General features: G+C 72.6%; 59 protein-coding genes (2 of these 59 cut by a window edge). 31 read left to right on the forward strand and 28 right to left on the reverse strand.

What is annotated here, in order from left to right; translation table 11 throughout:
* Positions 1-530: the 3' portion of a methyl-accepting chemotaxis protein gene (locus ABZ321_RS09005; protein WP_354890398.1), read on the forward strand. The gene continues 1,057 nt to the left of window position 1, outside the view; 530 of the gene's 1,587 nt are visible here — the last part of the coding sequence; its start codon lies off the left edge, out of view; its stop codon occupies positions 528-530.
* Between the two features lie 91 nt (positions 531-621).
* On the opposite strand, the gene ABZ321_RS09010 is transcribed toward ABZ321_RS09005, so the two are convergent.
* The 4 genes from ABZ321_RS09010 to ABZ321_RS09025 form a co-directional block, all read right to left on the reverse strand.
* Positions 622-1,398: an aminoglycoside phosphotransferase family protein gene (locus ABZ321_RS09010; RefSeq protein ID WP_354890400.1), complete on the reverse strand. Its 777-nt coding sequence runs from the start codon at positions 1,396-1,398 to the stop codon at positions 622-624.
* 109 nt (positions 1,399-1,507) lie between these two features.
* Positions 1,508-2,050: a hypothetical protein gene (locus ABZ321_RS09015; protein ID WP_354890402.1), complete on the reverse strand. Its 543-nt coding sequence runs from the start codon at positions 2,048-2,050 to the stop codon at positions 1,508-1,510.
* A gap of 7 nt (positions 2,051-2,057) precedes the next feature.
* The gene (locus tag ABZ321_RS09020; RefSeq protein WP_354890404.1) at positions 2,058-2,624 is read right to left on the reverse strand and encodes a dihydrofolate reductase family protein; all 567 of its coding nucleotides are present in this window, start codon (positions 2,622-2,624) and stop codon (positions 2,058-2,060) included.
* Between the two features lie 53 nt (positions 2,625-2,677).
* Positions 2,678-3,586: a sigma-70 family RNA polymerase sigma factor gene (locus ABZ321_RS09025; protein ID WP_354890406.1), complete on the reverse strand. Its 909-nt coding sequence runs from the start codon at positions 3,584-3,586 to the stop codon at positions 2,678-2,680.
* 42 nt (positions 3,587-3,628) lie between these two features.
* Between ABZ321_RS09025 and ABZ321_RS09030 the strand changes: the two genes are divergently transcribed.
* The gene (locus tag ABZ321_RS09030; protein WP_354890408.1) at positions 3,629-4,249 is read left to right on the forward strand and encodes a histidine phosphatase family protein; all 621 of its coding nucleotides are present in this window, start codon (positions 3,629-3,631) and stop codon (positions 4,247-4,249) included.
* 30 nt (positions 4,250-4,279) lie between these two features.
* Here ABZ321_RS09030 and ABZ321_RS09035 read toward each other — a convergent pair whose 3' ends face one another.
* The 3 genes from ABZ321_RS09035 to ABZ321_RS09045 form a co-directional block, all read right to left on the reverse strand.
* Positions 4,280-5,719, reverse strand: a complete 1,440-nt coding sequence (locus tag ABZ321_RS09035; RefSeq protein WP_354890410.1) for an MATE family efflux transporter — start codon at positions 5,717-5,719, stop codon at positions 4,280-4,282.
* A 165-nt stretch (positions 5,720-5,884) separates the two neighbouring features.
* Positions 5,885-6,325, reverse strand: a complete 441-nt coding sequence (locus ABZ321_RS09040) for a MarR family transcriptional regulator (RefSeq protein ID WP_344507645.1) — start codon at positions 6,323-6,325, stop codon at positions 5,885-5,887.
* 44 nt (positions 6,326-6,369) lie between these two features.
* Complete coding sequence (locus ABZ321_RS09045; RefSeq protein WP_354890412.1) at positions 6,370-6,900, reverse strand: hypothetical protein; 531 nt, start codon at positions 6,898-6,900, stop codon at positions 6,370-6,372.
* A gap of 111 nt (positions 6,901-7,011) precedes the next feature.
* On the opposite strand from ABZ321_RS09045, the gene ABZ321_RS09050 reads away from it, so the two are divergent.
* A complete protein-coding gene (locus ABZ321_RS09050) occupies positions 7,012-7,194 on the forward strand; it encodes a hypothetical protein (RefSeq protein ID WP_354890414.1) in 183 nt (60 codons plus the stop codon).
* A gap of 49 nt (positions 7,195-7,243) precedes the next feature.
* Here the strand turns inward: ABZ321_RS09050 and ABZ321_RS09055 are convergent, their stop codons facing one another.
* From ABZ321_RS09055 to ABZ321_RS09065, 3 genes are all read right to left on the reverse strand, one after another.
* Positions 7,244-8,650 carry a hypothetical protein gene (locus ABZ321_RS09055; protein ID WP_354890416.1) on the reverse strand — a complete coding sequence of 469 codons (1,407 nt, stop codon included), beginning with the start codon at positions 8,648-8,650 and terminating at the stop codon, positions 7,244-7,246.
* A gap of 57 nt (positions 8,651-8,707) precedes the next feature.
* The gene (locus tag ABZ321_RS09060) at positions 8,708-11,839 is read right to left on the reverse strand and encodes a carbohydrate-binding protein (RefSeq protein ID WP_354890418.1); all 3,132 of its coding nucleotides are present in this window, start codon (positions 11,837-11,839) and stop codon (positions 8,708-8,710) included.
* A gap of 169 nt (positions 11,840-12,008) precedes the next feature.
* Positions 12,009-12,440 carry a MarR family transcriptional regulator gene (locus ABZ321_RS09065; RefSeq protein ID WP_344507655.1) on the reverse strand — a complete coding sequence of 144 codons (432 nt, stop codon included), beginning with the start codon at positions 12,438-12,440 and terminating at the stop codon, positions 12,009-12,011.
* Between the two features lie 140 nt (positions 12,441-12,580).
* Between ABZ321_RS09065 and ABZ321_RS09070 the strand changes: the two genes are divergently transcribed.
* Entirely contained in the window at positions 12,581-13,396 is an 816-nt protein-coding gene (locus tag ABZ321_RS09070) for a hypothetical protein (protein WP_354890420.1), read from the forward strand.
* Between the two features lie 61 nt (positions 13,397-13,457).
* On the opposite strand, the gene ABZ321_RS09075 is transcribed toward ABZ321_RS09070, so the two are convergent.
* The 3 genes from ABZ321_RS09075 to ABZ321_RS09085 all read right to left on the reverse strand — a co-directional run bounded on the left by ABZ321_RS09075 (position 13,458) and on the right by ABZ321_RS09085 (position 14,966).
* The gene (locus ABZ321_RS09075) at positions 13,458-13,940 is read right to left on the reverse strand and encodes an SRPBCC domain-containing protein (protein ID WP_344507659.1); all 483 of its coding nucleotides are present in this window, start codon (positions 13,938-13,940) and stop codon (positions 13,458-13,460) included.
* Positions 13,937-14,263 (reverse strand): metalloregulator ArsR/SmtB family transcription factor, encoded by a 327-nt coding sequence (locus ABZ321_RS09080; RefSeq protein WP_344507661.1) that lies wholly within the window; start codon positions 14,261-14,263, stop codon positions 13,937-13,939. Before ABZ321_RS09080 ends, ABZ321_RS09075 begins: the two co-directional genes overlap by 4 nt.
* 337 nt (positions 14,264-14,600) lie before the next feature.
* The gene (locus ABZ321_RS09085) at positions 14,601-14,966 is read right to left on the reverse strand and encodes a hypothetical protein (RefSeq protein WP_344507663.1); all 366 of its coding nucleotides are present in this window, start codon (positions 14,964-14,966) and stop codon (positions 14,601-14,603) included.
* Between the two features lie 27 nt (positions 14,967-14,993).
* On the opposite strand from ABZ321_RS09085, the gene ABZ321_RS09090 reads away from it, so the two are divergent.
* Positions 14,994-17,213, forward strand: a complete 2,220-nt coding sequence (locus tag ABZ321_RS09090; protein ID WP_354890423.1) for a bifunctional polysaccharide deacetylase/glycosyltransferase family 2 protein — start codon at positions 14,994-14,996, stop codon at positions 17,211-17,213.
* Positions 17,214-17,255: 42 nt separating this feature from the next.
* Positions 17,256-17,813, forward strand: a complete 558-nt coding sequence (locus ABZ321_RS09095; RefSeq protein WP_354890425.1) for a GNAT family protein — start codon at positions 17,256-17,258, stop codon at positions 17,811-17,813.
* Positions 17,814-18,145: 332 nt separating this feature from the next.
* Here ABZ321_RS09095 and ABZ321_RS09100 read toward each other — a convergent pair whose 3' ends face one another.
* From ABZ321_RS09100 to ABZ321_RS09110, 3 genes are all read right to left on the reverse strand, one after another.
* Positions 18,146-18,778, reverse strand: a complete 633-nt coding sequence (locus ABZ321_RS09100; RefSeq protein WP_344507669.1) for a response regulator transcription factor — start codon at positions 18,776-18,778, stop codon at positions 18,146-18,148.
* 690 nt (positions 18,779-19,468) lie between these two features.
* A complete protein-coding gene (locus ABZ321_RS09105; RefSeq protein ID WP_354890427.1) occupies positions 19,469-20,419 on the reverse strand; it encodes a histidine kinase in 951 nt (316 codons plus the stop codon).
* Positions 20,416-20,622 carry a hypothetical protein gene (locus ABZ321_RS09110; protein ID WP_354890429.1) on the reverse strand — a complete coding sequence of 69 codons (207 nt, stop codon included), beginning with the start codon at positions 20,620-20,622 and terminating at the stop codon, positions 20,416-20,418. Before ABZ321_RS09110 ends, ABZ321_RS09105 begins: the two co-directional genes overlap by 4 nt.
* A gap of 110 nt (positions 20,623-20,732) precedes the next feature.
* On the opposite strand from ABZ321_RS09110, the gene ABZ321_RS09115 reads away from it, so the two are divergent.
* The 10 genes from ABZ321_RS09115 (at position 20,733) to ABZ321_RS09160 (ending at position 28,314) form a co-directional block, all read left to right on the forward strand.
* Complete coding sequence (locus tag ABZ321_RS09115) at positions 20,733-21,281, forward strand: hypothetical protein (protein ID WP_344507673.1); 549 nt, start codon at positions 20,733-20,735, stop codon at positions 21,279-21,281.
* 9 nt (positions 21,282-21,290) lie between these two features.
* The gene (locus ABZ321_RS09120) at positions 21,291-22,052 is read left to right on the forward strand and encodes a DeoR/GlpR family DNA-binding transcription regulator (RefSeq protein WP_354890431.1); all 762 of its coding nucleotides are present in this window, start codon (positions 21,291-21,293) and stop codon (positions 22,050-22,052) included.
* Complete coding sequence (pfkB, locus tag ABZ321_RS09125; protein WP_344507677.1) at positions 22,049-23,011, forward strand: 1-phosphofructokinase; 963 nt, start codon at positions 22,049-22,051, stop codon at positions 23,009-23,011. Before ABZ321_RS09120 ends, pfkB begins: the two co-directional genes overlap by 4 nt.
* A gap of 11 nt (positions 23,012-23,022) precedes the next feature.
* Positions 23,023-24,222 (forward strand): PTS mannitol transporter subunit IICB, encoded by a 1,200-nt coding sequence (locus ABZ321_RS09130; RefSeq protein ID WP_354890433.1) that lies wholly within the window; start codon positions 23,023-23,025, stop codon positions 24,220-24,222.
* Between the two features lie 3 nt (positions 24,223-24,225).
* Entirely contained in the window at positions 24,226-24,534 is a 309-nt protein-coding gene (locus ABZ321_RS09135) for a PTS lactose transporter subunit IIB (RefSeq protein WP_344507679.1), read from the forward strand.
* Positions 24,527-25,015 carry a PTS sugar transporter subunit IIA gene (locus tag ABZ321_RS09140; RefSeq protein ID WP_354890435.1) on the forward strand — a complete coding sequence of 163 codons (489 nt, stop codon included), beginning with the start codon at positions 24,527-24,529 and terminating at the stop codon, positions 25,013-25,015. The genes ABZ321_RS09135 and ABZ321_RS09140 overlap by 8 nt, the downstream gene beginning before the upstream one ends.
* Positions 25,012-26,052: a zinc-dependent dehydrogenase gene (locus tag ABZ321_RS09145; protein ID WP_344507682.1), complete on the forward strand. Its 1,041-nt coding sequence runs from the start codon at positions 25,012-25,014 to the stop codon at positions 26,050-26,052. Before ABZ321_RS09140 ends, ABZ321_RS09145 begins: the two co-directional genes overlap by 4 nt.
* Before the next feature lie 10 nt (positions 26,053-26,062).
* Entirely contained in the window at positions 26,063-26,338 is a 276-nt protein-coding gene (locus ABZ321_RS09150; RefSeq protein WP_344507684.1) for an HPr family phosphocarrier protein, read from the forward strand.
* The gene (gene ptsP, locus ABZ321_RS09155) at positions 26,331-27,962 is read left to right on the forward strand and encodes a phosphoenolpyruvate--protein phosphotransferase (protein WP_354890438.1); all 1,632 of its coding nucleotides are present in this window, start codon (positions 26,331-26,333) and stop codon (positions 27,960-27,962) included. Before ABZ321_RS09150 ends, ptsP begins: the two co-directional genes overlap by 8 nt.
* A gap of 151 nt (positions 27,963-28,113) precedes the next feature.
* Positions 28,114-28,314, forward strand: coding sequence for a hypothetical protein (locus ABZ321_RS09160; RefSeq protein WP_344507688.1), 201 nt, complete (start codon positions 28,114-28,116; stop codon positions 28,312-28,314).
* A gap of 30 nt (positions 28,315-28,344) precedes the next feature.
* Here ABZ321_RS09160 and ABZ321_RS09165 read toward each other — a convergent pair whose 3' ends face one another.
* Entirely contained in the window at positions 28,345-29,217 is an 873-nt protein-coding gene (locus ABZ321_RS09165; RefSeq protein WP_354890440.1) for a sigma-70 family RNA polymerase sigma factor, read from the reverse strand.
* A 93-nt stretch (positions 29,218-29,310) separates the two neighbouring features.
* On the opposite strand from ABZ321_RS09165, the gene ABZ321_RS09170 reads away from it, so the two are divergent.
* Together ABZ321_RS09170 and ABZ321_RS09175 are read left to right on the forward strand one after the other, a co-directional pair.
* Positions 29,311-29,724: a VOC family protein gene (locus ABZ321_RS09170; RefSeq protein WP_354890442.1), complete on the forward strand. Its 414-nt coding sequence runs from the start codon at positions 29,311-29,313 to the stop codon at positions 29,722-29,724.
* A 155-nt stretch (positions 29,725-29,879) separates the two neighbouring features.
* Positions 29,880-30,740, forward strand: coding sequence for a hypothetical protein (locus ABZ321_RS09175; RefSeq protein WP_344507691.1), 861 nt, complete (start codon positions 29,880-29,882; stop codon positions 30,738-30,740).
* A 25-nt stretch (positions 30,741-30,765) separates the two neighbouring features.
* On the opposite strand, the gene ABZ321_RS09180 is transcribed toward ABZ321_RS09175, so the two are convergent.
* The 3 genes from ABZ321_RS09180 to ABZ321_RS09190 form a co-directional block, all read right to left on the reverse strand.
* The gene (locus ABZ321_RS09180; RefSeq protein ID WP_354890444.1) at positions 30,766-31,548 is read right to left on the reverse strand and encodes a CHASE3 domain-containing protein; all 783 of its coding nucleotides are present in this window, start codon (positions 31,546-31,548) and stop codon (positions 30,766-30,768) included.
* Between the two features lie 71 nt (positions 31,549-31,619).
* Positions 31,620-32,819, reverse strand: a complete 1,200-nt coding sequence (locus tag ABZ321_RS09185; protein WP_354890446.1) for a serine/threonine-protein kinase — start codon at positions 32,817-32,819, stop codon at positions 31,620-31,622.
* 38 nt (positions 32,820-32,857) lie between these two features.
* On the reverse strand, positions 32,858-33,199 hold the full coding sequence (locus tag ABZ321_RS09190; protein ID WP_354890448.1) for an MmcQ/YjbR family DNA-binding protein: 342 nt from the start codon (positions 33,197-33,199) through the stop codon (positions 32,858-32,860).
* A 60-nt stretch (positions 33,200-33,259) separates the two neighbouring features.
* Here ABZ321_RS09190 and ABZ321_RS09195 point away from each other — a divergent pair, with 60 nt between their 5' ends.
* Positions 33,260-33,763 (forward strand): DinB family protein, encoded by a 504-nt coding sequence (locus ABZ321_RS09195; RefSeq protein ID WP_344507699.1) that lies wholly within the window; start codon positions 33,260-33,262, stop codon positions 33,761-33,763.
* 466 nt (positions 33,764-34,229) lie between these two features.
* Positions 34,230-34,841, forward strand: coding sequence for a GNAT family N-acetyltransferase (locus ABZ321_RS09200; RefSeq protein ID WP_354890450.1), 612 nt, complete (start codon positions 34,230-34,232; stop codon positions 34,839-34,841).
* 24 nt (positions 34,842-34,865) lie between these two features.
* Here the strand turns inward: ABZ321_RS09200 and ABZ321_RS09205 are convergent, their stop codons facing one another.
* On the reverse strand, positions 34,866-35,735 hold the full coding sequence (locus tag ABZ321_RS09205) for an LLM class F420-dependent oxidoreductase (protein WP_354890452.1): 870 nt from the start codon (positions 35,733-35,735) through the stop codon (positions 34,866-34,868).
* Positions 35,736-35,892: 157 nt separating this feature from the next.
* Between ABZ321_RS09205 and ABZ321_RS09210 the strand changes: the two genes are divergently transcribed.
* The 5 genes from ABZ321_RS09210 (at position 35,893) to ABZ321_RS09230 (ending at position 43,873) form a co-directional block, all read left to right on the forward strand.
* Positions 35,893-37,488: a methyl-accepting chemotaxis protein gene (locus tag ABZ321_RS09210; RefSeq protein WP_354890454.1), complete on the forward strand. Its 1,596-nt coding sequence runs from the start codon at positions 35,893-35,895 to the stop codon at positions 37,486-37,488.
* Positions 37,489-37,555: 67 nt separating this feature from the next.
* On the forward strand, positions 37,556-38,359 hold the full coding sequence (locus ABZ321_RS09215) for a hypothetical protein (RefSeq protein WP_354890456.1): 804 nt from the start codon (positions 37,556-37,558) through the stop codon (positions 38,357-38,359).
* Positions 38,356-40,140 (forward strand): hypothetical protein, encoded by a 1,785-nt coding sequence (locus ABZ321_RS09220; RefSeq protein WP_354890458.1) that lies wholly within the window; start codon positions 38,356-38,358, stop codon positions 40,138-40,140. The genes ABZ321_RS09215 and ABZ321_RS09220 overlap by 4 nt, the downstream gene beginning before the upstream one ends.
* 58 nt (positions 40,141-40,198) lie before the next feature.
* A complete protein-coding gene (locus ABZ321_RS09225) occupies positions 40,199-40,585 on the forward strand; it encodes a hypothetical protein (protein ID WP_344507711.1) in 387 nt (128 codons plus the stop codon).
* An 18-nt stretch (positions 40,586-40,603) separates the two neighbouring features.
* Positions 40,604-43,873 (forward strand): BTAD domain-containing putative transcriptional regulator, encoded by a 3,270-nt coding sequence (locus tag ABZ321_RS09230; RefSeq protein WP_354890460.1) that lies wholly within the window; start codon positions 40,604-40,606, stop codon positions 43,871-43,873.
* Here ABZ321_RS09230 and cutA read toward each other — a convergent pair.
* The 3 genes from cutA to ABZ321_RS09245 form a co-directional block, all read right to left on the reverse strand.
* Complete coding sequence (gene cutA / locus ABZ321_RS09235) at positions 43,868-44,191, reverse strand: divalent cation tolerance protein CutA (RefSeq protein ID WP_344507723.1); 324 nt, start codon at positions 44,189-44,191, stop codon at positions 43,868-43,870. The two genes, ABZ321_RS09230 and cutA, sit on opposite strands and share 6 nt — an antisense overlap.
* A 79-nt stretch (positions 44,192-44,270) precedes the next feature.
* Entirely contained in the window at positions 44,271-45,380 is a 1,110-nt protein-coding gene (locus ABZ321_RS09240; protein ID WP_354890462.1) for an acyltransferase, read from the reverse strand.
* Positions 45,381-45,474: 94 nt separating this feature from the next.
* Positions 45,475-45,939 carry an SPW repeat protein gene (locus tag ABZ321_RS09245; protein ID WP_344507717.1) on the reverse strand — a complete coding sequence of 155 codons (465 nt, stop codon included), beginning with the start codon at positions 45,937-45,939 and terminating at the stop codon, positions 45,475-45,477.
* A gap of 369 nt (positions 45,940-46,308) precedes the next feature.
* Between ABZ321_RS09245 and ABZ321_RS09250 the strand changes: the two genes are divergently transcribed.
* The 5 genes from ABZ321_RS09250 (at position 46,309) to ABZ321_RS09270 (ending at position 52,126) form a co-directional block, all read left to right on the forward strand.
* Positions 46,309-49,212, forward strand: a complete 2,904-nt coding sequence (locus tag ABZ321_RS09250) for a glycoside hydrolase family 48 protein (protein ID WP_354890792.1) — start codon at positions 46,309-46,311, stop codon at positions 49,210-49,212.
* A gap of 264 nt (positions 49,213-49,476) precedes the next feature.
* Positions 49,477-50,307 carry a hypothetical protein gene (locus tag ABZ321_RS09255; protein ID WP_354890464.1) on the forward strand — a complete coding sequence of 277 codons (831 nt, stop codon included), beginning with the start codon at positions 49,477-49,479 and terminating at the stop codon, positions 50,305-50,307.
* The gene (locus tag ABZ321_RS09260; RefSeq protein ID WP_344514690.1) at positions 50,294-50,710 is read left to right on the forward strand and encodes an MmcQ/YjbR family DNA-binding protein; all 417 of its coding nucleotides are present in this window, start codon (positions 50,294-50,296) and stop codon (positions 50,708-50,710) included. Before ABZ321_RS09255 ends, ABZ321_RS09260 begins: the two co-directional genes overlap by 14 nt.
* A 19-nt stretch (positions 50,711-50,729) precedes the next feature.
* Positions 50,730-50,996, forward strand: a complete 267-nt coding sequence (locus tag ABZ321_RS09265) for a hypothetical protein (RefSeq protein ID WP_354890467.1) — start codon at positions 50,730-50,732, stop codon at positions 50,994-50,996.
* 227 nt (positions 50,997-51,223) lie between these two features.
* Complete coding sequence (locus tag ABZ321_RS09270) at positions 51,224-52,126, forward strand: serine hydrolase domain-containing protein (protein ID WP_354890469.1); 903 nt, start codon at positions 51,224-51,226, stop codon at positions 52,124-52,126.
* Between the two features lie 17 nt (positions 52,127-52,143).
* Here the strand turns inward: ABZ321_RS09270 and ABZ321_RS09275 are convergent, their stop codons facing one another.
* On the reverse strand, positions 52,144-52,581 hold the full coding sequence (locus tag ABZ321_RS09275; RefSeq protein ID WP_344514697.1) for a nuclear transport factor 2 family protein: 438 nt from the start codon (positions 52,579-52,581) through the stop codon (positions 52,144-52,146).
* A gap of 48 nt (positions 52,582-52,629) precedes the next feature.
* On the opposite strand from ABZ321_RS09275, the gene ABZ321_RS09280 reads away from it, so the two are divergent.
* Positions 52,630-53,205, forward strand: a complete 576-nt coding sequence (locus tag ABZ321_RS09280; RefSeq protein ID WP_354890471.1) for a TetR/AcrR family transcriptional regulator — start codon at positions 52,630-52,632, stop codon at positions 53,203-53,205.
* 33 nt (positions 53,206-53,238) lie between these two features.
* Here ABZ321_RS09280 and ABZ321_RS09285 read toward each other — a convergent pair whose 3' ends face one another.
* The 3 genes in view from ABZ321_RS09285 to ABZ321_RS09295 are tightly spaced (at most 48 nt apart) and all read right to left on the reverse strand, a layout consistent with a single transcriptional unit that may run on beyond the window.
* Positions 53,239-54,006 (reverse strand): ATP-grasp domain-containing protein, encoded by a 768-nt coding sequence (locus ABZ321_RS09285; protein WP_354890473.1) that lies wholly within the window; start codon positions 54,004-54,006, stop codon positions 53,239-53,241.
* Between the two features lie 43 nt (positions 54,007-54,049).
* The gene (locus ABZ321_RS09290; protein ID WP_354890475.1) at positions 54,050-54,955 is read right to left on the reverse strand and encodes an NAD(P)-dependent alcohol dehydrogenase; all 906 of its coding nucleotides are present in this window, start codon (positions 54,953-54,955) and stop codon (positions 54,050-54,052) included.
* A gap of 48 nt (positions 54,956-55,003) precedes the next feature.
* On the reverse strand, positions 55,004-55,445 hold the 3' portion of the coding sequence (locus ABZ321_RS09295; protein ID WP_354890477.1) for a GrpB family protein. 86 nt of this gene lie beyond the right edge of the window; only the last 442 of its 528 coding nucleotides appear in the window; the start codon falls outside the window, past its right edge; it ends in the stop codon at positions 55,004-55,006.

A 55,445-nucleotide genomic window follows, 5' to 3' on the forward strand; every position in this document is an offset into this window, starting at 1 on the left:
GCGTGCTGCACCGCCTGGGCCAGTCGTCCGGGGAGATCGAGACCGTGGTCAAGCTCATCACGTCGATCGCGGAGCAGACCAACCTGCTCGCCCTGAACGCGACCATCGAGGCGGCGCGGGCCGGCGACGCGGGCAAGGGCTTCGCCGTCGTCGCCACCGAGGTGAAGGACCTGGCCCAGGAGACGGCCCGGGCCACCGAGGACATCGCCCAGCGGGTGGCGGCGATCCAGCGCGACTCGACCGCCGCGGTCACCGCCATCGAGCAGATCAGCGGCGTCATCACCACCATCCGCGACGCCCAGACGAGCATCGCGGCGGCGGTCGAGGAGCAGTCGGCGACGACGAACGAGATGAATCGCACGGTGAGCCAGGTCGCCGGCCGCGCCCACCAGATCAACGCCAACGTCACCAGCGTGGCCACCGTCGCCGACGAGACCACCGGCGTCGCCCAGGGCACGGCGGACACGGCCGCGGAGCTCAACGGCATCGCCGGCGACCTGCGCCGGACAGTGTCCGTGTTCAGGTATTGACCAACGTCACAGCAAGCCGATCCGCCGACCAACGTCACAGCAAGCCGATCCACCGACCAGCGTCACAGCAAGCCACATCCGCTGACCGGCGTCACAGCTGGGCGATCGCGGCCCGGAGGAACGCATCGCGTCGCGACGTCGCATGCGGGCTGTAGAGCGCCGTCGGCGTGTTGAGGGCGGCCACGGCGTCCCAGTACGGGACGTCGGCGGCGCGCGTCCCGGCGGCGCGTTCCCAGCCCTCCAGGACAAGCCGGGGCGCGTCGTCGTCGTACAGGATGGCGACCTGTTTGCGCAGCTCGCCGAGGTCGACGCCAGGAGAGCCGGCGCCGGCGGTCTTCCAGTCGATCAGCGCCCGCACCGCGGAACCCACGACGATCGTGTTGCCGGGCCAGACGTCGCCGTGGACGAAGACCGCCGGCCCACCGGGTGCCGGGAGCGCCCGTACCACGGCGTCGGCCCGCAGCAGCAGCGGCGTCGCCGGCATCCGGCCCGCCCGGCGGTCGGCCGCGAAGTCGTCGACCGCGATCGGCCGCGGCCGCAACGGCAGCCGCGGCAGCGGGTCCAGGGCGACGGCGTGCACCCGGGCGAGCGCGGCGCCCGCCGCCCGGAGCAGCTCGGCGGAGCACGCGGCAGGCCAGGTGCTCGTCCCGGCCACGACGGTCTCCAAGGTCCGCGGCGCGGGACCGTCCAGTGACGCCGCGAGCAGCCGGGGCGCCGGCAGGCCGTGCCGCTCCGCGACGGTCAGCGCCGCCGCGTTCGTCGCGATCTGCTCGGCGGTGATCCGGCTGCTCGGGCACCGCAGCACCAGCGCGGACGCCGGTGCCACATCGATCCACCAGGGGCTCTCGCCGCCGTGCAGCGACCGCACGGCCCGGATCGCCTGACGACCGTCCAGCTGCGCCTCAACCCAGGCGAGGAGTTCATTCCCGCACCGGACAACTCTGATCCGGCCGCGGGGAGCTGTCAACCTCGGCCGGTCAGACGCAGACCCAGCAGTACAGGCGCTCGCCGCGGCCGAGGGCCTCCCGCGCGAGGATCGCCAGCTCGCCCAGGAAGACCGTCAGCGGCTCCACGTCGCCGTCGCCGCCGAGCTCCTCCGTCCGCGCCCAGGCCGCGGCGGCCCGCGCCAGGTCGTCGGGGGAGCACCGGGCCAGGGCCAGCTGCAGCTCGTCGGTCACGGTCACCACCATCCGCTCGCCGTCGTCCGCGGACGTGATGTCGGCGCCGGCGCGCGGGCCTTCGACGATGTCGTCGTAGGCGACCCCGGTGATCAGCTCCTCCAGGGTCGCCAGGGTGACGATCGGGTCGAGGCCCTTCACCTCCAGGACCTGGAACCCGTGCTCGCCCCAGCGGACCCGCGGGGTCCGCAGCTCCTGGAGGGCGGCCATGTCCCCGGCGCGGACCCGGTCCATCAGCCCCGGCACGGCGGGCAGCGGACCGCCCGGGCCGGCGGGCAGGTCGAGGACCGCGGCCGCCCGCTCGTCCGACCCGGCGGCGAAGTAGTCGTACATGACGCCCATCGGGCGATCATGCCAAGGCGGTCCGCGGCCGGGCATACCGGGTGAGGACCGCGGCGCCGACCTGCTCGACCGACACGGTCTCCAGGTAGGTGGGCGGGCCGTCGGAGGGGAAGAGCCGCCGGCCGGTGCCGAGCACGGTCGGGAAGGTCAGCAGCCGGTACTCGTCGACCAGGTCCGCCGCCATCAGCGTGTGCACGACGCTCAGGCTCCCGGTGACGACGATGTCCCGCTGCTCCTGCTTGACGGCGGCGACGAGGTCGCCTTCCAGGACCCGCGAGTTGGGCCAGGCGGTGGTGTCTTCGAGGGTACTGGTGGCGACCAGCTTCGGCACGGCGTTCATCCGCTGGGAGAACGGGTCGTCGCGCTTGGGCCAGAGCGTGGAGAACAGCTGCCACGTGGTGCGGCCGAGCAGCATGACCCCGTCGTCCAGCAGCGGCCCGAGGCGGAACTTGTCGCCGGCGACGGACGCGGGGCCGTGCCGGAACGCCCAGCCGCCCGCCGGGGTGCCGCCGGACCCGTCCGGGTCGGACACGATTCCGTCGAGGGTGATGAACTCGATGACGATGACGCTCATGATGGTCCCTTCTGTCGGTGCTCACCCGTACATACCGGCGGCACCGGCGGAACTCATCGCACCTTCGGCAGATTGAACAATTCGAGCACGGCCGGGTCGGCGAACGTGACGTTGTGGGCGACCCGACCGTCGACGACGGTGAGGACCTGCAGCGTGTGCAGGTGGTGTACGCCGTCGGCCTGCGGCGCGTACGCGGCGACCGCCGGCTGGCCGTTGGCGGTCAGCGGCGTCATGACCCAGCCGGTGCCGCGCATCTGGAAGACCCGCTCGATGAACCGCCCGTAGTCCCGGCGCCCGCGGTACCACAGCGGCACCGGCGGCATCTCCAGCACGGCGTCGTCGGTCAGCAGCCGCACCAGCGCGGACACGTCGGCGGCCTCGAACGCCCGGACGTACTGGTCGACGGCCCCGCGGACCTTGGCGTCGCCGGGTTCGGCGACCACGCCGGGGTCGCACGCGGCGACCGCCGCCCGGGCGCGCTGCAGGGCGCTGTTGACCGCCGGCACCGTGGTGTCCAGCTGCTCGGCGACCTCCGCGGCGCTGAACTGCAGGACTTCGCGGAGCACGAGCGCGGCCCGCTGGCGCGCCGACAGGGTCTGCATCGCCGCGATCAGCGCCAGCCGCAGGTCGGTGCGGGCGTCGGCGTCGAACCGCGCGTCGGGAAACGGCTGGAGCCACGGGATGTCGGTCGCGGGCGTGAGCGGCGCGCCGGGGTCGTCGCTCGGCGCGCCCAGCCCCGACGGCAGCGGCCGCCGCGCCCGCCCTTCGAGGGCGGTCAGGCACACGTTCGTGGCGATGCGGAACAGCCACGTCCGCACCGACGCGCGGTCGCTGTCGTACCGGTCGCGCGCGTTCCAGGCCCGCAGCAACGTCTCCTGCACCAGGTCCTCGGCGTCGTGGAACGACCCCAGCATCCGGTAGCAGTACGCGGTCAGCTCACCCCGGTGCAGGTCCAGTTCCACGCCGCCCATCCTGCCGCACGCGCCCGCTGCCATCATGACCGGATGGAAACGCGGCTGCTCTTCGTGCGACACGGCGAGTCGGTGCACAAGACGGCCGGGGTCGTCGGCGGGCCGAACGGCTGCCAGGGCCTGACGGAGGCCGGCCGCGGGCAGGCCCGCCGCCTCGCGGAGCGCCTCCGCGAGGAGGTCGCCGGTCCGGTCGCCGTGTACTCGTCGGTGCTGCGCCGGGCCGTGGAGACGGCGGAGCCGATCGCCGCGGCGTTCGCCGCCGTCCCGGAGCAGCACTGCGGGCTGTGCACCTGGCATACGCCGTCCTACGCCGACGGCATGCCGATGCGCGAGTTCCACGCTGCGCACGGGGTGCCCGGCGGTGGCGTGTTCCGCCCGTCCCAGGAGGGCAACGAGACGTGGGCCGAGCTGATCGCCCGCACCGGCCGCGCGATCCTGGACATCGCGCACCTGCGCCGCGGCGGCACCGCGATCCTGGTCGGCCACGCCGAGACGGTGGAGAGCTCCTTCCACGCCCTCGCCGCCCAGCCGCTGGACCGGGCGTTCGACCTGGCGGTGGCGCCGGCGTCGGTCACCGAGTGGACGACCGGCGGCGACCCGACGGCCTGGCCCGCGCCCCGCTGGACGCTGCGCCGCTGCAACGACGTCCGCTGACAGCACAGGACGCTTCCGGGAAGGCGCCGCTCAGGCCGCTTCGAGGGCCTGCTCGGCGCGCTCCGGGCTGCCCTCGGCGAGGCCGCGGTCGATGGCGCGGCGGGAGGCGAGCCACAGCACGACACCGGCGAGCAGGACGGTGACCTCGGTGACGGTGAGGGCCCAGATGATGCCGGGCAGGCCGAACCAGAGGTTGCCGAGCAGCACGACGGGCACGAAGAGGATGCCCTGCGTCATCGACATCACCGTCGCCGCGACGGCCCGGCCGGTCGCCTGGAACAGCGACGTGAGGAGGCCGGTGAAGCCGTTGGCGACCATGGCGACGAGCTGCGCGGTGAGGATCGTGAGGCCGGTGGTGAGGACCGAGCGGTCGGCCACGAACGCGGTGAACACCTGCTCGCGGAGCAGGAACACGATCGCCGAGAAGGTCACGGCGATGCCGCCGACGGTGATCGCGGAGCCGCGCAGCGCGGCGGTGAGACGCTGCCGGTCGCCCTTGCCGTAGGCGTACGCGAGCAGCGGCAGCACCCCGAGCGTCACACCCATGACGAGGAACTCCGGGACCTGCGCGATGCGGACCGCGACGCCCATCGCGGCGAGGGGACCGTCGCCGTAGGCGGCCGCGAGGTTGTTGAGCACCAGCGACGTGACGATCAGGAACGCGGACTGCAGCAGGGTGCCGACGCCCACCCCGAGGACCGGCGCCACGACGGTGCGGGCGAGCGTGAACCAGCGCGGTGCGATGCGCATGTGCTCGCTGTTGCGGTGCAGCCAGGTCGCGAAGTACGCGATGACGCCGACGTTGGCCAGGCCCATCGCCAGGGCCGCCCCGGCGACGCCCCAGTGCAGGACGAGGATGAACAGCACGTCGAAGGCGAGGTTCGCGACCGTGGACGCGATCAGGCCGGTCATCACCTGCCGGGCGGCGCCTTCCGCCCGCACGAGCTGCTCGAGGCACACGGCGGCGGTGAGGACGGGGACGAACGCGAGCATCACCCCGACGTAGGCCTTCGTCGCCGGGACGGCCGCGGCGTCCGCGCCGAGCAGCGACACGAGCGGGTCCAGCAGGGCCAGGCCGAGCCCGCCGGACACGGCGCCGACGATGACGGAGCCCCAGACCGAGAACGACGCGACGTGCCGGATCCCGCCGGCCTTCGCGGGGTCGTGCTCGGCGGCGCCGAGCAGCCGGGAGACGAGGGCGCCGCCGCCGACGCCGAACACGTTGCCGACCGCCATGACCAGGCCGAGGATCGGTGCGCCGTACGTGAGCGCGGCCAGCAGCGCGGTGTCGTGGAGCATGCCGATGAAGCCGGCGTTGACGAGGTTGTAGACGGCGGTGACGATCATCGCGGCGGCCATCGGCACGCACAGGTGCACGAGGGCGCGGACGATCGGCGCGGTCGACAGGTACCAGCGGTTGGTGCCGGCGGCGTCGGTGGCCACCGGGGATTCGAGGGTCGCGCTGCTCATGGGACCGCTCCTTTCCGGGCAGGCTTGAGCACGCGCCGGCGTCCGCCGGCACGGTGACAGGTTTGTGGGCACGCCGACGGAACCGTCCGGCGCGGTGCGGGTTGATCCGCGCGCCGACGGAGCCGTCGACGCGGGTGAGGGGTTGCTGGGTGGCCTACGGCCTGGTCACGACCGCGTGGGTTGCGGCAGCTCCGAGGTGATCTTCGTGAGCAGGGCGTGCAGGGTGGCCCGCTCCGCCTGGTCCAGCGGCGCGAGGATCGTCGCCTCGGCCGCGGCCATCGCGGTGTCGAACCCGGAGATCAGCTCGGCGCCCGCCGCGGTGGCGTAGACGCGCTTGCTGCGCTCGTTGCCGGGCTCCGTCCGGCGCTCGACCAGCTCCCGGCGCTCGAGCCCCTGGAGGAGACTCGTGACGCTCGCGGCACTGGTACGGGTGATCTCGGCGATGTCACGCTGGATCGCGCCGGGGTGCTGGACCAGGTAGCCGAGCACGAAGCTCTGCTCGTGGCTGAGCTCGCGGGCCCGGATCCAGTCCTCGCCGGCCTTCCGCTGCGCCCAACCGATCCAGCGGAGCAGGTCGAGGGTCGTGGTGAGCTCCGGCGCGTCCATGATGAGAACTCTAAAAGTTAGAGGTCTAACAGTCAAGGCTCGAACTAAGCGGGCGGCAGGATGCCGCGGGCCATGGCGGTGGTGACCGCCGCGGTGCGGTCCTTCACGCCCAGCTTGTCGAAGATGCGCATGACGTGGCTCTTTACCAGGGCGGCGAGCACCCCGCTGAGCGCGACGACGATCCCGGCCGTCCCGGCGACCGCGTGCCGGGTCGGCAGCATCGCCCACACGTGCGGGAACAGCACGGCCAGCAGCGCCCCGGCCGGGGGCGCCGCCGCGAACGCCGCGGTGGCGAGGCCGCCCGCCACCGCCACGTAGCGCCAGCCGCCGGTGGAGCGGGGCAGCCGCAACCGCTTCGCCCCGACCGCCGCGTACCAGCCGGCGAGGGCCGCGAGCAGCGCCACGCCGAGCACCCGCCGCCCGGCCCCGAGCTCACCGTCGACCGCCACCAGCCCGGCGGCGAGCAGGTCCAGCAGCGCGAACGCCGCGTGCCACCGCCCGGCGAGCCGGTACCACTCGTGCTGCCCCGGATCGACGCCGCCCGCCGCGGCCGCCGGGGGATGGACGGCGATCATCCGGACAGCATCCCGCACCACGGAGGTCGCCCGCATCCAGCTGTCGTCGGACTCGCGGTGCCATCGACCGGTGGCAGCGCGGCGGCGGCCGGCTCGTTCACGATCACGGGTATGAATCCCCGGATGTCGATGAACATCATGCTGGTCCTGTCCGTCTGCTACGGCGCCGCGATCGCGATCCTCGCGTTCCTCGACTCCGGCGGCCTGGCCACGTTCGCCGTCGTCGGCGCCATCGTGCTCGGCGCGCTGTGGACGGCCCGCGGTTTCCTCACCCGGTCGGGGCGCACCGGCTGAAGGCCGGGCAGGGGCCCGCGCGGCCGGCGCGGGCCCCTGCCGGTGACGGTCAGGGCGTGACGAGGTCGAACCTCTCCCACTGCCCGATCGCGGTGCGGTTGGCGATCAGCGCAGCCGCCCCCGCGTTCTCCGCGCACACGTAGCGGCCGTTGACGTTCGCCCGCAGGCTGAACGAGCCGTCGCCGTTGTTGAGCAGCTGGAACGACTCCCACGCGCCCGCCGTCGCCCGGTTCGCGACCAGCGGCGCGGCGCCCGCGTTCTCGGCGCAGACGAACAGGCCGTTCCTGGCCCGCAGCGCGACGTTGCCACCGCCGAGCGGGACCTGCTCGAACGGCTCCCACGCCGTCGCGCTCGCGATCAGCGTCCCGGTGGCCGCGGTGACGAACCGGCCGTTCGCCCTTGCACGCAGGCCGATGCCGCCACCCGTACCGGGGACGAAACGATCGACCCAGTACTTGGTACGGGTCAGGTACGCCGTCTCCGCCGCGGTACCGGTGAGACCGTACGCACCCGAGTAGGTGAGATACCCGTACCCCGACGGCGGGTTCGACGACGCGGGCTCGATCGACGACCCCTCGTGCCACTCGTTGAACGACGTGATCGACACCCACGACGGCGTGCCGCCCTGGGTGAGGGCGTTGTTCCAGGCCCGGTCGTAGGCGGCGCCGTTGTCGCGGCCCAGCGTCGGCGTCGTGTTGCCCGGCACGGCCCGGTCGTCGATGTAGCCGGGCGCGACCGACGGCGCCCACACCAGGCCGTTCGCGCGGCAGTACGCGTTCGCGTTCGCCCACCCCGGCGCGGTCGCCGCGGCGATCCCGTCGTAGGTGTACATCCCGCCGAAGTGCGCGACCTTGCTCGTGTCGGTCGTCTGCGCGAGGACGATCGAGGAGCCCCGCACCTGGTCCAGCGCGGTCCAGTCGGCGATGCGCAGGCTCTCGAACACGTAGTACGCGCCGCGGTTGCCGTGTGCCGTGTCGCGGTAGAACGCGGCGTGCGACCCGTACCGGGCGATGATGAAGTTGATGTCGGCGACGGTCGACGCGGCGGTCCGGCCGGAGTACGGCTCCAGGTGCCAGGCGACCTTCAGCCCGTTCCTGGCGGCGGCGTCGAGGATCAGCGGCACCAGGTTGTCCTCGTAGGAGCCCTGCCCCCACCAGCTGGTCACGACGACGCCGATGCCGGCGGCCGCGATCCACGCCATGTGCTGCTCGACGACGGCGGCGTCCCCGGAGTTGTACGCGCCGCGCACCGGGTAGTAGTTCGCGCCGAGATCCTGCGGCGGCGTGTGCCCGCCCTGGTCCCAGTGCCGGTAGGTCCCGTACCACGGGTAGTAGAAGACGTGCACGTTGGGCGCGGGCCCGGCGGCGGCCGAGGCGCCGCGCGGGGCGAGCGGAAGCACGGAGAGGCCCAGCGCCGTGGCGGAGGCGCCGAGCAACCCGCGTCGGGTCAGATGCATGCAGTTGTGTCCCTTCCGGGGAAGCGGGGCGGGCTGGCGGGCCCGCCCCGCTGCGCGTCAGGAGAGCAGGAACTTCTCCCACGGACCGATCGCGTCACGGTTGGCGATGAGAGCGGCGGCACCGGCGTTCTCCGCGACGACGTACTTGTTGTTGACGGTCGCCTGCAGGCTGACAGTGCCGTCGGCGTTGCGGATCAGGCGGAACGTCTCCCACGAACCGGCCGTGGCACGGTTCGCGACGAGCGGGTTGGCGCCCGCGTTCTCCGCGCACACGAACTGGCCGTTGACCTTCGCCTTCAGCGCGACGTTGCCGCCGCCGAGGTCGACGACCTCGAACTGCTGCGCCGTCCCGACCGTCGTCGAGTTCGCGATCAACGGGCTGGAACCGGCGGTCACGTAGCGGCTGTTGACCTGCGCCATCAGCGACTGTCCACCGGCCGGCGGCGTACCGCCGGTGATGATCCGCAGGGCGTCGATCATGCCGACCGACGTCGTCTTGTTCACGACGCGGATGGTGTGGGTGCCGTTCGTCAGACCGGTCTTGCTGTACACCACCTGCTGCGCCTGGCGGGCGCCCGCGACGTACAGGTTGACGTTCGTCTGGAGCGTGCCGTCGATGTAGACGTCCATGTTGCCCATGTCGCTGAACCGCTCCGACAGCAGCTCGACGCCCGTGCCCGTGAACGTGTAGCTGGCGGCGGCGCCGACGGTCGTCGAGTGGTGCGTGTCGTCGTTGTAGTCGCCGTACCCGCGGCCGGTCGTGAGGTGCCAGTTCGCGTCGTAGGTCAGCGCCGTGTTGTTGATGAGGCCGGGGGTGCCGGCGCCGCCCGTGCCGAGCGTGGACGCGGTGCCCGAGAGCGCCTTGACCCCGTTGTTGGCGGTGCCCGACAGCGACGTCGAGCTGTAGGAGGTCAGCGGCTTCGCGGTCCGCTCGACGATGTACACGGTGTTGGCGGCGGTACCGAAGGTGACCTCGCCGGACGTCGTGGTCGCGAGGACCGCGTTGTCGGAGGCGCGCCGCACCCGGATCTCGGCGGTGCCCCATGGGTTCACCACCCGGGCCTGCTTGCCGTAGAGGCTCTTCAGGCCGACGTACTTCGTCTCGTTGCCCTCCCGCTCCGAGCTGACCAGGAACCCGTCCTTCGCCAGCAGCGTGAACCTGCCGACGAAGTTCGTGTCGTTCGGCGCCGCGGGGAACACCCGGATCTTGTCGTTGTACGACTGCAGCAGCGTCTCGTTCATCGCCGCGAGGTGCACGCCGAGGTACTCGAACACGCCGTTGGTGTTGTTGGTCATGCCGTTGGGGTAGTTCTGGTAGCGCTGCAGCATCAGCTTCATGCCCTGCAGCGCCTGGTCGCCGAGGCCGAGCCGGGCGGCCTGCACCGCGTCGTTGGCCCACACGTTGCTGTACGGGTTCGGCCGCGTGTTCCAGCTGTTGAGCGCGGTCTGGAAGTCGGGCGCGCCGATGCCGGTCAGGTCGTAGGGCCAGATCAGCTCCGACGTGACGTTCTCACCGTTGCGCTGCTGCGCGGGTGCCGGCGGGTCGTGCGGCAGCCACGCGCCGTTGCTGGTCTTGTACGGCTCGATGCGGTCCAGCACGTTCTGCCAGCCTGCCCGCAGCCCCGCGTCGAGGCCGAGCTGGTTGCTGACCTGGATCGTGAGCGGGAAGATCAGCCGTACCGCGGCCAGGTCCGTGATCGCGTTCTTCACGTCCCAGTACGTCTCGTGCGCGTTGGACGTCGCCATGTAGTAGCGGCCGGTGCCGGAGTCGTAGCTCAGCTTCGACTGGTAGAACTTCACCACCTCCCGCATGTACGGGTAGGCGGTGTTCTGCAGGTAGCCGGTGTCGTTGGTGTACCGGTACTGCAGGTACATGTTGTAGGCGGCCTCGGTGCCGGTGGAGTAGATGTCGTTGACGTAGTCGCTGTTGATCGTGCCGCGCGCGTTGCCGTCCCAGCCCATCGTCTCCGGCACCCACAGCCCGTCGATCGCGTACCTGGTCTGCGTGTAGGCCTTCAACGCGGCGAGGTTGCGGCTGTACAGGCGGTTCTCGGTGGCGAACAGGTCGGCGTGGTTCGAGGCGAGGAACGAGTTGTAGACGTCCCGCTGGTTCCAGAACCAGTACCCGTTGCTCCACTTGGTGCGGTCCTCGGTCGCCCGGAACACGCCGTTGATGAAGTGCATCGGGTAGTTGCCGTACCCACCGGCGGCGATCATGTACGTCGACAGGTAGTAGACGTTCTCCAGGTAGTCGCCCGTACCGGCCGCGCCGGAGTACTGGACGAACGACTTCGCCCAGAACGCGTGCCACCAGTCGCGGTAGTTGTTCAGGTTGGTCAGGTACCCCGTGCTCTTGGCCGCGGCGAGCTGGTTGCGCGCCTGCGTGACGGAGTTGGCGCCGGGGGAGTTGACCCGGCTCGCCGCGGTGAACCAGATCGTGTAGTTCGCCGTCGGCGTGATGTTCAGCCGTACCCGCGTGCCGTTGACGACCTGCGTCGTGTACGCGGCGCCCTCGACCGTCGCCGCGAGGGTGTAGCCGAAGTTGTTCGGGTCGTTCTGGCCGCGGCTGAACCCGGCGGCCGTCGCGTCGGCGAACGTGCTCACCTGCTTCCACGTGTCCAGGTTCGGCACGTCGGCGCTGTTGGTGACGCTCGCCGGGTCCCACATGCTCAGGTCGAGGGTGGTCGTGCCGAGCCCGGTGCGGCCGTCCTCGACGTGCACGCCCATCACCTCGGACCCGGGCACGCCGATGATCGTGACGGTGCGGTTGTTGTCGTACTTCGTGGTCAGCGTGCCGTCGTACAGCGACAACCGCTGCTGATACGAGCTCGAACCGGCGTCGAGGGCCGGGCTGGTGTTGAGGTTCACCAGGCCCGCCGCGAACGCCGACTGCGGCGACAGGTCCACGCCGGAGACCTGCATCGTGAGCCCGTTGGCGTTCCAGACCATCGCGCCGGTCTTGCCGTTGCCGACGGTGAGCCCGTACAGCGGGTTGGTCTGGGGGCTGTTGTAGACGATGTCGTGCTTGCTCAGGTACGAGCCGTAGTTCACGTCGAGCGCGCCGGTGCCGGGGTTGAACACCTCGTCGGTGGTCGACGCCGTCGCGCTCTGTCCATGGATCATGGTGATGAACGTGCCCATCAAGGCGGTGGCGGCCGCCAGCAGGGCGAGTCGGCGGGGCTTGCCCACAGGAACTCTCCTTCGCATACGTGGAGCGGGAGCCTCGCGCCGTCGAGTCTCGTGTGACAAGCAGTTAACATTGGACGTCTGTCTTCGTCAATGCCTGCCTGGTCTCTACTTCGTCCGAGACTATCCGTGATCTACGGCTTCCCGCTGCCAGATACGTAGGATGACTCCTTCAGTCCGTGGTGCCGAGGGCCTTGCGGAGCAGGGCGGTGAGGCGGTCCTGCTCCTCGGGGCTCAGGTTGGCGATCGCCGCGCGGGCGAAGGCGAACGACTCCTCGAAGCCGGCGTAGAGCGCGTCGCCGTCAGGGGTCCGGACGATCTGCCGGGAGCGGCGGTCGCTCGGGTGGGTCCGGCGCTGGACGAGCGCGCGGCCCTCGAGGCGGGCGATGATCTGGGTGACGTTCGACGCGTCGCACCCGAGCTCGTCGGCCAGCTCACGCATGCCGCGGGGGTCGGCGAGCCGGCCGAGGACGCAGGCCTGCGCCACGCTCAGGCCGTGCTTCGTCGCGGCGGTCTCGTAGGCGCGGTCATACGCGTCGACGAACTGGAACATCGCCCGCTCGGCGTCGGTCGACGCGGTCACCGGGCCCGACGGAACGGCCACGGGATCAGTCTACCAAAAAGCTTGATTGCCTCAAGTTCTCGTGCTTACGATGATGCTTGATTGCATCAAGTATCTATGTCGGAGGCAGGCATGGGCGTGGCAGCACGGGAGTGGCACCTGGCACGGCTGGAGGGGGCGCGATGAGCCGCACGGTGCTGGTGACCGGCGCCAGGGGCAAGACCGGGCGGGAGGTGGTCGCCCGGCTGCGGCGGCGGCCCGGGCTGGTCGTCCGGGAAGGGTCGTCGCAGCCGGGCGCGGCGGTCCCGTTCTCCTGGGACGATCCGGGCACCTGGCCGGACGCCGTGAAGGACGTGGACGCGGTGTACCTGATGCGGCCGGACGTGCCGGAGGCGCCCGAGCACGTGGCCGGGCTCATCGACCTCAACCCCGCCGCCCATGTCGTGCTGCTGTCGGAGCAGGGCGCCGGCTCGCTGGCCGCCGGACACTGGGCCCGGCGGGTCGAGGATGCCGTCACCGGCCGCGCCGCCGGCTGGACCGTGCTGCGGCCCTCCTGGTTCCACCAGGTCCTGACCGACCCGCGCTTCTACCGCGACGACATCCGCGCCGGCCGGGTGTTCCGGCTGCCGTCCGGCGGCGCGCCGATCGCCTGGGTCGACGCGCGGGACATCGCGGCGGTCGCCGTCGCCGTCCTGCTGTCGCCGCTCGACCACCACGGGCGGGAGTACGCGATCACCGGTCCCGCCGCGTTGCCGGTACGGGCGGTCGCGGCCGAACTGTCCGCACACCTCGGCGTGGCCGTCCGCGCCGACGACCCGCCGGCCGAGCAGGGCCTCGAGGGCCTGGACCCGTGGCTGCGGGACATCCTCGCCGACCTCTACGACCGCGTCCGGGCGGGCGGCTTCGCCCCGCTGTCGCCCGACGTCGAACGCATCACCGGACGACGCCCGACCTCGATGGGCGAGTTCATCGCCGCGCACCTGGAGGAGTGGCGCTGACCCTGGCTGGCATGGGCCTGTGGTGACGGCCGGCGCCCCCGTGGCACCGGCCGTCGCGGTGTCAGTCCGTCATGGCGACGCCGGTCTCCAGCAGCGACTTCAGGTCGCTGAGGATCCACGGCCAGCCGCCGCCCGCGCCCACGTCCTCCAGCTCGCCGGCGAGCATCTCCGCCAGACCCGCCTCGTCGCCGATCTCGTGCGTGACGGTCAGCGAGGTGACGCCGTCCTTGCCTTCCTTCAGCTCGTACGTGAGGCGGGTGAAGCCCTCCGGCACGTGGTTCGGGTCCATCAGCATCCTCCACGTCTGCACGAGCCGGAACGGCGCTTCCACCTCGACGATCTCGCCGTCGACGCCGAGCTCCGGCGCACCCGCGGCGATCATGCCCTCGTTCGACATCCCCCGGAACGCACCGCCCGGGCGCAGCTCCATGTGGTTGGCGCCGCGGTACCCGTACCGCGACGTCCACTCCGGCGTGGTGATCGCGTCCCAGATCTTCTGCGGGCTCGCCTTGATGTAGACCTTGTATACCTGCGTGCTGCTCATGGTTCGTCGTCCCCTTCGAGGTCGGTCTTCAGCTCCAGCAGTGCAGTCACGTGGTGCTCGGTGTACTTGTCGATCCACCGGTCGTGCACCTGGCGGATCGGGATCGGGTTGAGGAAGTGCAACTTCTCCCTCCCCATCCGGCGGGTCACGACCAGGTCCGCCTCTTCGAGCACCTTCAAGTGCTTCATGACCCCGAAGCGTGACATCTCCAGCTCCGACTCCAGCTCCGTCAGCGTGCGGCCGTCACGCTCAAAGAGCAGGTCAAGCAGGAACCGTCGACTCGGGTCCGCGAGGGCCTTGAAGACGCGGTCGTCGTCATCCACTACTCGAAGTTATGTGACCTATAGGTCACATGTCAAGCTCGGCGGGCAGACTCCCATCGCTGGGTGAGTCCGGCGCCGGCGCCGTGGTACCGCCCGGGTGAGACCGCGGGAATCGCCGGGTGAGCGGGATGGGAGATTCGGCGATGCCGTTCGCCGAGGCCGTTCTTCCTGCGATTTCGGCGGCCGGCCGCTCCTATGCTGGCGCGGTGTCCGTGAATGCCCCGGCCGACGTCACCACCACCGCTGACGTTTCAGCACCTGTCTTCGTAGATTCCACGGGCCGACGTGGACGGCGGATCCGACTCTTCTTCCACCTGGGCGGCGTGGCGGCACTGGTCTACGCGGCCCTGGTACTGGTCGCCGCGTTCCTGCTCACCGGCCCGCTGGACCTGTTGTCGTTCCCGGCGCCGGGAACGTCCGCGTCTGCGACGCCGCCGGCCAGGAAGAGCACGCCCGCGCCCGGCCAGCCCGTCAAGCGGCCCACCGGCGCCGGGACCGCCCGCAGCAGCTCCGCGCCCGCCTCGGCGAGCGCGTCCGTCCGGCCGAGCGGCTCCGTGTCCAGCGCCCCACCGTCCGGGGCGACGACGAGCGGGGCGCCCTCCGCCTCACCGCCGGCCGCGTCGGGCACGCCGACCGCATCGACGGCGCCGACCACGTCGACCACACCGCAGCCGAGCGCCTCACCGAGCTCCACCCTCGGCATCGCCGTGGTCATCGGTGTGGGCCCGGCGTGACCCGTGTGCGGAAGCGGGTGTCGTTCAGTCGCCTGATCTTCGGTCTGGTCGCGTTCATCGTGCTGGTCGGGGCGCTGCTGGCCGAGGCATACGCCAACGCCGAGTTCCACCCCGACCACACCGCGAGGCCTGGGCAGCACACCAAGGTCCCGGCCGAGGTCATCCATGGCGGCCCGATCATCGACACCCGCAACGGCACGGTGCGCTCCTACCGGCTGCCGGACCGCACCATCGCCCTCATCTTCGACGACGGCCCGGACCCGGAGTGGACGCCGCGGATCGTGGAGGTGCTGCGCCGGCACCACGTCAACGCCACGTTCTTCGTCGTCGGCTCCCAGGTGCTCCGGCACTCGGACATCGTCAGCGAGCTGGCCCGGGACGGCGACGAGATCGGCATCCACACCTTCACGCACCCGCAGCTCGAACGCCTGCCACGGTGGCAGCGGGAGCTGGAGTACTCGCAGACCCAGCTCGCCGTCGTCCACGCCACCGGCATCAAGTCGGCGCTGCTGCGGCTGCCGTACTCCTCCAGCCCCAGCGCCATCGACAACACCGAGTGGCCGCTGATCCGGGAGGCCGGCGGGCTCGGCTACCTGACGATCATGGCCGACGTGGACAGCCGGGACTGGAGCACGCCCGGCGTCGACGCGATCGTCGCCGGCGCGACCCCGCCGGGCGACTCGGGCGCGATCGTGCCCATGCACGACGGCGGCGGCGACCGCGCGCAGACCGTCGCGGCGCTGGACAAGTTCATCCCGTTGATGCAGCGGCGCGGCTACACCTTCACCACCGTCTCGCAGGGCCTGGCCCGCACGCTCGCCGGGCCGGCGGTCGTCGAGGCGCCGGCGGGCGCGGTCGACCAGCGGCGCGCCTTCGCCCTGGCCACGGCCGTCGTGCTGGCGGACTGGGTGACGGCCACCCTCCGCGTGCTGTTCCTGGCCGCCGGGCTGCTGACGATCGCCCGCACCGTGGCGCTGTTCCTGCTCGCGGGCCGGCACGCGCGGCGGCGGCGGGCCGCGTCGTGGCGGTGGGGCCCACCGGTGCAGCTGCCGGTCTCGGTGATCGTGCCGGCCTACAACGAGAAGGAGGGGATCGAGGCCGCGGTGCGGTCCCTGGCGGGCGGCGACCATGCCGGCGGGATCGAGGTGGTCGTCGTCGACGACGGCTCGACCGACGACACGGCATCGCTGGTGGAGGCGTTGCGGATCCCCAACGTCAGGGTGGTCCGGATCCCCAACGGCGGCAAGCCCAACGCCCTCAACGTCGGCGTGGCCATGGCGCAGCACGACCTGATCGTCATGGTCGACGGCGACACCGTCTTCGAACCGGACGCGATCCGCCACCTGGTGCAGCCGTTCGCCGATCCTTCGGTCGGCGCGGTCGCCGGCAACGTCAAGGTCGGCAACCGCCGTTCGATCGTGGCCCGGTGGCAGCACATCGAGTACGTCATCGGGTTCAACCTGGACCGCCGCCTGTACGACATCCTGCGCTGCATGCCCACCATCCCGGGCGCGATCGGCGCGTTCCGCCGCGAGGCGCTGCAGGACATCGGCGGGATCAGCCACGACACCCTGGCCGAGGACACCGACGCCACCATGGCGCTGTGCCGCACCGGCTGGCGCGTCGTCTACGAGGAGCGCGCCCGCGCCTGGACCGAGGCCCCCGCCACCCTCCGGCAGCTGTGGCTGCAACGCTACCGTTGGAGCTACGGCACCATGCAGGCGATGTGGAAGCACCGCCGCTCGCTGGTGGACCGCGGACCCTCGGGCCGGTTCGGCCGGATCGGCCTGCCCTTCATCGCGTTCTTCGGCATCGCGCTCCCGCTGCTGGCCCCGCTCATCGACATCCTGCTCGTGTACGGCCTGTGCTTCTCCGGCTGGAAGGCCACCACCGGCGCCTGGCTCGTCATGTTCGCCCTGCAGGTCCTCACCGCAGTCGTCGCCTTCCGCCTCGACAAAGAGAAGCTCCGCGTCCTGTGGGTCCTGCCGCTGCAGCAGATCGTGTACCGCCAGCTCATGTACCTCGTGCTGCTGCAGTCTCTCGGCACGGCCCTCACCGGCGCCCGGCTCCGCTGGCACAAGCTGCACCGGGCAGGCTCCGCCGGCGCGTCCGCCCCGGCACCGTCGGTGCCACCGCTCGTGGCGGTGCCGCCGCAGGCACAGGGCCAGGAACGGGCCACCGCGCAGCTCGCCCGCCACGCGAAGCCTCGCGACTGATCCCGCACGGCGCCGCCGCGCCGATTCGGGGAGGATCCCGTCATGGCAGAACTCCAGCTCCCCGCGCCCGCGCTCGCCGGGGATGTCGTGCGGCTGCGGGCCTGGCGTGCCGAGGACGTGCCTGGGGTGGTGCGGGCGTTCGAGGATCCGGTGATGCGGCGGTTCTCCTGGCGGGACGAGCCGTTCACGGAGCCCGAGGCGCGGGAGCACCTGGCCGGGCAGGAATGGGCGCGATCGAACGGTGACGCGCTCAGCCTGGCGGTGGTCGAGCCGGGCGACGAACGCGTGCTGCTCGGCGAGGTTTCGCTGCACGAGGTGCGGCCGACGCGGGGGAGCGCGGCGATCGGCTACTGGCTCGCGCCCGCCGGCCGCGGCCGTGGCGCCGCGACGCAGGCGGTCCGGCTGCTGGCCGGGTGGGCGTTCGCGGAGCTGAGGATCGCCCGGCTGGAGCTGACGTGCGGGCCCGACAACACGGCGTCGCAGCGGGTCGCGACCCGGTGCGGGTTCTCCCTCGAGGGTCTGCTGCGCTCCCACATGCCCTTCCGCGGCGGCCGCCGGGACAGCCTCATCTACAGCCTGCTGCCCGGCGAGCTGACCTGACCCAGCTCGCGCGCGACGGAGGTCGTGGCCTGAGGACGACCGGCTCCCGGACGAGGACGCCGAAGGCGAGCGGCCGCGGTCGCCGCCGTGCGACGTTGTGGGAGGCGGTCGTCTTCCACCCCACGTCCGCTTGTCGCCGGGCGGGCAGCACATGCGGCGCCGCGGTGGCCGGACTCGGCAGCTCGGTGGAGTTGCCGTCGCTGGTCGGCGGGACGTCGGCCGAACCAGCCCGATCCGAACGGCCCGGCGCCGGCTGTTGCGGGGCGCGGGGCCGCCTGTCCACCGCGACCGGACGGCCGGCCGCGGTGGTGGGATCGTCGGTCGGACGTGGTTCAGGTCATGGGGAGGCCCTGGGCGGCGATGGCGGCCTGGACGCGGCTGCGCAGGCCGAGCTTGGCCAGGACCCGACTGACGTGGGTCTTCGCGGTGGCTTCGGCGATCCCGAGGCGGCTGCCGATCTCGGCGTTGGACAGCCCGTCGCCGAGGCAGCGCAGCACATCACGCTCCCGGTCGGTGAGCCCCGATGGGTCGACCGGCGGCGCGGGCGGCCCGGCGAACGTGGCGATGACGCGCCGCGTGACGGCCGGCGCCATGACACCGTCACCCCGCGCCACGGCCCGGACCGCGGCGAGCAGGTCGGCGGCCTCGGCATCCTTGAGCAGGAACCCGGCGGCCCCGGCCCGCAGCGCGCCGAAGACGTACTCGTCAAGGTCGAACGTGGTCAGAATCAACACGCCAGAAACCCCGAGCGCAACGATCTCACGCGTCGCGGCGATGCCGTCGAGCCGCGGCATGCGCACGTCGAGGACCACGACATCGGGCCGCAGCGCCGCGGCCATCTCCACCGCCTGCCGCCCGTCGACCGCCTCCCCGACGACGTCGAGATCAGGAGCGGACCCGAGGATGAGCACAAGCCCGGCCCGGACCGCACCCTGATCATCGGCCACGAGCACCCGCGTGGTCACGCCACCACCTCGGCCACGCTCCGACACCGGGCCGCCCCGACGCACTGTCGACGCCGCATGCCTGCCCCAACGTTGTGCTGTCGTTGGTTTGGTTGCGTTTCGGTGTTGTGATGGTCCGAAGCGCTGCCGATCCCACACGAGCGCCCGGTGCGCTCCGGATCGGTCGTTGCGGCGTCTCTGCGGGGTTCCGGTGCCGGGCCGGCCTGACGCGCTGTCGACGCCACGTGACCGCTCGGCCGCGGTGATCCGAGCCGGACGTGCGGCGATTCCGGGCTGCCTGAGAGAACCCACGACCGAATGACCGCAGAGCCCTGTCGTCGCCGCGCTGCCGGTGAGCGGCCGTGCCTGGTCATGGCATCACCTCGGCCGAGGTTCGGGCCCGGACCGGCTCGGCGCGGTGCTCTCGATGGGCGCCGGTCCCGTCCGGTGCTGGGCCGCTCACGGCGTCACCGGCGCCCATGTGTCCGTTGCCGAACCGATCCAGGAAGTGCTCCGAGCAGCTCGCGGCGAGACCCGCGTCGTGCGTCCACTGCCGAGCCGATCCAGGGCGGTGCTCCGAACTGCTCATGGCGAAACCTGCGCCGTGCGTTTGCTGCCGGGCCGATCCAGGGCGGTGCTCCGGGCGGCTCATGGCGTCACCTGCGCCGTGCGTCCGCTGCCGGGAGGACTCAGGGCGGTGCACTGGGCGGGTCATGCGTTCACCGTGCGGGGGAGGCGGGCGGAGACGAGCCAGCCGCCGGCGTGCGGGCCTGCGGACAGGGAGCCGCCGAGCAGCTCGGCGCGCTCGCGCATGCCGATGACGCCCGCCCCGGCGCCGGCCGCGTCGGCGTCCGCGGCGGGGCGGCCGTCGGGCTTGCCGGCCGGAGCGGCCGAAGGGGAGGCCACCGTGATGTCCACCGTGGACGGCAGGTAGGCGACCGACACGGACACCGGGCCGCCGGAGCCGTGCTTGAGGGCGTTGGTCAGGGACTCCTGCACGATGCGGTAGGCGGCCAGGTCCACCGAGGTCGGCAGGGCGGCCGGCTCGCCCCGTACAGACACCGCAACGGCCAATCCGGAACGCCGTGCCCTCCCGGCGAGGTCCTCCAGGTCGGCCAGGCCCGCCGTGACGTCCTCGGCCGCCGACCCGCCCGCGGGGTCGCGGAGGAACCCGACCAGCTGGCGCATCTCGGCCAGGCCGCTGACGCTGTTCTCCCGGATGACGCGCAGCGCCTCGCGGGTGCGGTCGGGGCCGAGGTCGGTGCTGAGCGCCGCCGTGGCGTGGATGGCGACGGCGCTGAGGTGGTTGGCGATGACGTCGTGCAGCTCGCGGGCCATGCGGGCGCGCTCGGCGGCGACGGCGTTGGTCCGGTCGAGCTCGGTGAGGCGCACCAGCTGCCGCGCGACGAACGCCTGCTCCCGGTGGTGGCGCACGTGCGTGCCGGTGAGCACGGGCACGACGGTGACCAGGGCGAGGAGCACGGCGAGGCCGAGCGCCCGCACGTCGCGGAACACGACCAGGGCGACGACGGCGGTGATCACGGAGCCGACGACGGAGCAGGCGAGCAGTGCCCGGGCGAGGGACTGCCGGCCGTGGACGCAGGCGTCGTAGAGGACCTGCGTATAGACCAGCGGGGTGGCCAGGGACGGCCCGACGATCACGTCGGCGTGAGCGCGGCGGTGCCGACGAGGACCGACGCGACCGGAGCGGTGCGGCGCAGCAGGACGGCCCCGCAGCACACGACGAGGGGCGGCACGAGCCACCAGACGCCGAACCGCGCCTGATACTGCCCGGTGGCGAACATGAGGACGCCGACGGCCAGCCCGGCCAAGGCCAGCACCACGTCCACCATCCGTCCCCGCATGCCTCGATTCCATCAAACAAGCGGCGCCGGCGGTATGCGACGAAGGATGTAGGCCCTGGGCCGTCTCAAGACCGATGCCATCGCGGCTGACTAGCGGAACGCTCAGGTGCATGGTCATCGGATTCATCATCGGTTGTGAGATCGCGTTCTGGATCGTGCTCGGTCTGGGGCTGCTGCTGCGGTACCCGTTGCGCCGCCCCACCGCCGGCGCCGTCGTGCTGGCGGGCGTGCCGCTGGTGGATCTCGCGCTGCTGGTCGCCTGCGCGGTCGACCTGCACAACGGCGCGACCGCCGGCTCGACGCACGCGCTCGCCGCGCTGTACCTCGGGTTCTCCCTCGCGTTCGCGCACACCGTGGTGCGCTGGGCGGACGTGCGGTTCGCGCACCGGTTCGCCGGTGGACCCGAGCCCGAGAAGCCGGCCAACCGGCGGGCGCACGAGTGGCGCCTGTTCGGCCTCGCGGCCATCGCATGGGCCGTGACCTGCGCATTACTCGCGGTCGGGATCTGGTGGATCGGCGACCCGGCGCGCACCGCCGCGCTGAAGAACGGCATGGGTCAGGTGTCGATGGTGCTCGTCATCTGGTTCGTTGTGGGCCCACTCTTGACTTCCAACACAAGCGGGCGTAAACAAAGCACAAGCAAAACGAAACGGCGGTGAAACAACACGATGTACGCCGAAGAACGGCAGCAGGAGATCCTCCGGATCGCCCGCACGCAGGGCCGGGTCGAGGTCGCCGGCCTGGCCGACGAGCTCAACGTCACGACCGAGACGATCCGCCGCGACCTCACCATGCTGGAGCGGGCCGGCGTCCTGCGCCGGGTGCACGGCGGGGCGATCCCGGTCGAGCGGATCGGGTTCGAGCCCGCCCTGGCGACGCGCGACGCGGTCCTCATCGAGGAGAAGGAGCGCATCGCCAAGGTCGCGCTCGCCGAGGTGCCCGACGAGGGCGCCATCATCCTCGACGCCGGCACCACCACCGCCCGCCTGGCGCGGCTGCTGCCCGCCGACCGGGAGCTGACCGTCGTGGTCAACTCGCCGGTCATCGCCACCACCCTCGGGGTCCGCGCCAACCTCAACGTGCTGCTGCTCGGCGGCCGGGTCCGCGGCAAGACCCTCGCCACCGTCGACGACTGGTCGCTGCGGCCCCTCGCGGACCTTTACGTGGACGTGGCGTTCGTCGGCACGAACGGCATCTCCGTCGAGCGCGGCCTCACCACGCCCGACCCGGCCGAGGCGGCCGTCAAGCGGGCGATGATCCGGGCCGCCCGGCGCACGGTCCTGCTCGCCGACCACACCAAGCTCGGCAACGACTACCTGGCCCGGTTCGGCGAGCTCGCCGACCTGGACCTGCTCATCACCGACACCGTCGCCGACAACGACCTCGTCGGCGACCTGGAGGCCGCCGGCGTGAGGGTGACCCGGGCATGATCGTCACCGTCACGCTCAACCCGAGCCTCGACCGGGCCGTCGAGGTCGATGCGCTCACCCGTGGCGAGGTCATCCGCGCCACCGCCGCCCACCTCGACCCCGGCGGCAAGGGCGTCAACGTCTCCCGGGCGCTGCTCGCCAACGGCGTGCCGTCCGTCGCGGTGCTGCCGTGCGGCGGCGACGAGGGCGGGCAGCTCGTGCGCCTGCTGAAGGCGGAAGGCGTCGAGGTCCTCGCCGTCCCGATCACCGGCAGGACCAGGTCCAACATCACCCTCGCCGAGCCCGACGGCACCGTCACCAAGGTCAACGAGCCGGGTCCGGCGATGTTCCGCGCCGAGTTCGACGAGATCACCGACCGCGTTCTGACCCGTGCCGGCAGCGCCGACTGGGTCGTGCTGTGCGGCAGCGTCCCCCCGGGCCTGCCTGCCGACGCGTACGCCCAGCTGTGCCGCCGGCTGCGGTCCGCCGGCATCCGCGTCGCCGTCGACACCAGCGGCCCCGCCCTGCGCGAGGCCGCCTCGGCCGGGGCGACCCTGCTCAAACCCAACCGCGACGAGCTCGCCGAGGTCGTCGGCGCGCCCTTGAGCGGCATGGCCGCCCTCGGCGACGTGGTCGAGGCCTGCCAGCAGCTGCGCGCGTGGGGCGCGGACGCTGTCGTCGCCAGCCTCGGCGCCGACGGTGCCGTCCTCGTCGACGCCGACGGGGTCGTCACCGGCACCTGCCCCGTCACACGCCCGCGCAGCACCGTCGGCGCCGGCGACGCCCTGCTCGCCGGGTTCCTCGCCGCCGGCGCCCGCGGCGCCGCCGCGCTCGCCGAAGGCCTCGCCTGGGGCGCCGCCGCGGTCAGCCTCCCCGGCAGCCGGATGCCCGGCCCCGCCGACCTGATCCGCCACAACGTCACCATCCACCCCCAACCGGACCAGCTCCGCCCCCTGCTGCGCTCCGGCCCGCCCTCCTGAAGGAGAACCCCGTGTCGACCTACACCCCGCAGGTCCAAGGCGGTGGCTTCAAGGCCTCCGTGCAACGCGTGGGCGGCTACCTGGCCGCCATGGTCATGCCCAACATCGGCGCGTTCATCGCCTGGGGGCTGATCACGGCACTGTTCATCCCGACCGGCTGGCTGCCCAACGAGAAGCTCGCCGGGCTCGTCGGCCCGATGATCAGCGTGCTGCTGCCCGTGCTCATCGGCTACACCGGCGGCCGGCTCGTCCACGGGCAGCGCGGCGCGGTCGTCGGCGCGGTCGCCACCATGGGCCTCGTCATCGGCGCCGACGTCCCGATGTTCCTCGGCGCGATGCTCATCGGCCCGCTGACGGCGTACCTGCTGAAGCTCTTCGACGGCCTGGTGGAGAACCGGATCCGGCCGGGCTTCGAGATGCTGGTCGACAACTTCAGCGCCGGCATCATCGGCGGCGCGATGGCCATCGGCGGCGTGTACGGCATCGGCCCGGTCGTCGAGTGGCTCACCAAGCGCGCCGGCTCCGGCGTGGACTGGCTCGTCGACAAGGACCTGCTACCGCTCACGTCGGTGCTGGTCGAGCCGGCGAAGGTGCTGTTCCTCAACAACGCCATCAACCACGGCGTGCTCGGCCCGCTCGGCGTCGCCGAGGCCGCCGACAAGGGCAAGTCGATCCTGTTCATGATCGAGTCGAACCCCGGCCCGGGCCTCGGCCTGCTGCTTGCGTTCATGCTCTTCGGCCCCCGCGCCCTGCGGCCCAGCGTCCCGGCCGCGATCATCGTGCAGTTTCTCGGCGGCATCCACGAGATCTACTTCCCGTACGTGCTGATGAAGCCGAAGCTGATCCTCGCCATGATCGCCGGTGGCGCCGCGGGCGTCGGCACCTTCATGGTCACCGGTGCCGGGCTCGTCGCCACCCCCGCACCCGGCAGCATCTTCGCCTACATGGCGGTCACGCCGAAGGGCGGCTACGTCGCGGTCCTGCTCGGCATCGTCATCTCCGCCGCCGTCACCTTCGCCGTGGCCTCCGTCCTGATGGGCTTCGGCCGGGGCGAACCGCCCGCCGACGGGGTCGACGACGACACGGCCGCCGCCGCGGACGCCGCGGTCGTCGAAGAAGGACCCACACGCACCACGGACGCGGTCTCCACCGGTGGACCATCACCAACAGACGGATTGCCGCGCACAACCACGGCCCGCCAGGAGGTTTAGCGCATGCCCACCATCAACGGCACCGCGATCAAGAAGGTCGTCGTCGCGTGCGACGCCGGCATGGGCAGCAGCGTCATGCTCGCCAGCACCCTGCGCCGGCAGCTGTCGAAGAGCGCCGTCACCGTCGAGCACACCCCGGTGAACCAGATCCCGGCCGACGCCGACGTGGTCATCTGCCACGCGGGCCTCGCCGCCCGGGCCCGGGTCAGCGCCCCCGACAAGGTGATCGTGCCCATCCAGGTGTTCATCGGCGACCCGGCGGTGACGAAGGTGGTCAATGCCGTCCAGCGCGGCGGTGAGCTCAATGGCTGACCAGCCGACCCAACACGCTGACCAGCTGGCCGACCATGCCGACCAGCCGGCCGGCCTGCTGACCAGCGACGCGATCCGGCTCCACGAGCGGGCCGGATCGCGGGACGAGGCGATCCGCCGCTGCGGCGCGGTGCTCGTCGAGGTCGGCGCCGTCGGCGAGCAGTACGTCGACGCCATGCTCGCCCGTGAGCGGAGCGTCTCCACGTACATCGGCGAGGGGGTCGCCATCCCGCACGGCACGCTGAACAGCAAGGAGAACGTGCGCCGCGACGCCCTGGCGGTGCTGCGCTTCCCCGACGGCGTCGACTGGGACGGCAACGACGTGCGCGTCTGCGTCGCCATCGCCGCCGCCGGGGACGGCCACGTCGACATCCTGGCGTCCCTGGCCGAGGTGCTCATGGACCCCGATCAAGCCGAAGCGCTGCGGGACGCGACGGATGCCGGCTTCGTACAACGCCTTCTTACAAAGGAAAACCAGTGAAAGTCCTGACATTCCATGCCCCTGGCGACGTCCGCATCGAGGACGCGCCGGAGCCCACCCCGGGCCCCGCCGACGTGAAGATCCGCGTCCGGGCCTGCTCAACATGCGGCACCGATGTGAAGATCTACAACCATGGACACCACCACATCGTGCCGCCGCGGGTCATGGGCCACGAGATCGCCGGCGAGGTCGTCGAGGTCGGCGCCGACGTCACCGGGTGGCAGGCCGGCGACCGCGTCCAGGTCATCGCGGCGATCCCGTGCGGTCGCTGCGGCGAGTGCACGCGCGGCCACATGACCGTCTGCTCCAACCAGGTGTCGATGGGGTACCACTTCGACGGCGGCTTCGCCGAGTACATGGTGGTGCCACGCAACGTGCTCGACGTCGACGGCCTCAACCGCATCCCCGACGGCGTCAGCTACGCCGAGGCCTCCGTCGCCGAACCGCTCGCCTGCGTCCTCAACGGCCAGAACCTCGCCCGCGTCGGCGACGGCGACGACGTGGTCGTCGTCGGCTCCGGCCCGATCGGCTGCCTGCACGTCCGGCTCGCCCGGGCCCGCGGCGCCAAGCGGGTCTTCCTGGTCGACCTCAACCGGGAGCGCCTCGACCTCGCCGCCGACCTCGTCCGCCCCGACGCGGCGATCTGCGGCGCCGAGACCGACGTGGTCGACGCCGTCATGAAGCTCACCGAGGGCCGCGGCGCCGACGTCGTCATCACCGCCGCCGCGTCCGGTGCCGCCCAGGAGCAGGCGCTGCAGATGACCGCCCGGCAGGGCAGGATCAGCTTCTTCGGCGGCCTGCCGAAGGACAAGCCGGTCGTCTCCGTCGATTCCAACATCGTGCACTACCGGGAGCTCACGATCGTCGGCGCCAACGGCTCCAGCCCAGAGCACAACAAGGAGGCGCTGCGGCTCATCGCCTCCGGTGCCGTGCCCGTCGCCGACCTCATCACCCACCGCCTGCCCCTCGCCGACGCACTCGACGCCTTCGGCATCGTGGCCCGCGGCGAGGCGATCAAGGTCACCATCGAACCGTAGGAGGTGCTTGATGCCCACCCGGACCGTCCTCGTCGGCTCCGCCAGCGGCCTGCACGCGCGCCCCGCCGCGCTGTTCGTCGCCGCGGCCGCCAAACAGCCCGTGCCGGTCACCATCCGTACCGGCGAGAAGAAGGCCGTCCCGGCGCGCAGCATGCTCTCCGTGCTGTCGCTCGGGGCGAAGAAGGGCACCGAGGTGACCCTGGAGGCCGACGGCGACGGTGCGCAGGCCGCCGTCGACGCCCTGGCGGACCTCCTGGAGCGCGACCTGGACGCCGAAGATGGGTGAGCTGCAGGGCATCGGCGTCAGCCCCGGACGCGCCGCGGGGCCCGTCCACCGGCTGGCCCCGCCGCCCCCGCTGCCGCCCGCGCCGGCCGTGATCGACGCCGACGCGGAACGCGCGCGGGCCCGCGACGCCGTCGCCGCCGTGTGCGCGGACCTGACCCGCCGCGCCGACCTGGCGAGCGACGCCACCGCCGCCGAGGTGCTGCGCGCGCAGGTGCTCATGGCCGGCGACGAGATGCTCCTCGAGGCGGTGGACGCCGCGGTCGACGGCGGCGCGGACGCACCACACGCGTTCGACGCCGCGCTCGCCGAGCATCGGGCGGCGTTCGAGGCGGCCGGGGGCTACCTCGCCGAACGCGTCAGCGACCTCGACGACATCCGCGACCGGCTGGTCGCCGCGTCCCTAGGGCTGCCGATGCCGGGGGTGCCGTCGCCCGGCCACCCGTTCATCCTGGTCGCCCGCGACCTGGCACCTGCGGACACCGCCGGACTCGACCCGGCCGTCGTGCTGGGCCTGATCACCGAGGAGGGCGGGCCGACCAGCCACACCGCGATCCTGGCCCGGACCCTGGGCATCCCCGCCGTGGTGCGCTGCGGTTCCATTCTGGAGATTTCGGATGGTGTACTGGTGAGCCTCGACGGCTCCAGTGGCGCCGTCGCACCCGGCATCTCGGAACTGTCCGCGCAGGCGGTCAACGACGCGCAGCGGGAGCTGCTGGCGCGGCGCTCCGCGTCCACCGGCCCGGGCGCGACGTCCGACGGCCACCCCGTGGCGCTGCTGGCCAACATCGGCTCGGCCCGCGACCTGGCCCCCTCCGTGGAAGGCGTGGGGCTCTTCCGCACCGAGCTGCTGTACCTCGACCGCACCGAGCCGCCCGCGTTCGCCGAGCAGGTCGCCGCCTACCAGGAGGTGTTCGCCGCGCTGCCCGGCCGCAAGGTCGTCGTGCGGACCCTCGACGCCGGCGCCGACAAGCCGCTGCCGTTCCTGCGCCTCGCCGACGAACCCAACCCTGCGCTCGGCATCCGCGGCCTGCGCGTCGCCCGCACGATGCCGTCCGTCCTCGACACCCAGCTGTCCGCGATCGCCGCGGCCGCCGCGGCCACGTCCGCCGACGTCTGGGTCATGGCGCCGATGGTCGCCACGGCGGGGGAGGCCGCCGCGTTCGCGGCCTCGTGCCGCGAGCACGGGCTGCGCACCGCCGGCGTCATGATCGAGGTGCCCGCCGCGGCGCTGCGTGCGGGCGCCGTCCTGCGCGACGTCGACTTCCTCAGCATCGGGACCAACGACCTCAGCCAGTACACCTTCGCCGCCGACCGCATGTGCGGCGACCTCGCCGAACTGCTCGACCCGTGGCAGCCCGCCCTCATCTCGCTCATCGCCGCCTGCGCGGCCGCCGGCCGTGAAGCCGGCAAACCCGTCGGCGTCTGCGGCGAGTCGGCCGCCGACCCCGACTTCGCCCTGGTGCTCGTCGGTCTCGGCATCACGAGCCTGTCGATGGCGGCGCGCAGCATCCCGGCCGTGCGGGAGGCCCTGGCCGCCCACACATACGACGAGTGCGTCCAGTTCGCCAAGGCCGCCCTCGCCGCCGACACCCCGACCGCCGCGAGGGCCGCCGTCCGCCCCTGACCTCCGGGCCGCCGACCTCGCTCCGGTCGGCGGCCCGGCTGCGGCCGAGGGCCTCGCTTCGGTCAGCAGCCTCGCTTCGGTCAGCGGCCTTGTGGAAGATCCACACGCCCGGCCGACACGGACGGTTGACAGGCATGAGATCGTTGCCAACGTGTTACTCGAACCGCTTGCAGAAGTCGAAGAGCTGACCGACCGAGGCGTCCTCCGGACGTTCCTGGCGCCGTGCCTGCTCGTCGCGGCCTCGGTCCTGACCCTCGCCGGGATCACCGTCGCCGCCGGCAACCGCCTGTCGGCCGCCCCGCCGCCGTGCACCAGGGTCACGTCCCAGCCGACGAAGTCGGCCTGCCCCTGACCGTGACCGCTGGTGCTGCCGGGCGGCGCCTCAGGTCCGTTCCTGGCCGGCGTCGCCGTCGGAGGACCTGCTCAGGAAGACGATGTCCAGGTCGCTGATCCGGTCGGGGTCGGTGACGATGGCGATGCCGGAGATCCGGCCGTCGGTGATGGTGAAGTCGAAGACGGCCTTCGGCAGGCCGCGGTGGGACCAGACGGCCGCCGGCACACCGTCGACGAGCGCGAGCCGGGCCGCCTGCGCCCGTCCGGAGAAGATCGCGGCCACCGCGTGGGCGCCGGTGGCGTCGCCGGAGACGGCGTCCGGGTGCAGCAGCTCGAGCAGCGCGGCGAAGTCGCCGTTGCGGGAGGCGGCGAGGAACGCGTCGACGATCTCCCGCCGCCGGGACTGCGCGGCGTCCGACGCGGCCGCGGCGCCCTGCACCCGCCGCCGAGCCCGGCTGGCGAGCTGCCGCGAGGCCGCCGGCGACCGGTCGATGACGGGACCGATCTCGTCGAACGACACGGCGAACACGTCATGCAGCACGAACGCGAGCCGCTCCGCGGGCGTCAGCGTGTCCAGCACGACCATGAGCGCCACCCCGACCGAGTCGGCCAGTAGTGCCTCACCCTCGGGGTCCGCGGGTCGCACCGTGGTGGTCGCCGGCTCGGGCGGCAGCGCGCCGACCGGATCCTCGCGCCGGGCCTTGCGGGCCTCCAGCATGTTGAGGCACACCCTGGCGACGACCGTCGTCAGCCACCCGGCCGGGTTCTCCACCTGGCCGGTGTCCGCCCGGCTGACCCGCAGCCAGGCCTCCTGCACCGCGTCCTCGGCCTCAGCCGACGAGCCGAGCATCCTGAACGCCACCGAGTGCAGGCGGCTCTGGTGCTCGGCGAACCGCTCGCTCACCCAATCTTTCCCGATCATCCGTCACATTCCTCCGTCGCGGCCTGTCATAGGAGATGACCGGCGAACCAGGCCGGTTGTGACAGCACACCGTCGACGATCGGGAGACAACCCATGAAAGCGCACGTCAGCTCCATTCTGCTCGGAGTCCGCGACCTCGACCGCGCCACCCGGTTCTACACCGAGGGCCTCGGCTGGACCGTCAAGCACAACTACGGCGTGTCCGTGTTCTTCGAGCAGGACGGCGGCTCGCTGATCGGCTTCTACGGCCGCGACGGCCTCGCCGACCAGGTCGGCACGAGCGCCGACGGCAGCGGCTTCAGCGGCATGGTCCTCCAGTACATCGTCCGCAGCGAGGACCGGGTCGACGAGATCATCGCCGAGGCCGAGAAGGCCGGCGCCACGATCCTCAAGCCACCCGCCGCCCTGCAGTGGGGCGGCTACGGCGCCACCTTCGCCGACCTGGACGGCTACGTGTGGAGCCTCGCCTTCAGCGCCCAGGGCAAGGACCAGCCCTACGCGGAGTAGCAACCCCGACGGCGGCGAGGTGCTTTCAGCGCGGCAGTGACGCGGTGTCGATCCTGAACGGAAACGGCTCCCGCACATCAAGCACCTCGCCGCCGCCGAGTCAGCTGCAATGTGGGGGCTTCCGACACTAACTCTATCTAGATAGAGTTAGAGCCATGACGCGCGTGAAGCGGTGGGGCGGGCATGGGGTCGCGGCGCTGCTGTGGCTGGGGGCGGCCGGTGCGCTGGTCGCGGCGGTGTTCGTGGCTCAGGGTGTCGGGTTCGAGGTGATGCGGCACCGGGTCGAGGTCATGGTCGGGGTCGTGGCGGTCCTCGTCCTGGTCGCCGCGGTGCCTGTCGGACCCGTGGCGGCGCGGGGGAGCCTGGCCGGGGTGGTGCGAGCGGCGGTCGCGTGTGTGGTCGCGCTCGAAGTGCTGGGCGTGGCGCAGGCGCTCAGGGTGGTGCCACCGATCACGAGGAGCGGGGGACCGAGGACCGGCGACGCCACCACCGTCCTCGTCGTATGGGTGGTGCTGCTTGGATTGGTGCTGGCGGCCGCGGTACACGTGACCGGCCGCCGCACCAGCGTCCGGTCTGAGGCCGCCGGGATCGCCGTGGGGTGTGGGTTCGGGGCGGGTGTGGTGTGGCTCGGGCTGGCGGCGGTGCTGCCGGAGGTCGCGGCGACCGTCGTGCCGGCGATCCTGGCGATGATGGCCACCGGCGGGGTGGCCGTCCGCCTGATCGCTCGACGGCAGGGCGACCCGGCTCGTGCGGGCAGGTCGGTCGGGGCGGGCGATGCCGGTACATCGGCGGCAACGGTCATCGGAGGGGTTGTCGCGGCCATGGTCACCGCCGCCGTGGTCGCCACGGCGATCGACGGGCTGTTGCCGCTCGGGCACCCGTGGATCCGCAACAGCGCGCCGCCGTGGGAGGTTGGGACCCGGCTTGTCGACCCGGTCGGGCTGCTCGTCCTCGCCGGGGTACTGGCGGTCGTGGTGGTGGCCGCGGGGCGCAGCCGAGCGGTGGAGCGCGGGTGAGCGCCGGGAGCTGCCGGAAGAGCGGTCACGGGCGGTGAACGTGGTCCGGCAGGGCGCCCGCACCCAGGTCGGCGCCGGCGATCCGACCCCCACCGGTCGGCACGTCAAGGTCATGCACGGCGGGCTCGCCGAACGGGGCGATGGTGGGTGGTTCGTCGAGGGGGTCGCGAGGCGTTCTCGGCGGCGGGGTGAGCAGCCGGCGGACGGAGCGGTAGACGCGCACCGCGATCAGCGCGGGCAGCAGCGACAGCAGGGCGAGCGCCGCCTCGAGGACGCGGCCGGTTCGGCGGTACGCCGCCGTCGTGGTCTTCTGGGTGTCCTCGACCGCGGCGGTCACGGCCGTGTTCGCCGTGAGGATCGCGTCGAACAGGTCCTTGCCCCGGGCGCTGCGGTCCGCGTCGACGCCGGGACGGCCGGCGGGCAGGGCGCTGATCGGCAGGGCCACCTGGGCCAGCCACCGCTGTGCGGCCTGGTCCTGGTCGCGGACGAGGACCCGGGTCCGGTCGTCGGGTGCGGCCCGCAGCGCCGCCGACCGGGCGACCGGGTAGTCCGCCGAGCCGGCGCGGAACGCCTCCAGGTAGGCCGGGTCGCCGGTCAGCTGGTACCTGAGTGCGGCGGTGTCGATGTCGGTGAGGTCCCGCAGCATCCGCTGGTTGGCCTGCCGCGCGTCGTCGAGGCCCCGCAGCCGCTCGTCGTGGACGCCGGTGAGGTAGTGGCCGGCGAGCAGCCGAGCGGCGCCGATGGACAGCAGCAGGAGGATGAGCCAGGTGAACTGCGGGCGCAACGTGGCCGCGATCGGTTTCCGCACCTGTGAACCCCCGCAGCCTCGCCCCCAAGCCCCTCCAACGCTAACGTGCCCGGGGCGGCGGCGCGGCCGATTCAGGGGCGCTCCGGGTCAGGCCGCGAAGGATCCGGCGAGCGGACGGAACAGCTCGCGCGGTAGTCCGGTGGCACGGTGCCAGTTGGCGTGGCGCCGTCCGCGCATGTGGCGGCGGTGGCCGTCGCGTCAACCTGCGCGCGGTCCACGAACTGGGCAGTCCCGTCGTCGCCGGTCGCCGCGACCAGACCGGCGACGCCACCGCCGACCAGCAGCAGCCCGAGCGCCGCCACCAGGATCCGGGCGACCGTCCGCCGCCGGTCGGCGTCCCTGCCGTTCACCCCGTGCGCGGTTCCGGCTCGTACCGGCGTCGGACCTGCCACAGGATCGGCGGGCGCTGCCGGTACCGTCGCCGCCGACGCCGGACCTGGCAGCCGCAACGTCGCCGTCGACGGGGCTGCCGGGGCCGGTGCCGAGGCGACCTCCGACAGCATCGCCCGCGCCTGATCGGCCGTGAGCCGCTCGGCCGGGTCGCGGCGCAGCAGCCCCTCGAGCACCTCCCGCAGCGGCCCGGCCCGCTCGACCGGGTCCGGCGGCGCGGTGGCCAGGGCGCCGAGGACCTCGGCCGTCGTCCCGCGCGCGTACGGTGTCCGGCCCTCGACACACCAGTACACCGTGGCGCCGAGCGACCAGAGATCCGTCTCGACGCTGGAGACGCGGTCCCGCACCCGCTCCGGCGCGACGTAGGCGGGCGACGCGACCAGCGGCACCTCCGGCCCGTCGACCTCGTCGTGCAGCACCGCGATGCCGAAGTCGCCGAGCAGGACCCGCCCGTCGCCGGTGACCAGCACGTTCGGCGGTTTCACGTCGCGGTGCAGGACGCCCGCCCGGTGCGCCGCGGCGAGCCCGTCCAGCACGGCGAGCCCGACGCCCGCGGCGACGTCCGGTGCGAGGGGTCCTCCGGCGCGCACGACCTCCTCGAGGGAGCAGGACGGCACGTACTCCATGACGATCCACGGCCGGCCGCCGGTGAACAGCACGTCGTAGACCCGCACCACGTTGGGGTGCGCCAGCCGCGCCGCGGCCCGGCCCTCCGCGATCGTGCGCCCCCACAGGTCCGCCAGCCCCGGCAACGCCAGGACCTCCTTGACCGCGACGTCCCGCGCGAGGATCTCGTCGCGGGCGAGCCACACGCGGCTCATCCCACCCGTGCCGATGACCTTGATCAGCCGGTACCGGCCGGCGACCGTCCCCGAATCCATGAACGTGGTTCGGAGCCGGCGCCCGCCCGGACGGGTCGCTACGCCGGCCGGTCCTTCTTCGGCAGCTTGGACACCACCCAGCGGTACGACTCGTCGACCGCCTCGAGGATCTCCTCGTCGGGGATGCTTCCGCCGACGGTCAGCGTGTTCCAGCCGGACTTCCCGATGTACGGCGAAGCGGCCGCGTCCTGCGGGAACCGCCGCAGCCACTCGTCGGCGGCCTCCCGCGTCGGCGCGCACTTCACGCCCACGGCCGTCCCGTTGCCGAGGAAGGCGAAGATCTTCGGTCCGACCTTGACGACGAGGTCATCCTCCCACGGGGTGTCCTGCCACGCCCCGGGCTTGGCCATGCAGTGTGCGATCAGCTCGTCCCGCGTCACGCAGCGACCGTACCGGTTAACTCGGTCGGAAGTGTCGTACCTCGCTGTTACGGTGCGGGCGTGACGATTCGAGTGCCATATCTCGGCGATGAGAAGCAGAGTCTGCATGCCAGTCTCAACCGGCACCGCGACGTGGTGCTCTGGAAGCTCGACGGCCTCGACGACGAGCAGCTGCGCCGCCCGATGACCCCGTCGGGCAGCACGATGCTCGGCCTGGTCAAGCACCTCGCCGCGGTCGAGTATGGCTGGTTCTGCGACACGTTCGGCCGTGAGCACGAGCCGCTGCCCTTCCGCGACGACGACCCCGAGGCCGACCTGCGCGTCGAGCCGGGCGAGTCCACCGCCGACGTGCTCGCCTTCTATGCCCGCGCCCGCGCCACCTGCGACGCCGTCATCGACTCCTTAGACGTGGAGGCGACCGGCACCGCCTGGTATGGCGAGAAGGTCTCGCTCCGCTGGGTCCTCATCCACATGGTCGAGGAGGTGGCCCGCCACACCGGGCACCTGGACGTCATGCGCGAGCTCCTCGACGGCGCCACCGGCGACCACCGCCCGGACGAGTAGCAGGGACGCCGGCGGCGCGGCGGTGGACGGTTGGCGGCCGGGCACGGCGGCAGAAGGGCCGGCGGGTGCCGGTCGGGGAGCGGCGCGCTGGCGTCCCGGCGCCGGTGGCCCGCGGTAGGTGGGGCCGGCGGCCCGCGGTAGGTGGAGCTGGCGGTCGGCGGTAGGTGGGGCCGGTGGCCCGCGGTAGGTGGAGCTGGCGGTCGGCGGTAGGTGGGGCCGGTGGCCCGCGGCCGAACTGGTGGCGATGCTGCTCGTGTCCGGCCGTTGCGCTGTAGCGGCGGCCGGGGTGGTCGGCGCTGGTGGTTGGTGGCGGTGAATGTCGTGGTGGTTGGTTCCGTGCGCGACCTCGGGAGCGAGTCGTGCCGGACTCGGCGGGTGCCCTCAGTGTGAACCATCAACGCTGAGCTGACAGTCGCCGCTCACGCATCGGCGCAAGTGCTGGATCAAGGCGTGCGTGGGCTGCGGCGTGGCGCGGGTGCTGGGTAGCGTCGCCGCCATGCCGTTGGCTCCCAGTTCGATGGTTCTTGAAGGCCGCCATGTACGTCTTGAGCCGCTTGCCGAGTCGCATGTGCCCGCCCTGTTCGGCGCTGGCGGGCGGGACGACGAGGTGTGGCGGTGGCTGAGTGCGCCCACTCCGCGTACCGAGGCGGAACTGCGGGAGATCGTGTGCGGGCGCATCAAGGACGTCGAGGACGGGAAGCGGGTCGCGTTCGCCGTGGTGGCTCGGGACGAGGGGACAGCGATCGGCACCACGAACCTGCACAGCTGGCAGCGCGGCGACGGGCGCATCGAGATCGGCGGCACGTGGTTCGGCAGGAGGTGGTGGCGTACCGCGGCGAACACCGAGACGAAGCTCCTGACGATGACCTATGCCTTCGACACGCTCGGCTACGCGGCCGTCGTCTGGCGCATCAGGCCGGAGAACGTCCGCTCCCAGGCAGCGATCACCCGTATCGGTGCCACCCTGAGCGGCCGCGAACCGCAGGTCGACGGCGAGCCGGGCCTGCTGGTCTACACGATGCCCCGAACCGACTGGCCCGCGGCGAAGGCGCGGCTGTCCGAACGCCTGGCGAGTTGATCGAATAGCGAAAACGCTATTCGATCAACGGGCGGTGGGGGAGCCGGGTGGGTGGAGGTTGAGGGCGTGGGCGATGGTGCGGAGGGCGGGGATGACGTCGGTGTCGGCGGGTTGGAGCTGGACGCAGACGTGGTCGGCGCCGGCGTCGAGGTGGGCGCGTAGGGCGGCGGCCAGGGTGGGGGCGTCGCCGTGGGCGACGATGCTGTCGATCAGGTGGTCGCTGCCGCCGTCGGTGAGGTCCTCGGGGGTGAAGCCGGCGCGCAGCATGTTGGTGGTGTAGTTGACCCGCTGCAGGTACATGGCGAGGAAGGCGCGGGCGCTGCGGCGGGCGGTGGCTGGGTCGGGGTCCAGCACGGCGGTCTGTTCGGGGGCGACCAGCGCGGCCGGGCCGAGGGCGGTCCTGGCCTCCCGGGTCTGTGTGGGCACGGTGAGGTACGGGTGGGTGCCGGCGCTGCGTTCGGCGGCCAGGGCGAGCATGCGGGGGCCGAGCGCGGACAGCACCCGGTGCTCGGCGGGCACGCCGCGCGCGTCGAGGACGTCGAGGTAGCGGGCCATGGACTCGACCGGGCGGGTGCGGTCCGGGTTGGCCTCGCGGTGCCCGGACCCGATGCCGAGCAGCAGCCGACCGGGGTGTCTGGCGTGGATGCGGTGGAACGAGTCGGCGAGCTCGGCCGCGTCGGACGACCAGATGTTGACGATGCCGGTGGCGATGACGACCGAGTCGGTGCCGTCGAGCAGGGCCTCGGCGGGGCGCAGGTCGGAGCCGGGGGAGCCGCCGAGCCAGACGGTGCCGTACCCGAGCTCCTCGATGGACCTGGCCATCGGCGGATCGAGCAGCGTGACGCCACGCCACACACCGACGGTGCCGAGTCGTTGGCTCCAGTTCATGTTCATCCCCCGTACGACGCGCCACCCGGACACAACCACCTAGATCCTAGCGTCCTAGGACGGCGTAGGGGGTGTGTGCGGCGGCATTCGAGGGGCTCAAGTTTCCTGACGTGGCGCCGATGTTGAGAAGTGCGAGATTCGCCGGATTCCGGGATGGTGCACAGTGGCGGACACAGGGACGGTCAAGGGCGGCGGCGGCGGCTGGCTGGCCGACCGCAGGATCCGGACCAAGATCCTGTTCGCGCTGACGGCGATGGCGCTGACCGCGGTCGTCACGGGGGCGTTCGCGCTGTCGCGGATGTCGGCGATGGACGGCAAGGTCAGCAAGATGCGCGCCGAGAACGTCCAGGAGCTGGTGCTGCTCAGCAAGATCCGCGGCGCCCAGTCGCTGATCAACCACAACGCGGCGATGCAGCTCGGGTCGGGTGGTGACCCGCAGGTCATCGCGTTGGCGCAGAAGGGCACCGGCGACGCGATCAAGCAGCTCAACGCGGCGCTCGAGGAGTACCTGAAGCTGCCCAAGAGCGCCGCTGCGCAGCGGACCGTCGACGAGTTCACGTCGCTGTGGCAGCAGTTCACCGGGGCGATGGCCGACCTCGCCCAGGGCAAGCCGGCGACGATCGACTTCAACAAGGTCGTGCCCGGCATGGAGGCGGCGGTCGCCGAGCTGGCCGACCACCAGGCCGCCGACGCCGACGCCGCGGTGCAGGACGCCCACTCGCAGTACTCCACCGCCCGGCTGCAGGTCCTGCTCACCCTGATCGTCGGGCTGGTCGTGGCGACCGCGCTGGCCCTGTACGTCGCCGCGTCGATCACCCGCCGGCTCGCCCCTGTGGTGGGGGCCATGGACGCGATGGCGGCCGGGGACCTGTCCACGACCGCGCCGGTCGGCGGCCGGGACGAGATCGGCAACATGGCGGGCGCCGTCAACCGGGCCACCGCCAGCGTCCGGGAGACCGTCGCGGCCCTCGCGCGCAGCGCCGAGCTGGTGGCCCGCAGCTCCAGCCAGCTCGACGCGGTCACCGCCGGGGTGGCCGGCAGCGCGCAGGCGGTGTCCGCGCGGGCCCGGGAGGCCGACCAGACCGCCGCCCAGGTCTCCGGCAACGTGCAGACGGTCGCCGCCGCGTCCGACGAGATGTCGGCGTCGATCCGGGAGATCGCCCGCAACGCCAGCGAGGGGGCCCGGGTCGCCGGGCAGGCCGTCACCGTCGTCACCACCACCAACGACACCGTGTCCAAGCTCGGCCAGTCCTCGGCCGAGATCGGCGACGTGGTCAAGGTGATCACGTCGATCGCGGAGCAGACGAACCTGCTCGCGCTCAACGCGACCATCGAGGCGGCCCGGGCGGGGGAGGCCGGCAAGGGCTTCGCCGTCGTGGCGGGCGAGGTCAAGGAGCTGGCGCAGGAGACCGCCCGCGCCACCGAGGACATCGCCACCCGGGTCCGCACGATCCAGGCCGACACGGACAGCGCGGTCGCCGCGATCGAGCAGATCAGCATGATCATCGGGCAGATCTCGCAGTACCAGACGACGATCGCCTCGGCCGTCGATGAGCAGACCGCGACCACGAGCGAGATGACCCGCAATGTCGGCGAGGCCGCCGGCGGCGCGCAGGCGATCGCCGCCACGATCGCGGAGGTGGCCGCGGCCGCGGAGGAGACGAACCGCAGCGTGGCGGCCGGCCGCGAGGCCAGCGGCGAGCTCGCGGGCCTGTCCGGCGAGCTGCAGCGGCTGGTGTCCCGCTTCAAACACGTGTGACAGCGCGTCCGGATCTCCGGACAGTTGCCGGACATCCGGACGGGCATCGGCCACTTACGATTTTCAGGTGTCCACACCGACCGCGTTGGCGGCCTTCGCTGAACACCTCCGGGGCTGCAGACGCCTGGCGGGGGAGCCGTCGCTGCGCGAGATCGAGCGGCTGACCCGGCAGGCCGGCCGCCCGTATCCGCGGGCGACGATCGACGACAAGCTGCAGGGCCGCACGGTGCCCGACTGGGGCTTCGTGGAGGCGTTCGTCGCCGCCTGCGACCGCAACGCCGGTGGGACCGGGGACGTGGACCTCACGCACTGGCGCCGGGAGCACCTGCGGATGCTCGCCGACCTGGCCGCGCAGCGGGCCGAGCGCCGCAACGCCCCGGTCGAGCCGGAGGCCCCGCTCGAGGTGACGGTCAAGCTGCACGACGTCGGGTTCGTCGTCACCCGCGGGCCGAACGGCCTCGAGGAGGTGCCCGGCAGCGGGCACCGGGTGCGGCTCGTCGTCGAGGCGCCCAGCATGCCCGCCGTCGTCCTGCACGCGCTGCGGCCGGTCGTGCTGTCGCGGCGGGAGACGCCGGCCGGGGACTTCAACCCGCACCTCGGGTCGGTGGACGTCCGGCAGTTCGACGTGTTCCTGGACGAGCCCGCCCCGCGGCTGCTGCCGATCGGCGGCGGCGCGGACTTCCCGTTCAAGGTCGCCCCGGCCGATCCGGAGGTGTTCGACCTGGTCGTACACCTGGACAGCGGCGACGTGGAATGGGCGCTCGACCTGGAGTGGACGTGCGCCGGCCGCAGCGGCGTGCGCCGGGTCGACCTGGCGGGCCACCCGTTCCGCACCATCGCCGACACATCGACAGCGAACGGAGCAGCATGACAGGCATCAGCGGCGGCGGGCGGGCATGGGCCGCGCAGATCCTCGACCGGCCGGTCCGCCGGACGTCGCCGGCCGCGGGCGCGCAGCAGCCGCCGTTCCTGGCGGAGGTGACATCCCGCTCGCACGTGACGTTCGTGCAGAGCCCGGGTTCGGACGTCGGGCCCGTGGCGGTGCACGTCCCGGTCACGGGGCACAACCTGTTCCTGGACGTGACCGCCGAGGGTGGCCCCGTGGTGCTGCGGTCGCTGACGGCCGAGGTGGTCGGCCGTGGGCCGCTGGTGGCCGAGGGCACCAGTTTCGCGACGCCGCGGACGCCGGACCTGGTCCTCGATCCGCGGCTGGCGCCCGTCGCGGAGCGCTCGGTGCAGGCGTACGAGGAGCTGGAGATCCCGCAGCTCGAGGTGCTGCTGCTGGGCGGTGCCGCCGCGCAGGTGCGGCCGGCCCGGGACGCGTACGGGCGGCGGCTGCGGCCGGGCCCGGTGTGGCCGCTGGAGGTGCCGGCGGGCGCGGCCTGCCGGATCGTGCTCGCGGTCGTCACCGACGAGCCGGACCTGCTGCGGTGGCGGCTGCACGCCGTCGCGACGCAGGGCGGCCGGACCTGGCAGCTGGAGTGGGACCTGCGGATCTCCGCCCGTCCGGTGATGCGGAAGTTCGTGCCCGGCGGGAGCGGGCCGATTCCGGTGCCCGTCCACGAGCGGTTCCCGCAGCACTGGCAGCCGCGGTGGCCGGTCGGGCCGGCGCCGTTGCCGCGCGGCGCGGACGAGGCGGTGCGGCTGCCCGCCATCGCGCAGGCGGGGCGTGTGGTCGCCGCGGACGGGGCGCTCGTCATCACCGTCGACGAGTGCGAGGTCCCCGACGACCCGGTCGGGTTTCCGGGGCTGCCCGCCGGCACGAGGTTGTGGGTGTACGGCACGGTGGGGCTGGCCGCGGCGGGCCTGACGGAGGTGACGGCGGCCGTGCTGCCACCCGGCGGCGGCGGGAAGGAGCCGCTGGACAGCGGGCTGATCGAACTGATCATCGGCATGTACTCCGCCGCGGTGCACCAGGGGTGGCGGATGCGGGTCAACGACGTCATCGGGTTCGGCCAGCCGATCGACGTCGGCGGCAGGGAGATCGGCGGGGCGCTGATCACGCACGCCGCAGGCGACGGCGCGTGGTTCCCGGCGGACTGGCCGCCGCTGCTGCTGGTCCCGCTGTTCGACGGCGAGATGGAGGCGGTCGGGCGGCACGGCCGGGGGAGGGTGCTGGCGAACCTCGCCGCCACCGAGTCGTGCTTCCCCTACCCGTGGTGGTTCGACCCGTCCCGGCCGCCGGTCGTCGACCCGGACACGTACGACGGGTCCACCGTCCTCGACGACGTCAGCAACCTCCGCGACGAGAACGTGATGGTGGTGGAGGGCCCGGGCGAGCTGATGATCATCGTGGACCGGGAACGGCACGCGGTCCTCGGCGGGGCCTGGATCCAGATGCCGCCGCGGTTCGCGCTCATCCCGCGGTACACGACGATGACGGGCCGGGCGCGGGTGTGGTGGCCGGACCAGTCGGCGCCGAGCGAGGTGGTCGCCGCTCGGCCGCGGTCGCAGAACCAGGCCGGGGTGCACTTCCTGCTGTTCATCCAGGGCGGCTCGGCGGTGACGGTCGACCCGATGGAGGACGGGTTCGTCGTCGGACTGCCGGTGGACGACTGGTATGCGATGGGCACCCACCTGCGGGCCGGGCGGCCGATCGAGTGGCGGACGGGCGACGGCACCCGGCTCAGTGTCGGCTATTCGGGCGGATAAGCGCCCGGATGCGAGGCCAGCAAGCCGTTTGCAAGAACGGCGGGGTTAGCTGGGGCACGTGAAAGAAACACTACGGCTGGTGCGGCGGGTGCCGGCCGGGCGGCGCGCCGTGACCCGGCTCGCGCTCGGCGTGTCCGTCGTCGACGAGTTCCTGTTCGACGGTCTGGAGTGGTGGGAGCTGATCGACCCGGCCGACGGGGACGAGCAGCCCGCCGCGGCCCTGGCTGCCGTCCGGCCGGGTGAGTCCATCGTCCGACTGGTCGGTCTCGTCGCGCCGGGCGGACGCTCCGACCTCGCCGTTCAGGTGCTGATCTCGTTGGTGGACGCCCTGCGGGCCGGTCCAGCCCGTAGGCTCGTCGCGGCGCCTCTGGCGCACGGCGAGGAGCTCCTGGAGGCCGCAGGCTTCGGACCGTACGACGACGGATCGTTCGCCGTGGAGCTGTAGCCAGCGTCCGCGGCCGAGGTGGAGCTCCGGGAGATACCTATCCTGCAGATTAGGATCCTGGGCCCGCTCGAGGTCGTCGGGGAGAGCGGTCCGGTCGACACCGGCACCCCGAAGCAGCGCGCCGTCCTGGCGATGCTGACGATGCAGCCCGGCCGGACCGTGTCCGTGCAGCGGCTCATCGACGAGCTGTGGTCCGACGAGCCGCCGGAGCGGGCGATCGCCTCCCTGCAGGCGTACGTGTCCCGCCTCCGCCGCGCCCTCGAACCGGGGCGTACCGCCCGGGACCGCTCGACGGTGCTGGTCAGCCGCGCGCCCGGGTACCAGCTGATGGTGCCGGCGGACGCGGTGGATGCCGCCCGGTTCGCGGCCGCGGTCGAGCAGGCCCGCACCGGCTCCGACCCGGCCGTGGCGCTGCAGGTGCTCACCGACGCGCTGCACCTGTGGCGCGCGGATCCGCTGCCCGAGCTCGGCGACTCCCCGCTGGCCCGCGCCGAGCGGGGCCGCCTGCAGGAGCTGCGCCTGATCGCCGTCGAGGAGCGGTCGGAGGCGCTGCTGCGGCTCGGACGTGCCGCTGAAGTCGCCTACCTGAGCGAGAGCGCCCTGGCCGAGGCCCCGTATCGGGAGCGGCTGTGGGGTCAGCTGATGCTCGCGCTGTACCGGTCTGGCCGGCAGGCCGAGGCGCTCGCCGCCTACGGCCGGGCCCGAGCCGGCCTGGTGGACGAGCTCGGCATCGAACCGGGTCCGGCCCTGCAGCAGCTCGAGCAGGACATCCTCCGGCAGGCCCCACACCTTGCCGAGCCGGCGCCGGCCGCCCCGACGTCCGGCGCCCCGGCGGCCACCCGGCCAGGTCCGGCGGGGCCGGTCAGCGCCCCGCCCGCGGGCGACATGTCCGACACATCGTCGGAAAGCGGCGCGGTCGAGCAGAGCGACAGCGATGTGGCAGGGCCCGCCGGCGAGGGGCGCGACGCCGACGACGGCGGGCTGGTCGGGCGGGACGCCGAGCTGCGGACCGTGCAGGAGCTCCTCGCCAGCACGGCCGCCGGCCGGGGGCGGTTGCTGCTCGTCTCCGGCAGCCCGGGCATCGGCAAGTCCGCGCTGCTGCGGGAGCTCGCCGCCCGCGCCACCGGGCTCGTCGGCACCGGGACCGGCGTCGACGGGGAGGCGCCGCCGGTGTTCCTGCCGTGGGCGCAGATCCTGCGGGCCGTCGCCGCCGCACCCGGCGCCGCCGACGCCCTCGCCACCGCGTTCGCGCCGTACGGGAACCTGCCCGCCGTCCTGGACCCGACGCTGAGCGAGGCGCTGCCGCTGCCCGCCGCCGAGCGGATCGCCGACCCGGAGCTGGCCAGGTCCCGGCTGTACCAGGGGATCGTCGACGGCCTGTGCCGGCTCGCCACGCACCGGCCGCTGGTCCTCGTCGTCGACGACGCGCACTGGCTGGACGCGCCGTCGACGGTGCTGCTGACCATGTTCGCCAAGGCCGTCCGGCGCAGCGCGGTGCTGCTCGCCGTCGGCTACCGGGAGGCCGAGCTCGCCCCGGAGGCGCCGCTCGCGGGCGCGCTGGGGGAGCTGCTCGCCGACCCGTCCGCGGTGCGGCTGCCGCTGCAGGGGCTCGGCGCCGACGGGGTGTCCGCGCTCGCCCGGGACGTGACCGGCGCCGACGTGCCCGCCGAGACCGTCGAGATGCTGCTGGACCGCACCGGCGGCAACCCGTTCTTCGTGGTGGAGCTGCTGCGGGTCCTCGTCGCCGAGCACACCCTCGCGCCGGAGCACGTCCCGGTGCGGGTGCAGGAGGTCGTCCGCCGCCGCCTCGCCAAGCTGCCTGTGCAGGTGAACGCGGTCATCGCCGTCGCGTCGGTGCTCGGCCGGGACGTGTCGGTGCCGGTGCTGCGCGAGGTCGTGCAGATCGACGAGCTGGCACTGTTCGACACGCTCGACACCGCGGTCGTCAGCGGGGTCCTGACCGCGACCGACGACCCGGGGCTGCTGCGCTTCTCCCACGACCTGGTCCGCCAGACCGCGTACCTCGACCAGGGGCCGCTGCGCCGGGCCAGGCTGCACGCCCGGGCCGCCCAGGCGCTGCGCGACACGGGCCTCGCCACCGTCGCCGAGCTGGCCGCGCACCTGCGGGCCGCGCTGCCGGTGCTGTCACCGTTCGACGTGGTGCCCGCGCTGGTCGAGGCGGCCGGCGAGGCGTACGACCTGACCGCCCACGAGCAGGCGTCGGCGCTGCTGGTGGAGGCGATCGGGGTGCTGCACCGCGCCCCGGCCGGCGAGCGGCGCGACGTCGCGGAGCTCGACCTGCGGATCCGGCTCGCGTACATGCACCAGGCGACCGACGGCTACCTGGCGCCGTTCGTGGCGGCACAGTACGCGGCGATGGAGCCGCTGCTGGTGCGGCTGCGCGGCCGGCCGGTGCTGGACATCCTGCCGGCGCTGTGGGGGTACGCGTCGTTCCACACCGCCGCCGGCGACGTCGCGCGGGGCGTCGCGATGGCCCGCTCGGCGAGCGAGCAGGGCAGCACCGACCCGTGGGCGACGATCGTCGCGGAGGTCCACGAGGGCGCGGCGGCGCTGTCGGTGCTGGACCTGCCGCGCGCCCGCGGGTGCTTCGAGACGGCGCTGGAGGCGCTGCCCGGCGGGGACCTGCCGGTGTTCCCGATCGTCAACTGGGACCCGGTCGTCGGTGCGCAGGCACCCGCGGCGATCGTGTGCGGGATGCTCGGCGACCACGAGGCCGCGGAGCGGCACCTGCGGTCCGCCCGGGAGCGTGCCGCCCGGGTCGGTGAGCCGTTCCTCGACATGTACATCAGCCACTACGCCGCGGCGGTCGCCGCCGACCGGTTCGACGGGCCGGCGACGATCACGGCGGCCCGCGCCACGCTGCGCCTCGCGGAGCGCGGCGGCCACCTGGAGTACCAGGCGCTCGCGGCGATGGTGCTCGGCTGGGCCGAGGTCCGCACCGGCGACCTGACCGGGGTGGACCGGATGGCGAAGGCGCGCGCCGCCCTCGGCGAGGGGATCCGCCGCTTCGGCCGGCTGGAGGCGCTCTACGCCGACGCGCTGCTCACCCTCGGCCGGGACACCGAGGCCGCCGAGGTCGCCGGCGCCGCGCTGGAGCGGGGCCTGCCGGGCCAGGGCGGTCTCGCGGAGCCGGACCTGCGCCGCATCCACGCCCTGGCGAAGGGCGACGCGGCCGAGGCCGAGGAGGCGCTGCGGCTGGCCCGCAAGCTGCACTACGCGGGCGCCGCCACCCGCGTCGAGGCCGCCCTCGAACGCCTGCCGTCATAGGGGGACGCCGCCGGACGGGGCGGGCTCGGCGGCCTCGACGCCGACGTGCCGGCGCAGCGGGACGGCGACGACCTGCGGGTCGGGCCGCGGGTGGCGCCTGATGATGTACGCGGCCAGCTGGTCGAACCGCTCCGCCTGGACGGTGAGCAGCAGCCGCCACTCCTCGGCCTCCACGAGGGTGCCGTCGCGCCAGCCCATGGACAGCACGGGGCCCTCGACCCGAGCCGCGACGGCGAGCCGCGTGTGGATGACCGAACGTGCCACGTACGCCGCGTCCTGCTGGCTCGGGAACCCCGTCGACACCTCGAGAAAGTCCATCACGGGGAGGCAGCGTAACGGGTCCGGGCGCGCCGCACGACGGCGATCCGGACGGTGTGCGAAAGCGCGATGGACGGTGTCAGGGACGGGCGGCGGCCGGGAGCGGGGCCTCGACAGTGGCCGCGTCGGTCCCGGCGACGGCCGCGGTGGAGGGCCGGCGGCGCAGGAGGCGCAGGGCGGGCAGCTCGACGCCGTGGTGGACGGCCATGGCGCCGAGAAGGCTGCTGGCGAACACCGACACGGTGATCAGGGCGGCGACGAGCGGGCCGGCGCGGTGCGGCAGCAGGCCGAGGCGGTCGTAGGTGAGGTACGTCAGGTAGTGCACCAGGTAGAACGCGAACGACACCTCGCCGAGGTACCGCAGCGACGGGCGGGTCCAGACGGTGCGGACACCGGCGAGGTCGGCGCGGGCGGCCGCGGCGACGACGAGGGTCACGGGCACGAGCGTGAGGGCGTGCTGGTTGAGCGGGTACGGGGCCTTCAGCGCGAGGACTGCGCCGGCCCCGACCAGCACGAACGACGAGCGCAGGCCCGGGCCGCGCCACGCGCCGGACCGCACGAGCAGCGCGACGGCGATCCCGAGGGTGAACTCGGCCATCCGGACCGGCGGGAACACGTAGCCGAGCCAGAGCGCGAACGGGCGGCTGGCGTACGTGAGGGCGGCGCCGATCCCGAGGATCGCGGCGACCTGGAGGGCGGCGACCGTCCACAGACCTCCGGGTCCGAGCCGGCGCAGCAGCCGGTACAGGAGCGGAAAACACAGGTAGAAGAACGCCTCGCACGACAGCGACCAGCTCACCGGGTTGAGCGCCCGGAAGACCGACGCGTGCGGCAACCAGGTCTGGGTGAGCGTCAGGTGGGTGGCCAGCTGCAGCGGTGAGGCGCCGCCGACGACGACCAGGGCGAGGAGGGTGGTCACCAGCGTCGCCGGGTAGATCTTGGTGAACCGCCGCCAGTAGAACGGGCCGGGCCTGGCGGACCACGTCAGGACGAAGCCGGACAGCACGAAGAAGAACGAGACGCCCATCGCGCCGCCGTTGACCAGCAGCGCCCACAGCACGGCCCGGACCGGTCGCGGGGCGACCAGGTCCGAGTCGTAGAAGAGCTCCAGGGTGTGCTGGCCGAACACCACGAGCGCCGCCGCCCAGCGCAGACCGGTGAGGGCCGGCAGGCGGCTGTCGCGGTTCACGGTGAATGTCTAGCCACTCTTCCCGGCCGGCGCACGCCGAGCCGGGAAGAATTCACCCCGATGTGACCAGTGGTCACCTCACATGACCGCCATGTCACCGCCGGTCCTGCTCACGGTCACGGCCACGGCCACGGCCGGAAGGCAGGCGCGTCGTCATCATCGTCATCAGGCTGAGCGCGATGATGACGAGGCCGATGACGATGTTGTTGGCGATGGAGCCGCCGGACGGGTGGGCGCCCTGGATGACCCACGGGGCGACGAACGTCCACACGCCGAGCACCACCGGCACCCAGGTGAGGCCGTGGGTGCGCCCGTACGCCGCGGCGAAGCCGATGGCGAGGAAGCTGACGGCCACACCGCAGATGAAGTTGTTGACCGCGAGGTCACCCTCGAACGGCGCGAAGCCGACGATCCAGGGCGACAGGGTGAGGTAGATCCCGGCGAGCAGCAGCCCACCGTCGGTGATGTGCGCGGTCGGCGTCTCCGCCGCGCGGTCGTAGTGGGCCCGCAGCTCGAGGATGTCCGGGTGCTGTTCGAGGTCCGCGATCGGACGGGTCATGACGGTCCCCTTTCGTTGTCGACATCGGGGTTGTCTAACCCGTACCGCTGAGAACTAACACGAAATGGGTGGGCACGGCGGCGGCGCTGCAGACGCCGGCCGCCGCACCCCGGTTCGCGATGGGAGCCGCGAAAAGGGTTGGCATCACCTCCGGTGGATCGATAGCCGTCGCGACCATAGGCGAAATCAGGACGCTTGTCCCGGGAGCGCTCCCATGCCAGAATCAGCGCCACCTCGCGTCTGGGAGCCGACGGGGCACACGCAGCGACTGGCTTATGTACCAACGCCGCCGCACTGTCGCGTGCCCGTATTCCGCCCAGAAACTTTCACGAGGAGCCCCCACACATGACCACCCGGACCCAACGCTGGATGCGTGTGGCGTCCGTCGGCCTCCTGGCCGCCGGCACGCTGTTCGTCATGCCGGCAGGACCCGCACACGCCGCCGCCGGCTGTACGGTCGTCTACTCGGTACGCAGCCAATGGCCGACGGGCTTCACCGGCGATCTGCTGGTGACGAACCTCGGCGACCCCCTGACGAGCTGGAACGTGACCTGGACGTTCGCCGGCAACCAGCAGCTGCAGCAGAGCTGGAACGGCGACTACACCCAGACCGGCAACCAGGCGACGATCCGCAACGCCCCGTGGAACGGCAGCCTGCCCACCAACGGCACCGTCAACCCGGGCTTCAACGCCGGGTACAGCGGCACCAACGTCAACCCGACGAGCTTCGCGCTCAACGGCGTGACCTGCACCGGCCCGAACCAGGCGCCGACGGTCGCCATCACCTCGCCGGCCGCCAACACCCGGTACACGGCGCCGGCGACGATCCCGATCGCCGTCACCGCCAGCGACCCGGATGCCGGTGACTCGATCGCGAAGGTCGAGTTCTACCACGACGGCCTGCTGCTCGGTCAGGACACGACCGCCCCGTACACGTACAGCTGGGCCAGCGTGCCGAGCCAGACCGGGGCGTACAGCCTGCAGGCGAAGGCCTATGACAGCAAGGGCGCGGTGACCACGTCCACGGCGGTGCCGGTGTTCGTCGACCCGTTCGTCGGGCCGTCGATCGTGGCCACGCCGTCGCCGCTGACCGTGCCCGAGGGCGGCTCGACGCCGCTGTCGGTCAAGCTGAACCAGGCACCCACCTCCAACGTGACGGTCGCGGTCGCCCGTACCGGCGACACCGACATCACCGTGTCACCGACCTCGCTGACGTTCACGGCCGCGAACTGGAACGTCGCGCAGGTCGTCACCGTCTCCGCCGCCCAGGACGCGGACACCACCAACGGTGCCGCGACGATCAACCTGACCGCTACGGGTTGGGCGTCGGCGTCGGTACCGGCGAACGAGAGCGATGACGACGTCGCCGGCGGCGTGTACGTCCAGCGGTTCCTCGAGCAGTACCAGAAGCTGCACAGCTCCGGGTACTTCTCGCCGGAGGGCGTGCCCTACCACTCGATCGAGACGCTCGTCGTCGAGGCGCCGGACTGGGGCCACGAGACCACGTCCGAGGCGTTCAGCTTCTGGCTGTGGCTGGAGGCGCAGTACGGCCGGGTGAAGCAGGACTGGGCCCCGTTCAACAAGGCCTGGGACACGATGGAGAAGTACATCATCCCCACCCACGCCAACCAGCCGACCGGCGGCTACAACCCGAACGACCCCGCCGACTACGCGCCCGAGGCCGGGCAGCCCAGCCTGTACCCGCAGCAGGGCGGCCACCTCGACTCGTCGGTGAAGGTCGGTGTCGACCCGCTGTACACGGAGCTGACCTCGACCTACGGCAACACCGACGTGTACGGCATGCACTGGCTCGAGGACGTCGACAACGTCTACGGCTTCAGCTCGTGCACCCCGCAGCCGGGCTCCACGGTGTCGTACATCAACACCTACCAGCGCGGCCCGCAGGAGTCGGTGTGGGAGACCGTCGCCCACCCGTCCTGTGAGGACTTCCGCTTCGGCGCGAAGGCCAACGGCGGCTTCCTGCCGCTGTTCATCGACGGCTCGCCGGCCAAGCAGTGGCGCTACACCAACGCCCCCGACGCCGACGCGCGCGCCATCCAGGCCGCGTACTGGGCGCAGCAGTGGGCCTCGGCCCAGGGCAAGGCCGCGGACGTCGCCACCGTCGTGGGCAAGGCCGCCAAGATGGGCGACTACCTGCGGTACGCGATGTACGACAAGTACTTCAAGAAGCCCGGCTGCACGTCGACGGGCTGCGCCGCCGGCACCGGCAAGGACTCCGCCGCGTACCTGCTGAACTGGTACTACGCGTGGGGCGGCGACGCGGGCGGCCAGTGGTCGTGGCGCATCGGCTCCAGCCACAACCACCAGGGCTACCAGAACCCCCTGGCGGCGTACGTGCTGTCCAACGTCACCGGGTTCGCGCCGCGCTCGCCTTCGGCGAAGGGCGACTGGCAGACCAGCCTCGGCCGGCAGCTGGAGTTCTACCAGTGGCTGCAGTCCTCCGAGGGTGCGTTCGCCGGTGGTGCCACCAACAGCTGGGGCGGCAACTACTCGGTGCCGCCGGCCGGCACGCCGACGTTCTACGGCATGTTCTACGACGAGAAGCCGGTCTACCACGACCCGCCGTCCAACCAGTGGTTCGGCTTCCAGGCGTGGTCGGTGGAGCGGGTCGCGGAGTACTACTACGCGACCGGTGACGCCAAGGCCAAGACGATGCTCGACAAGTGGGTGGCCTGGGCGATCGCGAACACGACGTTCACCGCGAACGGCGACTTCAAGATCCCCGACACGCTCCAGTGGACCGGCGCGCCGGCGACCTGGAACCCGGCCAGCCCGGCCGCGAACACCAACCTGCACGTCAGCGTGGTCAGCACCGGCACCGACGTGGGCATCGCGGCAGCGTACGCCCGCCTGCTGACCTACTACGGCGCGAAGGCCAACAACACCGCGGCGAAGACCACGGCGAAGAAGCTCCTGGACGGCATCTGGCTGCACACCGACAGCAAGGGCGTCGGCATCCCGGAGACCCGCACCGACTACAACCGCTTCGACGACATCTGGTCCTCGTCCAACCAGCAGGGCCTGTACATCCCGTCCGGGTACAGCGGCGTCATGCCCAACGGTGACGTCATCGCCCCCGGGAAGTCCTTCCTGGACACCCGCTCCTTCTACAAGAACGACCCGAACTGGCCGGCCGTGCAGGCCTACCTGAACGGGACCGGCCCCGCGCCGACGTTCACCTTCCACCGCTTCTGGGCCCAGTCCGACATCGCGATGGCGATGGCCGACTACGGCCTGCTGATCGGCGGCTGACGCACCACCCTCGCACCGGCGGCCACCGTCTCTCTTGAGGCGGTGGTCGCTGGTGTACCGGCGGCCACCGTGCGACTGTTCGCGCGGTGGCGCCTCACCGCAGTGCACAGAGGGCCACCGTGCGACTGTTCGCGCGGTGGCGCCTCACCGCAGTGCACAGAGGGCCACCGTGCGACTGTTCGCGCGGTGGCCGCTGCTTGTTCTCACGGCCAGGTCCCAGCTCGCGGCCAGGTGGTCACCAGGTGCGCGTGCCAGGCTGCTCCGGTGACCGTGGATCCTGCGTCGCACTGGTTGGGCCCCGCGTGGGACGTGCCGGAGAACGTCCTGATCGCCTACGCCACCACCGGCGAACGGCACCGGATGCCCCTGGAGGAGTGGGCGACCCACGGGCCCGGACCCCGGCACGGCACCCGTCCCCGCGTCGCGTACGACCGGCGCACCGGTGACGAACTGCCGCTGACCGTGGTGCCGCTGCCGTACCGCAACGACCTCGAGTCGCGGTCCCTGATCGCCGCCGGCCGGATGCCGCCGCCGTGGCCGCACGCGTGGCGCACCGAGGACTGGGGCGAGCCGCCGTGCGAGCTGGCCGGCCCCCGGCCGCTGCGCCCGCACGGCACCGTCCGCCGGCTCGCGGTCGCGGGCCGCTGGTCCGAGCTCGCGTCGACCGCCTGGCCGGTCGAGGCCGCCCCGTCGCTGTGTGACGTCCTCGACTCGGACCTCGACGTGCCCGTCCGCGGCGCACTGGTCGACCGCCTCGCCCGCCTCGACTTCGCCCCCGCCGCCGGCGTGATCCAGCGCCAACTGGGCCGCTTCGTGTACGTCGAACCCGACCTCACCGCCGCCCGTCGCTGCCTGCACGCCCTGAGCACCATGACCGGCACCGCCTTCGCCACCCTGCTCACCCACGCCTGGTTCAACGGTTGGCCGGCGCCGGTCCCGCAGTGGGCCGCCGAGGAGGCCGAGGCCGCCAACGGCTACGCGCTCGGCCAGGTCGACGCCGGCGGGCGCTGGGTGTCCGCCTGGGACATCCCCGGCTGGGACTTCGGCGCGGGACGGCCCGGATCCGCTGGTACGTTGGGGCGTGTCTCAGGTTGACGGGCGGCCCGCGACGGTCGAGGACGTGCACGCGCTGGCGGCCGGGATGCCGCACGTCACGGTCGTCCACGGCTCCGGCGACAACCCCGTCTACCAGGTCGGCGGCAAGTCCTTCGTCTTCTTCCGCAACCCGCGCCCCGACGCGGTCGACCCCGTCACCGGCGAGCGGTTCCCCGACGTGATCGTCTTCTGGGTCGAGTCCGACGCGGACAAGCAGGCCCTGATCCAGGACGCGTCGACGCCGTTCTTCACCACCGCCCACTTCAACGGCCACCCATCGGTGCTGCTGCGGGCCTGCCGGATCGGCGATCTGACCTACGCAGAGCTCGCCGAGGTCGTCCAGGACGCGTGGCTGTCCCGCGCCTCGGCCCGCCGGGCGGCCGCCTGGCTCGCCGCTCGCTAACCTTGGCACCGTGGCCTGGATGCTGATCGAGGACAGCTTCCCGTCTCCGTATGGCGGCGTCGCCGTCACCGGCCGACCTCACGACGGCGACCTCACCCGCGGCGACCGGCTCTGGCTGACCGACGGCACCACCCGGCACCCGGTCACGATCGCCCGCGTCCTGCACATCTGCGGCCGCCGCCCGCGAGACGTCGCCCCCGCCGGTCTCAACGCCGCGATCGAACTCACCGGAGTCCCGCCCTGCCTGACCGTCACCGGCCTGCGGTTGCTCGGCGGCACGGCATGAACCCCGCCGCGGCTGGATCCACGCGCCGCTCGTCCCGTTCATCGTCGCGGCCTGCCACGAACCCCGCCTCCGCGCCCTGACCCCCGTCCTCGTCAGCCACATGCGGATGTTCAGCTTCCACCACCCGTCCTCGTCGCGGCGCGCGTACCCGTGCGTCACGGCGCTCGGCGTCGGTCATGATCGGCGAGGCGGCGATGTCGAAACGGTCGGGCCGGTACGATCCGGCTGTGGGTGAGGAGCTCCTGGACGACTTCATCAGAGCCAACCGAGAGCGGGACCTCGGCGTGTACGGGGTGCATGTGCACCGGGAGGGCGACGAGGACGTCGAGCGGCGGGTGCGGTCCGACGACCGGGTCAACCTGTATTCGGTGTCGAAGACGTTCACGTCCGTCGCGCTCGGCATCGCGGAGGCCGAAGGGCGGCTCAGCCTCGACGACCGGCTTCTCGACCACTTCCCGGAGCTGCGGCCCATCGCGGCCGACGGGGTCGAGGACGTCACGCTGCGGCACCTCGCCACGATGGCGAGCGGCACGAGCCACGAATGGTTCGCCGACATGCGGGTCGACGCGCTCGACCTGCTGCACGAGATCGTGGCCGCGCCGCTGGACGCCGTGCCGGGGACCCGGTTCGCGTACACCGACTCCGGGCCGTACGCGATCGGGCGGGTCATCGCGCGGGCCACCGGCGCCGACGTGCGGGACTTCCTGATGCCGCGGCTGTTCGCGCCGCTGGACCTGCACAACCCGGCCTGGCACACGTGCCCGGAGGGGTTCCCGTTCGCGGCGAGCGACCTGTTCCTGCGCACCGGCGAACTCGCCCGCTTCGCGCGGCTGCTGCTGCGGGAAGGCAAGTGGAACGGCCGGCAGCTCGTCCCGGCGGACTACGTGCGGCGGATGACGCAGGAGTTCGCGGACACGAGCAGCATCATCGAGAGCGAGCGGTTCAACCACGGCTACGGGCTCGGCGTCTGGATCGACCGGGACGGCATGTACCGGATGGACGGCCGCTACGGCCAGTACGCCGTCATCTGCCCGGCCCGCCGCGCCGCCGTCACCGTCACCGCCCACTCCGAGCGCGAGGTCGACCTGCTCGAGGCCATCCACGAGCTCATCCTCGACCGCCTGGGCTGAGCGGCACGGCTGCGGCGCTAACCGCGGGCCTTCACGGCCGCGACCAGGTCGTCGAGGCGGCCGCGGACGGCGGCGCCGGTGACGTGGTCGAAGTAGTCGCGGGAGCTGACGATCTCGCCGTCGCGGACCCGGAGCACGAAGATGCCGGGCTGCGTGAACGGTTTGCCGTCGGCGGTGCCCTGGTACTCGAACTCGGCGATCACGACCTCGGGGTCGGTGGTCTCGTGGATGGTGATGTTGGTGGCGCGGCGGTCGAGCGCCGGTCCGGTGCCGGTCGGCGTGAAGTGCGCGCGCAGCTCGTCCCGGGAGCGCAGCGCCGGACCGCGCAGCGGGTCGAACGGGTGCACGACGTGCGTCTGCTCGGCGTACAGGTCCGGCAGCTCCTCCCACCGCCCCTCGGCCACGCCGGTGACGAGCGCCAGGAACACCTCGCGGGGACTACGATGCGGAGTCATGACTCCGATTATACGGAGTCGCGACTCCGGAACAAGGGAGCGATGCGAATGCCCGGCCGTCCACCACGCGCCGACGCGCAGGCCAACCGGCAGCGCATCCTCGACGCCGCCGAGCACGTCTTCGGTACCGGCGGCAAGGCGGCCTCGACCGAGGAGGTGGCGCGGCTCGCGGGCGTCGGCATCGCCACCGTCTTCCGGCACTTCCCGACCAAGACGGCGCTGGTGGAGTCGGTCCTGGTACGCCGCTTCGACCGGCTCCGCGCGCACGCCGACGCGCTGCTGGACGCCGACGACCCCGGCGCCGCGTTCTTCGGTTTCTTCGGCCACCTCGTCGCCGACGCCGCCACGAAGATCGCCATCGGCGAGGCGCTGCACGACCTGACCGGCGGCGGCGACACAGAGGGCGACACAGAGGCGGTCCAGGCCTCCCTCGGCCTGCGCAGGTCGTTCGGCGCCCTGCTGGAGCGCGCCCAGCGGGCCGGCGCCGTCCGCGACGACGCCGAGCTGCCCGAGGTGTACGCGCTGCTGGTCGCCGCCTCCCGCGCCGCCTCCCAGGCCGGCCTCGACGACGACGTCCGCGCCCGCATGCTCGCCATCGTCTTCGACGGCCTTACCCGCCGATGAGCAGAGCTGACGCCGCCCAGCGATGAGCGGCTGTCAGGAGACCGCCCGGTCGAAGGGCGCGTCGCGGGGGAGGAGACGGTCGCGCGGGCCGGCCGCGCGCAGCACCACGTCGAGCACCCGGTCCGGATCGGCGGCGTAGCACGCGCTGAACCAGCCCATGTTCGCCTCCACCACCGCCCACCGCTCCTCGCCCCGGTCGGCGTCGCTCGCCAGCCCGACGTCCACGACCACCGCGCTCGGCAGCCCGCCCGCGCACGCGCCGAGCAGTCCGCCCGCGAACTCGAGCACCGCGTCCCGGTCCCGGCAACCGTCCAGCGGCGCCGGGTCGAGGCGCCCGTGTGTGGCGTACCGGCTGCCCGCGTGCACGACCCCGTCGAGCACGAACAGCCGGTACTCCACCAGGAACGACACGATCCCGCTCACCAGCACCGGCGTGTCCGCCGCCAGCGCCGGCAGCCGCGACCCGTCGGCGTAGACCGTCGCCGGCAGGTCCTTGTCCCGGGGCTGCTTCACGAACACCGGCGTCCGCGTCCACCGCGCGTCCCCGACGGTGCTCATGACGATGTCGCGGCAGGTGTACCGGTAGGGCAAGGTCACCAGCCAGTCGTCGGCCGGATCCAGCAGCGCCAGGTCCAGCGCCGCCGCCACCTCACCGGCGAACACCGGCCCGCCGTATACGTGCCCGGCTCCGCGCAGCTCGTGCGGCCCTTGCGCCACCGGCAGCCCCCGCCGCCGGGCCGCGGCGGCCAGCAGCCGGGCGGTCGCGTCGAGCCTGGGCGGCAGCACGAGGAAGTCGGTCACGCCCGGGATTCTGCCGCAGCACCCGCACCGGCCACAGTGGATTTCAGACGGTCACGACGACGTTGCCGACCTTGTGGCCGCTGTCGACGCGGAGGCGTTGCTGGGCAAGGAGGTCGCGGAGCTCGGCGAGCGCGGCGTGCTTGCGGACCGACATGCCGGTGCGGACGCGGGGACCGCCGGTGACCGCGGTGCGCAGGGCGTGGACGTTGTTCACCATGCCGGTGGTGGGCAGGTAGCAGCCGCGCGGGGCGAGGACCGGGCGGCAGGCGGCGAACGAGCTGCGGCTGACGGTGTCGAAGACGACGTCGTACCGTTCGCCGCTGGTGGTGAAGTCCGAGACGGTGTAGTCGTGCACGCGGGTGGCGCCGAGGGACTCGACGAGCTTCGCGTTGCGGCCGCTGCACACGGCGTGGACCTCGGCGCCGGCGCGGGCGGCGATCTGGACGGCGTAGGTGCCGATGCTGCCCGACCCGCCGATGACGAGGACCCGCTGCCCGGCGCGGACGCCGGCCATGGTGTGCAGGAAGTGCCAGGCGGTCGTGAAGCCGTCGACGGCCGCGGCGGCCTCGGTGTAGCCGACCCCGTCGGGGATCATGGTGAACGACGCCTTCTCCGCCAGGCATTTGTACTCGGCGTTCGCGCCGACGGAGAAGCCCGTGAACCCGAAGACCCGGTCCCCGACCCTGGTGCGGCTGACCGCCGGCCCGACGGCGGCGACCTCGCCGGCGAACTCCAGGCCGAGCACGGGGACTCCCTTGCGGGGGCGCCGGAGCCCGAGGATGACCCGCCCCCAGCGTGGCTCGCCGCGGCGCATCCCGCACTCGGCGGTGGTGACCGTCGTGGCGTGCACGCGGACCAGCACCTGGTCGCGCCTCGGCTCAGGCGCCGGCAGCGACACCTGGGTGAGGACCTCGGGTGGACCGTACGCGTTGAACATGACCGCTCGCATGCGCGACATCATGCGGAGAGGAACCTGTCAGCACGCTGAGTGCCGAGGTCAGTCCTCCCAGACGTCGACGCGCGGCAGCCCCCGCGCGTCGCGGGCCGCGTCGACCATCCGCTGGATGAGCGCGGTCTTGGCCCGCGTGTATGCGTCGCCGTCGTGCCCGGCTCCGGCCAGCCGCCGCTTCAGCGCGCCGTACTCGTCGCGGTCCGCCGCATAGCGCAGCAGGTGGTCGCGCAGGAGCCGCTCGTTGCGCGTGTCCCAGGTGTCCGCGGTCACCACGTGCAGGTGGTAGGCGACCGGCGAACCGTCCCGCCGGTAGAACAGCCGGCCCCGCATGCCGGTCTCCAGCCGGCGGTACCCCAGCGACCCGAGCACCTCGTCGGCCTCGACCACGGCGTCGAGAGCGACGGTGGCCGCCATCAGGTCGATGACCGGCTTCGCCGCCAGCCCCGGCACGGCGGTGCTGCCCACGTGCTCGACGGCGCCGAACAGC

It is taken from the genome of Dactylosporangium sp. NPDC006015, assembly GCF_040614215.1.
Lineage (GTDB): Bacteria > Actinomycetota > Actinomycetes > Mycobacteriales > Micromonosporaceae > Dactylosporangium > Dactylosporangium maewongense.

Excerpts from the sequence above, each read along its gene's own strand:
- ABZ321_RS09045 (WP_354890412.1), bottom strand. The coding sequence starts at position 6,900 with ATGATCGCCGTCCATCCCCCGGCGGCCGCGGCGGGCGGCGTCGATCCG.
- cutA (WP_344507723.1), bottom strand. The coding sequence starts at position 44,191 with ATGGACTTTCTCGAGGTGTCGACGGGGTTCCCGAGCCAGCAGGACGCG.
- ABZ321_RS09275 (WP_344514697.1), bottom strand. The coding sequence starts at position 52,581 with ATGACTCCGCATCGTAGTCCCCGCGAGGTGTTCCTGGCGCTCGTCACC.
- ABZ321_RS09220 (WP_354890458.1), top strand. The coding sequence starts at position 38,356 with ATGACAGGCATCAGCGGCGGCGGGCGGGCATGGGCCGCGCAGATCCTC.
- ABZ321_RS09290 (WP_354890475.1), bottom strand. The coding sequence starts at position 54,955 with ATGCGAGCGGTCATGTTCAACGCGTACGGTCCACCCGAGGTCCTCACC.
- ABZ321_RS09075 (WP_344507659.1), bottom strand. The coding sequence starts at position 13,940 with ATGAGCAGCACGCAGGTATACAAGGTCTACATCAAGGCGAGCCCGCAG.
- ABZ321_RS09185 (WP_354890446.1), bottom strand. The coding sequence starts at position 32,819 with ATGGATTCGGGGACGGTCGCCGGCCGGTACCGGCTGATCAAGGTCATC.
- ABZ321_RS09030 (WP_354890408.1), top strand. The coding sequence starts at position 3,629 with ATGGAAACGCGGCTGCTCTTCGTGCGACACGGCGAGTCGGTGCACAAG.
- ABZ321_RS09175 (WP_344507691.1), top strand. The coding sequence starts at position 29,880 with ATGACGCGCGTGAAGCGGTGGGGCGGGCATGGGGTCGCGGCGCTGCTG.
- ABZ321_RS09170 (WP_354890442.1), top strand. The coding sequence starts at position 29,311 with ATGAAAGCGCACGTCAGCTCCATTCTGCTCGGAGTCCGCGACCTCGAC.
- ABZ321_RS09050 (WP_354890414.1), top strand. The coding sequence starts at position 7,012 with ATGAATCCCCGGATGTCGATGAACATCATGCTGGTCCTGTCCGTCTGC.
- ABZ321_RS09020 (WP_354890404.1), bottom strand. The coding sequence starts at position 2,624 with ATGAGCGTCATCGTCATCGAGTTCATCACCCTCGACGGAATCGTGTCC.
- ABZ321_RS09245 (WP_344507717.1), bottom strand. The coding sequence starts at position 45,939 with ATGACCCGTCCGATCGCGGACCTCGAACAGCACCCGGACATCCTCGAG.
- ABZ321_RS09140 (WP_354890435.1), top strand. The coding sequence starts at position 24,527 with ATGGCTGACCAGCCGACCCAACACGCTGACCAGCTGGCCGACCATGCC.
- ABZ321_RS09120 (WP_354890431.1), top strand. The coding sequence starts at position 21,291 with ATGTACGCCGAAGAACGGCAGCAGGAGATCCTCCGGATCGCCCGCACG.
- ABZ321_RS09205 (WP_354890452.1), bottom strand. The coding sequence starts at position 35,735 with ATGAACATGAACTGGAGCCAACGACTCGGCACCGTCGGTGTGTGGCGT.
- ABZ321_RS09150 (WP_344507684.1), top strand. The coding sequence starts at position 26,063 with ATGCCCACCCGGACCGTCCTCGTCGGCTCCGCCAGCGGCCTGCACGCG.
- ABZ321_RS09265 (WP_354890467.1), top strand. The coding sequence starts at position 50,730 with ATGCTGATCGAGGACAGCTTCCCGTCTCCGTATGGCGGCGTCGCCGTC.
- ABZ321_RS09070 (WP_354890420.1), top strand. The coding sequence starts at position 12,581 with ATGAGCCGCACGGTGCTGGTGACCGGCGCCAGGGGCAAGACCGGGCGG.
- ptsP (WP_354890438.1), top strand. The coding sequence starts at position 26,331 with ATGGGTGAGCTGCAGGGCATCGGCGTCAGCCCCGGACGCGCCGCGGGG.
- pfkB (WP_344507677.1), top strand. The coding sequence starts at position 22,049 with ATGATCGTCACCGTCACGCTCAACCCGAGCCTCGACCGGGCCGTCGAG.
- ABZ321_RS09165 (WP_354890440.1), bottom strand. The coding sequence starts at position 29,217 with ATGATCGGGAAAGATTGGGTGAGCGAGCGGTTCGCCGAGCACCAGAGC.
- ABZ321_RS09015 (WP_354890402.1), bottom strand. The coding sequence starts at position 2,050 with ATGGGCGTCATGTACGACTACTTCGCCGCCGGGTCGGACGAGCGGGCG.
- ABZ321_RS09095 (WP_354890425.1), top strand. The coding sequence starts at position 17,256 with ATGGCAGAACTCCAGCTCCCCGCGCCCGCGCTCGCCGGGGATGTCGTG.
- ABZ321_RS09115 (WP_344507673.1), top strand. The coding sequence starts at position 20,733 with ATGGTCATCGGATTCATCATCGGTTGTGAGATCGCGTTCTGGATCGTG.
- ABZ321_RS09055 (WP_354890416.1), bottom strand. The coding sequence starts at position 8,650 with ATGCATCTGACCCGACGCGGGTTGCTCGGCGCCTCCGCCACGGCGCTG.
- ABZ321_RS09035 (WP_354890410.1), bottom strand. The coding sequence starts at position 5,719 with ATGAGCAGCGCGACCCTCGAATCCCCGGTGGCCACCGACGCCGCCGGC.
- ABZ321_RS09250 (WP_354890792.1), top strand. The coding sequence starts at position 46,309 with ATGCGTGTGGCGTCCGTCGGCCTCCTGGCCGCCGGCACGCTGTTCGTC.
- ABZ321_RS09280 (WP_354890471.1), top strand. The coding sequence starts at position 52,630 with ATGCCCGGCCGTCCACCACGCGCCGACGCGCAGGCCAACCGGCAGCGC.
- ABZ321_RS09040 (WP_344507645.1), bottom strand. The coding sequence starts at position 6,325 with ATGGACGCGCCGGAGCTCACCACGACCCTCGACCTGCTCCGCTGGATC.
- ABZ321_RS09110 (WP_354890429.1), bottom strand. The coding sequence starts at position 20,622 with ATGCGGGGACGGATGGTGGACGTGGTGCTGGCCTTGGCCGGGCTGGCC.
- ABZ321_RS09085 (WP_344507663.1), bottom strand. The coding sequence starts at position 14,966 with ATGCCGAGGGTGGAGCTCGGTGAGGCGCTCGGCTGCGGTGTGGTCGAC.
- ABZ321_RS09135 (WP_344507679.1), top strand. The coding sequence starts at position 24,226 with ATGCCCACCATCAACGGCACCGCGATCAAGAAGGTCGTCGTCGCGTGC.